Here is a 56,163-nt window from a genome sequence, read left to right on the forward strand (position 1 = left end):
TCTGGAGTACGGAAATTAGTTCCGACCCCCCTCCTCGCCCCGACTCCCGACCAGCTCCAGTGGGCCCGAGCCCGCGCCCAGGCCCTGCGTTACCGCCAGCACCTCCCTCTACCTCCTCCCCCACCCCGAGCTCCCTCGCCCCCTCGCCTACGTGCCCCCAGGGTACCGCTCTCCCTCCCTCCACCCCGAACTCCACTACCCCGATCGTCTCCCCTTCGCGTGACCAAGCTCACCGACCGTCGGATCGCCTACCTCGTCCAACAATCCCAGAACCACTGGGACGGCGATGCTCTGCCTCAGATGGCGGGGCGCTGGGGGGTCAGTCGTCGGTGGCTCCGTCAACTCCTTCTACGTTGGCGTCGAACGGGGATCGTGCCCCGCCTCAACCCCAACCGCCGACCCCCAGGCCCTCCACTCACCGAGGCCCAACAGCAGCTCATCGCGGCAGAATGGCACCGAGGCCCTCGCGGAGCCACCCAGATCTGGAAGGTCCTCGCCCGCCAGGGAGTCCGACTCCCCCACCAGAAGGTCTACCTCTACCTGCGTGCGCAGGGCTGGGCGGTCCCGAACCCACGGAAGCAGAAACCTCGACGGCGGTGCCGGTATGAGCGGGAACATTCCGGATCGCTCGTGCACGCCGACTACCATCGAACGAGCGAAACTCACCCGCACTGCATCCTGTGGCTGGACGACGCGAGTCGGATGATCCTGGCCGGGGGCGAGTTCTCGGCAGCGACCAGCGATCACGCGATCGAGACGTTGGGGGAGGCCCTCATGGTGGCGAAGCGGTGGAATCTGACGGTGCGGGAAGTGAACACCGATCGGGGCGCGCAGTTCTACGCGAACCCGAGACAGGGTTCGGACCCGGGGTTGGGACGGTTCCAGGAGTTCCTGGAACGTCAGGGGATCCGTCACGTGGTGAGCCGAGTGAACAACCCCCAGACCAATGGGAAGGCCGAACGCCTCTGGTTGGAATACGACAAGCTGAGGTGGCGGTTCGCCACCCTGGCGGAGTGGATCGAGTGGAAGAACGACGAGGTGCACGGAGCGCTGTGGGCGCTGGAGACGCCCCGGGAAGCCTTCCAGCGGAAGCTCCCCCCGGAGAGCCTCCTCGGCCTCCATATGCGGGCGATCGATCAAATTCCGGAGGCCGCATGATGCGACGCCGCCGATCGCGTAAGGGAACTAATTCCTGTACACTACAGCTGACGGGGGCGGGTACGCTGGCCGTGCTCGCTCTCCGCCGTCCGAGGAGGTCCCTGTCCCCTACACCCCGAACTCCATCTGTTATCGGTTAAGCTCGACCACCTTACAACGTAAAGGTCTGGCCGTTCCTGTCGGAGGGCGGGGCACTCCCCGTCAAGCGGGCACGGACCCCGGAGCCCCCACCGTCAGCGGCCCGTACCCCTCGGGGCAGGGGCCGGACCGTAGTCACGCTACAGTGCGTCATGGCCCCACCGAGCCGTAACCGATAACGCATGAAGGGACATCCGGTCTGTGGATTCCCGGGAGAAGGAATCGACCGGGAGGCGGAGAGTGGCCCACCTGGCTCAAGGCGGTGGGGCGCGTACTTCCCTCTCGACCGCAAGGAGATCGAGGTACATCGTCCTCAGCTTCCTTCCCCGCTCATGGCCGACGGGGCGAGTGAATCTGAATCCGCAGCCGAGGTAGAACCGTGTGGAGGCGAGCTTCGAGTTGACGATGAGGAGTCGGACGGCCGGCACCGAAGTCAGTCCAATGACCGAGATCCGCCGAATGAGGACCCGCCCTATCCCCCTTCCCTGCTAGTTCGACTGGACGGCGAGTCGCCCAATCTTGAGCGAGGGGATGGTCTCGACAAGCTCCTTGCCCTTTTTCACGTGGGATTTCGAGTATTTGCGGGATTGGATGTATTCGAGCCTCAGGCCGTCGGTGCTGATCGTGTAGTACCCTACCAGCTCGCCGTTGTAGTGCGCCAGTACCGTGCGCCCGAGGTTCTCCCGCTCATACTCCTCAACTTCCTCGGGACACAGGAATTCGTCTAGGTCAGGTTCCCCACAAGAGAACGTTCGGACCTGTCCCCGGTCCCTGAAAGGTTCGTATGAAAAGAGGTCGGGATCGACCTGAATAGGTTTGGAGAACGGGAGCCCTTCGGTCATTCCCTGGCCTAGTCGGAAGCTCTTCGCTTCGACTTGGCCCGCGCTTCTGCCCGGCGAAACTCTTCCTCCGCCCCGACGTAAAGGCGCTTGGCGACCGGGTCGACATGTGGCCGCTTGAGATTACCGGCCACGTCCTTAGCCTCGGGACCCGTTACGGCCGCGATCGGTTCAGGCTTCGCCATTTGAGTTGCTCGCCCTTGCCTATGCTGCGCGAGCTGCTAGACCGATTGGGAAGATAAAGCTCATCGTGTTCTCACATTCCGCATCGCGCAGCCCGCCGGCCCCGGACGGCTTACAGCGGTGCTCGGGGCGCGCAGAGCGGCGCGAGCGGTTCTCCGACGATCCCTGCGGGCCTGGCTCGGAACGCCGACGGCATCGCTAAGAACCGGACCGAACTCGCCCCGAACGAGGGAACCGATCGTGCCCGCTCGTTCGAAGTCCAGCAAGAAGATGCCGAGGGTCGCTCGCGCACCCGCACGCACGCGCGGCTCCTCCGCGCGTCGGGTGTACATGGTCACCGGAGGCGTAACGAAGTTCGCGAAGGCTCATCCGGCGATGGATTTCCGCCTCATGGTCCGTCGGGCGTACGACTACGCGCTGAAGGGCATCCCGAACCTAACGAGGGACCGGATCGACGGCTCGCGCATCTCCTACTTCTCCGACCATTTCACCCGCCAGCTCAAGGCGTCGAGCATGGTCCAGGATTATCTCGGCCTGAACCCCAAGGGCTCGGTCCGCATCGAGTGGGGAGGCGCCACGGGCGGCGAGTGCTTCCAGGCGGCGTACGAGGCGGTCGCGAGCGGACGGATGGACGTCTGCCTCGCGGCGGGGTTCGAGACGATGAGCCGCGTCGAGACGTGGAAGGGCAACGAGTTCATTGCACTCGCCTCCGACACGAACTTCGACTTCCCGCTCGGCGGGTTCTACACGGGCTACTACGCCCTCATGGTCCAGCGGCACATCTACGAGTACCTCCGACGGACGAAGTTCGCGCACATCACCGACGAGCGCGAGGCCCAGCGCTTGGCGACGGCCGAGGGCAGCCGGATCATGGCGCTCGTGTCCGTCAAGAACCACCAGAACGCGCTGTACAACCCGTACGCGCAGTACCCGAAGCAGCTCACGGTCGATCAGGTCCTCCAGAGCGAGATGATCAGCTACCCGCTCGTCCGCGAGCTGATCTGCACCATGAGCGATGGAGCGGCGGTCGCGATCCTGTGCGACGAGCGCCGGGCGCGCGAGTTCACCGACCGACCGGTCCGCATCACGGGGGTCGGCACCGGGACCGACACGATGCGTCTCGCCGACCGCCCGTTCGGGAAGGTGCCGCTCCTCCCCACGGAGAAGGCAAGCGACTACGCCAATCTCGACTACCCGGGAATCCACTCCTTCCGCGCGGGCCGAGCCGCCGGCATCGAGGCGTACCGGATGGCAGGGATCACCGATCCCCGCCGCGAGCTCGACTTCGTCGAGCTCCACGACGCCTACGCTTCGAGCGAGATCCAGACGTACGAGGACCTCGGGCTCTGTCGGTATGGCGAGGGGTACGCTTTCACCGAGCGCGGAGACCCGTTCTTGTCCAACATCCAGTACCCCTTCCCCACTCCGAACGCGGGCACACTCCCGGTCAACCCCTCCGGAGGCCTCATCGCCTGCGGCCACCCGGTCGGAGCGACCGGCCTGATGCAGGCCGTCTTCGCGTTCTGGCAGCTGCAGGGACGGATCGCGAAGCACTTCGGGAACAAGACGCTCCAGGTCCCCAACGCGCACCGAGGCGCGATCCACAGTCACGCAGGAACGGGGTCGGCCGTGACGGTCTCGATCCTCGAGCGGGGGTACCGCCCGTGACGACCCGTCCACCGGTCTTCTCGAAGTTCCGAGAGGTGCAGGAGGAGCTCGGCCGCAGCGGCCGCGCGATCTATCGGGACGCGAACGGCATCGACAGCCTGATCATCCGCTACCCGTACTCGATCAACTACATCCACAGCTATGCCGAGGATACCGAGTTCTTCCTCGCGCTCGCCGATGGGAAGCTCAAGGGTTCGAAGTGCACGCGCAAGTCCTGCCGGACGGTCTACGCGACCCCGCGCGGCCACTGCATGGCGTGCGGTGCGCCCACCGAGTGGATCGATCTTCCGCCGCGGGGCCGCCTCCACTCCTGGACCACATGCCACTACGGCAGCGAGGCGTTCCTGAAGGAGACGCCGTACAACCTCGCGATGGTCGAGTTCGAGGGCGCCGACAGCCTGCTGTTCGTCCGCCTGAAGGATTGCGTCGAGTCGGAGATCTACATCGGCATGCCGGTCGAGGCGCGCTTCGATCCCGAACCGAAGTACTCGATCACGGACGTGTGGTTCGTGCCGAAGCGCGGCTGAGCCGTTCGATCGCGCCGGACCGGAGGAGTGCCGCGGGCCGGGCTTGAACCGGCGGCTTCAAGATCTTCAGTCTTGCACTCTCCCAAACTGAGTTACCGCGGCACTGGGCGGGCCCACTCAATCGCCCGGTTATAATAGCGTGGTTCTAAGGGGTCCCGGGACCCGACGGGAAGAAGTGCGTTCCCCGGACGCGTGCGCACGCGTTCGAAAATGTTCTCCGTCAGGATTCCGCCCATCGCCTTATCTACCGGCGCTGAACTAGTTGCGCGGGTCGTCCCATGCAACGCTCGCTCGTCGTCGCGGAGAAGTTCAACACGGCGCTCCGCATCGCCGTCGTGCTCTCCGACGGCCACATGCAGCGGTCCCGGGTCGAGGGCACGAACGTGTTCCGATTCGAGCGGCCGGACGGAGCGTACGCGGTCGTGGGACTTCGCGGACACATCGTCGAGCTCGATTACCCGAAGGAGCTCGCGGAGTGGTCGCTCGAGTCGCTGCCAAAGCTCCTGGAGGCCGCGCCCCTCAAGCGCGTGACCGAAGGCTCGATCGTCGGCACGCTCCAATCGATCGTGCGGGAGTTCGACCGCGTGATCCTCGCGACCGATTTCGATCGCGAAGGGGAGCTCATCGGACTCGAGTGCCTCGAGCTCCTCCAGAAGGTCCACCCCGACATCGAGGTCAAGCGAGCCCGCTACAGCGCGCTCACCCGCGACGCCATCGAGCAGAGCTTCGAACATCTCGAACTGCTCGACCGGGCGCTCGCCGAGGCCGCCGAGGCCCGGCAGGAGATCGATCTCGTCTGGGGAGCGCTCCTCACGCGCTACATCTCGCTGACCGCGAACCAACGAGGGAAGGGCTTCCTCTCCGTCGGCCGGGTGCAGACGCCCACGCTCGCGCTGCTCGTCGAACGCGACCAGGCGATCAAGGAGTTCAAGCCGACCCCGTACTGGCAGCTCGTCGCGACCGCGCGCCAGGGAACGGAGACCTTCCGCATCACGCACGAGCACGGGACCTGGGATGTTCAGGCGGAGGCCGATCAGGTCTTCGCGAAGGTCGCGGGCGCCACGGAAGGCTCCGTCACAGAGTTCAAGGAGGAGGAGACGCGACGACGGCCTCCCATCCCCTTCTCCACCACGCTCTTCGTCGCCGAAGCGACGCGCATGGGGCTCGGCGCCTCGATGGTCATGCGGATCGCGGAGGATCTCTACACCCAGGGGATCATCAGCTACCCGCGTACGGACAACACCGTTTACCCGCGCGGGCTCGGTCTGCGCACGCTCGCCGAGAAGTTCCGCGAGACCCCGTTCAAGGAGGCCGCCGATTTCGTCCTCGCGCAACCGTCCTTCCGCGCCACCCGCGGACGGGTCGAAACGACCGATCATCCTCCGATCTATCCCACCGCTGCGATCGATCCCAAGAAGTTGAAACCGGACGCGGCCCGGATCTACGAGCTCGTGGTCCGCCGCTTCCTCGCGACCGTGGGCCCCGACGCCATCGGGCTGAAACGCACCGGGAAGATCGACGTCAAGGGCGAGAAGTTCGATGTCCATGGGCAGACGATCACCGATCCGGGGTGGTATCGGATCTATCCGTACTACCAGCCGGAGGAGACGGTCGTACCCGTACTCGTCGTGGGCGAGAAGGTCGGCCTCGATGAGATCAAGCTCCAGCAAGAGGAGACCAAACCGCCTCGCCGCTACACCCAGGGGACGCTCATTCAGGAGATGGAGCGCCTCGGGCTCGGCACGAAGAGCACGCGCCACGACGTGCTGCAGAAGCTGTTCGATCGGCACTACATCAACCAGCGTGGTCTCGAACCCACCACGACGGGGATCGCGGTCACGGAGGCGCTGAAGGCCTACGCGCCGCTCGTCACGCGGCCGGAGATGACCCACCAACTGGAGGAGGACATGCAGCTGGTGGCCGAGTCGAAGAAGCCGAAGGCGGAGGTCCTCTCCGAATCGCGCGAGATGCTGCGCGAGGCGTACATGCTGCTGGCCGCGAACACCGAAGGGGTTCGCGGAACGCTCACCGGGGCCCTCGACCGCCAGCATTTCGTCGGACCGTGCATCAAGTGCGGCGGTGCGCTGCGGATCCAGCGGAGCCCGCGCGGCACGCGCTGGGTCCAGTGCTCGAACAACCCGGGGAACTGCACCGCGAGCTACGCCCTCCCATCGGCCGGTTTCATCGAACCCGCCCCGGAGTTCCTGTGCGGCGTGTGCAAGGTGCCGCGGGTGAAGATCGTCTTCCGGGGACAACGGCCGGACCTATACTGTATCAATCCGGAGTGCACCGAGCACGACAAGGCGTTCCGAATCGGGGTCTGCCCCACATGCTCCAAGCCGCTCGAGATCCGCTACTCCTTCCTCGGGAAGCGGTTCGTCGGGTGCACGGGCTATCCGGAGTGCCGGACCACGTACCCGCTACCGCAGCGAGGCAAGCTCGAGAAGGACCAGCCTCCGTGCCCCGTCTGCCACGCTCCGGTCGTCACGGCCATCGAAGCCGGGCGCCCGCCGTGGACGCTGTGCATCAACCCGAACTGTCCCTCGCGCGCCGAGGCGGAGAAGGCGAAGAAGGAGAAGGCCGAGGCCCGCGCGGAGGCGAAGGCGGTCGCGGCCACGGTGAAGAAGAGCGCGGCCCGGGCGAAAGGGAAGGCCGCTGCGAAGAAAGGCTCGAAGCGCACGGCGAGCGTCCGCGCATCGAGAAGCGCGGCGGTCCCGCGCCGGCGCAAGGCCGCAGCCTCCACCGAGACCGCCGCGGCCCCCGTCGACACCGGTCCGGCTCCCCCGTAGGGATTGAGCCGCCGAGTGGGCCCCTGTTTCACCGGCTCTCGTCCCGACTTAAATAGCCATGACGGGTCGTTCACCCTATGGCTAGCCATCGGTTGGTCGAGATCGACTCCCGGACGTGGGAGGCGCGGATGAAGACGAACCCGCTGCTCATCCTGCCGGTGGGAGCGCTCGAGGCCCACGGACCGCACTTGCCTCTCGGCGCCGATCAGATCCAGGCCGAATCTACGGCCGCTTCCCTCGCCGATCGGGTGGAGGGCGTCATCGCTCCGACCCTCCCGTACGGCGCCTGTCCGGAAGCGCGACCGTTCCCGGGGACCGTCTCGATGTCGATCGTGGATCTCCAGCGATCGGCGCAAGGAGCGCTCCTCGAGTTCGCTCGGATGGGCGTGCGGCGGATCTTGGTCCTCTCCGGGCACGCGGAGCGCGGTCACATGGCGGCGCTGCGCGAGGCCGCAGGGGAAACGATGCGGGCGTATCCGAAGGTGCGGATCGTCGTCCTGTCGGACTATGACTTCGTCTACGAGCTCCGCGGAAAGGATTCTCCGGCGACGGACGGCCACGCCGGACTCATGGAGACCTCCCGCGTTCTCTTCCTCGCCCCCCAGACCGTGGGCCCGGCGCGACCGGTCGTCCCGCACCGCGGGAGCCCGTTCGTCCCCGGTACCCAATCGATGGAGGAATGGCCCGAGAGCGTCGTCGGCGACACCCGTCTCGCTTCGGCCGAGCTGGGGGGCCGGATCCAGAAGCACGTCCTCGAGCGACTGGAAGCGACCGTTCGTGAGCTCCTTCCCAGCTAGGTATTGCGCACACTATGCCCGAGCCCTCCGATGCGATCCGAATCCGCGGCGCGCGTCAGCACAACCTCAAGGACGTCTCGATCGATCTCCCGCGCAACCGGTTCATCGTGATCACGGGGGTCAGCGGTTCGGGCAAGTCCTCCCTCGCGTTCGATACCCTCTACGCCGAGGGCCAGCGACGTTACATCGAGAGCCTATCGGCGTACGCCCGCCAGTTCCTCGGCCAGATGGACAAACCAGACGTGGACTCGATCGAGGGCCTCTCGCCGGCGATCGCCATCGAGCAGCGGGCGGGCAGCCGCAACCCCCGCTCGACCGTCGGCACGGTGACCGAGATCTACGACTATCTCCGTCTATTGTTCGCGCGGATCGGGATCCCCCACTGTCCGAACGACGGGGAGGAGATCGCTCCGCAGTCGGTCGACAAGATCGTCGAATCGATCCAGTCCCAGGCGAAGGGAGAGAAGATCGACCTCGTCGCCCCGGTCGTCCGCTCGAAGAAGGGCGAGCACCGGGACGTCCTCGACTCGCTCCGCAGCCAGGGCTACCGGCGCTTCGCGATCGACGGGGTCGACGTCCGCCTGCCCGGTCCGGAGATCCGACTCGCCAAGAACAAGCAGCATACGATCGAGGTCGTCATCGACACCTTCGAGGTCGCCCCGGAGGAGGCCGCGCGGCTCGCCGAGGCGGTCGAGCTGGCTCGGAAGATGGCGGACGGGCTCGTGGTGGTCCGTCGACCGGGCGGCGTCCGGCAGATGTTCTCGAGCCGCCGCGCGTGCCCGAAGTGCGGTTTCTCGATCGAGGAATTGACGCCTCGGATGTTTTCGTTCAACAGCCCGTTCGGGGCGTGCACGGAGTGCTCCGGTATCGGGGCGACGCTGCATGCGGACCCCGACCTGATCGTCCCGGACAAGGACAAGCCGCTCTCGCGGGCGATCTCGGTCTGGGGCCTCACGCCGAGCTCGAGCGCGATCACGCGGTTCGGAGCGATGTTCGGCTACGAGCCGCGCCGACCGGTGCGGGAGCTCAACGAGAAAGGCTGGCAGGCCCTCATGTACGGGACCGAGCGAGGGCCCGATGTCGGTGCGGGCCGCGCCTCCCACTGGTGGCTCGGAGGCTGGTTGCGAGAGGGCCTCGCTCCGGCGGTCGAACGCCGGTGGAAGTCGACCAAGAGCGAGGGCGCGAAGGAGTACTATCTCGGCTTCATGACGTTCCACCCGTGCCGCAAGTGCGAGGGTCGGCGTCTCAAACCGGAGAGCCTCGCGGTCACGGTCCTCGGAAAATCGATCTCGGAGATCGTCGGAATGACCGTCGGGGAGCTCGTCCCCATGTTCCGGACCTTGACGTTGACGGATCACGACGAGCAGATCGTCGGCCAGGTCGTCAAGGAGGTCCGCGCGCGGCTCGGGTTCCTCCAGAACGTGGGCCTCGACTATCTCTCGCTCGACCGCGCGAGCGCTTCCCTCTCGGGCGGAGAGGCCGAGCGCATCGCCCTCGCCACTCAGATCGGCTCGGGGCTCGTCGGAGTGCTGTACATCCTGGACGAGCCGTCGATCGGCCTTCACCCGCGGGACCACGCCCGGCTCCTAGCGACCCTCAAGACGCTCCGTGATCTCGGCAATACCCTCCTCGTCGTCGAGCACGACGAGATGACGATGCGCGAGGCCGACTGGCTCGTCGACCTCGGACCCGGCGCCGGGGTACACGGCGGAGAGGTCCTCTACTCGGGCATCCCCTCGGGCATCGGCGACACCCCGCGGTCGGCCACGGCGGACTTCCTTGCCGGTCGTCGGAGCATCGCGGTCCCCGAGAAGCGCCCGGCCCCGACGGAGCGGTGGCTCACGATCCACGGCCCCCACGAGAACAATCTCAAGGGCGACCCTATCCGCATCCCGCTCGGTCTTCTCGTCGCCTTCTCCGGGGTCTCGGGCAGCGGGAAATCGACCGCGGTACAGGAGATACTGTACAAGGCCGTCCGTCGCCACCTCGGGCTCGGCCGGGAGTCGCCCGGCAAGCACGACTTCATCGAGGGGATCGATGCCATCGACCGGGTCCTTCTCATCGACCAGGCCCCGATCGGCCGCACCCCACGGAGCAACCCGGCCACGTACACGGGCGTCTGGACGCCGATCCGCGAATTGTTCGCGGGTCTGCCCGACGCGAAGGCGCGCGGCTTCGCGCCGGGACGTTTCAGCTTCAACGTCGCCGGCGGCCGTTGCGAGGCGTGCGAGGGCGATGGGGTCCTGCGCTACGAGATGCACTTCCTCCCCGCGGTCTACGTCGCATGCGAGGAATGCCACGGCCGACGGTTCAATTCGGAAACGCTCGAAGTGAAGTTCAAGGGAAAGTCGATCGCCGACATCCTCGAGATGACGGTCGATGAGGCGGCGGCGTTCTTCTCGACCCACCGCCGGATCGCCGGACGCCTCGCGCTCCTCTCCGACGTGGGCCTCGGCTACGTCTCGCTTGGCCAGAGCTCGACGACCCTCTCCGGAGGAGAGGCCCAGCGGATCAAGATCGCCTTCGAGCTCGCCAAGTCTCCCACGGGCCGGACCCTCTACCTTCTGGACGAACCCACGACGGGCCTGCATTTCGCGGACGTCGAGCGTCTGCTCGATGTGCTCTTCCGGTTGCGCGGAGGCGGGAACACCGTGGTCGTGATCGAGCACCACCTGGACGTCCTCAAGGCCGCCGACTGGATCATTGACCTCGGACCCGAGGGCGGCAACGCCGGAGGCCATGTCGTCGCTCAAGGGACCCCCGAGGCGATCGCCGCGGTCGCGGCGTCCCACACCGGACACTTTCTCAAGCCTCTCCTCGGCCGACAGGCCGCCCCGCGGCTCTCGGTCGCGCGGGCATGACCGTGAGCCCCGGCGACCCCCGCTCCTTCGTCCCCGCGAGCGAACTCGCGGTCGCGAGCGGAGATGGGTTCCGGCGGGGTCCGGACGCTCCGGGGGTCTACCTCTTCCGATCGGCGCGTGGAGCGGTGGTCTACGTCGGCAAGGCCCGCAGCCTGCGCCGTCGGGTGCTCGACCACCTCCGCGCCAAGATCGAGAAGGACGGCACGATCCTCGCCCAGAGCGCGAGCGTCGAGTTCGTTCCCACCTCGAGCGAGCGCGAGGCGCTCCTGCTCGAGGCGAACCTGGTCAAGCAGTACCAGCCTCCGATGAACACGCTGCTCAAGGACGACAAGAGCTTCCCGTACCTTTCGATCTCCACCCGCGAGGAGTTCCCTCGCCTATTGATCGTGCGTCGGCCGCGCCGGGACGGTCGGTCGATCCTGTTCGGACCGTACACAAGCGCCCGCGAAGCGCGCAGCGTGCAACACCTGCTTGCCGACACCTTCCGCCTCCGGCGCTGCGCCCGCCTCCCGAAGGAGGCCTGCCTGTACTACCACCTCAAGGTCTGCAGCGCCCCGTGCATCGGGGCGATCGGACCGGTCGAGTACCGGGCCACGCTCGACCGGGTCGGAGAGATCCTCCGGGGCCGGGGAGAGCCCGTGGGACCAACCATCGAAGCGGAGATGCGGACCGCCGCCGACCGCCAGGAGTTCGAGCGGGCGGCGCTCCTGCGGGACGCGCTCGCGGGCCTCGGCGCGCTCGGCGAGCGGCAGAGCGTGATCGGACCCGGGACGGGACGTGCGGATGTCCTCGCCCTCGCGTTCTCGCAAGACCCCGCCACGCTCCGCGTCGCCGTCGGCCTCTTGCACGTCGTGGACGGCGAGGTCCGCGGCACCGAGCCGCACCTCCTTGAGATCCCGGCGGACGATCTGCCCGATCCGGGCGAGACCCTGCGCCAGTTCCTGGGGCAGTACTACGGCGGCCGCCTCGAGCTCCCGCAGCGCATCTACGTCCACGGTCCGAGGCCGGCGGGCATCGACGCGACCGTGGACGAGTTGTTCGCGAGCCGGGGCATCGAGGTCCAGTTCCACCCCACGGGCCGGTATGCCTCCCTCGGGCGGCTCGCGGAGCGCCTCGCGCGGGCGAGCGTCGATCAGGTGGTGGCGCGCCCCGCACCGCGCGAGGTCCTCCTCGCGCTGCAGAGCCTGCTCGAACTGCCCACGATCCCGAACCGCATCGAGGGGATCGACATCTCGATCTTCCAGGGATCGAACGCGGTGGGATCGCTCGTCGTCTTCGAGCGGGGCGCGCCGAAGAAGTCGGAGTACCGGCGCTTCCGCATCCGGTCCGTGGAAGGGACGAACGACTTTGCGATGGTCGCCGAGGTCGTGCGCCGGCGCTTCCTCCGACGCGTGGCCGAGCAGGAGATCCTGCCGGACCTCCTCCTCATCGATGGCGGGCGCGGGCAGCTCGGGAGCGCGCTCAGCTCGCTCGCCGCGCTCGGTCTCGCGGAGCAGATCCCGACGATCGGCCTCGCCAAGCGGGAGGAGGAGGTCTACGAGCCGGACCGGGCGGAGCCGCGGCGTCCCAACCCGAACTCCCCGCCGATGCTCCTATTGCGGGCGGTCCGCGATGAGGCCCACCGGTTCGCCGTGACGTACCACCGGACCCGGCGGCGGATCCGCATGCGCGAAGAGTTCGATCGCGCCGATCGGTGAGCCGGGCGCCTACGTGCGGGGACGCTTCGGGTTCCGGGAACCGGGCCGCAGCTCGATCCACGTCATCGTGGGCGGTTCGATGTTCCGTCGCCACATCGCCCCGATGAGCTCGCCGATGTGGTGGGCCTCTTCGAAGGAGATTTGGAGGACCGCATCGCGCACGGTGTAGCGGCCCGGCATCCAGAACGCCTTCACCCTGCGGTTGAGCTCCTGGTCCGTGAGCGTCGGCAGGCGCGCCTCGATCCCGTCCCAAACGCGCGCGGCGTAGGCGTCGAACTCCTTCCAGTCCTTCGGCTTGCGCGTGGGATCCTGCCACAGGGCGTCGATCTCTCGCTGGCGGCGGGGAACGATGTACAGGAGCCAGGACTCCTGGACGTTCAGGATGTGGGTGAGGGTCGCGATCATCGAGCCGTGACCGATCCCGAGATCCCGGTGCGTGACCTTCTTTGGAAGGCGACGGATCCGGCGGACGAATGCGTCGAACAGCGTGCGGTCGTAGTCGAGGAGGGCGCGCACTTCGAGCACCGAAGCCGATGCGCGAGAAGCCATGGGCTCCGAGCTAGCCGGTGCCGGGCTTTAAAGATGCGAGCCGCGCCCGGGGATCTCGTTCAGCGCCCGTTCGCCTTGCGCTCCGGCGTGCCGATGAACGGCATGCCCTGGACGCGCTTTGCGATCTCGGCCGGCGTCATCCGGCGCAGCTCCGATTCGGGCTCGAGGATCGCGACATCGAGCGCCTCGGGAGGGAACGGCGACGGCGAACCTTCAGCCACCGCCTTCACCGCGAGTTCGAACGCCCCGGCTTCGTCCCGGTGCTCCCCGATCTTCTCCTCGAGGTAGTCGGCGACCGCGCGGCGGTTGCGGCCGATCGCATAGGCCTTCCATCCGATCGTGGCGCCGCTCGGATCGAGCTCGACCAGTCCGGCCTGGCCGTTCGTGAAGCCGCCGAGCAAGAGGGAGACCGCGAACGGCCGGGTCCCGCCGAACTGCGTGAACTGCTGGAGGAGCGTGCCGAGGGAATGACCGAGCATCGCGAAGGGTGCGGACTCGGAGTAGGCGATGCGGTGGCGCTGGGCTTCGACCCGCAGGAACTCGACGAGGACGCGAGAGTCGGCGATGAGTCCGGCCGTGACACAGCCGAGCCCGGCGTCGATGGCGAAGCTCTTCTCGACCGAGCTCGCCTCGGCGAGGCTGCTGACGGGCAGGTTGCGGTACGCCACGAACACGATGCCCGTGTCGTACGTGACCGCGACGGCGGTCCCGCCCATCTGAATCGCCTGCAGGGCGTACTCGACTTGGAACAGTCGGCCATCCGGCGAGAAGACGGTGCTCGCGCGGTCGTACGCCATCTGGCCTGGTTGCATCTCCATCGATCGTGCCTCTGGAATCGGGCCGCCCAGTCGAGCGGGGGATTTGAACCTGCCCCTCGGTGGGGAGGTTGGTCCATCAAGTAACCTCGCCGCCCGTAACTCGGGCGCGCCGAAGCGGTCGGAGACCCTCCGGCCCCTCGGGAAATGGTAATAATCTCGGCCCGCGCCTTCTTCCGAGACGATGGCGACCGACGAGCTGCAGCTGCTTCCGATGGCCTCGAGCTATCGAGGAGCCCTCAGCCCCGCCTGCGTGCAGTGCGCCGAAGGGCGCAAGATGGTGCTCTTCGTCACCGGGGTCTGCCGGTTCCACTGCTTCTACTGCCCGGTCTCCCCGAATCGCAATCAGATCGATGTCGCGTATGCGAACGAGCGCCGCATCACGTGCGACGCGGACGTCCTCGCGGAGGCCCGCGCGATCGGCGCCGCGGGAACCGGGATCACGGGAGGCGATCCGCTCGGAGTCGTGGATCGCGTCGAGCACTACGTCCGTCTCCTCAAATCCGAGTTCGGGAGCGGGCACAACATCCACCTGTACACGCACGAACCGAATGCGGCGAAGCTCCAGCAGCTCGCCCGCGCGGGCCTCGACGAGTTCCGCCTCCACATCCCTCACTACCTGTGGGGCCCGCTCACCGCGTCGGGAGGGGCGTACCGCTCCGTGCTGGAGGAGGCGCCCTCCTGGGGGATCCGTCGAGGCGTGGAGATCCCCGTTCTGCCCGAGAAAGAGGCCGAGCTCAAGCGACTGCTCGAGACCCTAGAGGAGATCGGGGTCGACTTCGTCAACCTCAACGAGCTCGAGTTCTCGGAGACGAACGAACGCATCCTGCGCGATCGGGGATACCGAACCGACGAGCGCAACGGCTACGGCGTCCACGGCAGCCGAACCATCGCGGAGCGGATCGTCCGGGAGAGCCGCCTATCGATACCCGTCCACTATTGTTCGTCCCGGTTCAAGGACGCGGTCCAGTTGCGCCACCGGCTCCAGCGCCGCGCCGAGATCACGGCACCGCCGTTCGCCCGACCGACCGGGGAGGGCACGATCGTCTACGGCATCGTGGAGGCGCCGGGGACCATCCATCTCGAACGCATCGGCGCTCGTTTGGAGACCGTCGCGCGCATCCGCCCCAAGGACTACCGGCTGGACTTCGGTCGCCGCCGGGTGGAGCTCAATGCGCGGGCGTTGCGCGGAGTCGCGGCCCGCTTGCCCTGGCCGGCGTTCGAGGTCGAGGAGCATCCGACCTCCGAGCGCTTGGAGGTCGAGCGGGAGCCGCTCAACCGCGCCGCGTTCCCCGGAACTCCCCTCGGCGGCACGTAGTGCTCGTCGCAGGCGTGCCCGCCCCACGTGAGGTAGCGGGTGTCCCCGCGGCGATGCTTGATCGAGCAGGGCCCCCAGCCCTCGTTTTCGGCCCCGTACCACATGGGGCAATCCTTGCAGTGGAGCACGGGCTCGGCCACCGTGAGACGCGGGGGGGTCACCCTCGTACCTCCCCCAGCTCCGCCAGTTGCCACGCCCGAACGGTGTTGCCCATGAGCTCCGCCACCGTCACCGGACCGACTCCCCCCGGTACCGGGGTGAGCGCTCCCGCCCAGCCTTCGAGGTCCGCGGCATCGGCGTCCCCGACCGCCCGCCCGCCGCCCGGCGCGGAAGGGTCCTCGACGCGAGAGAGGCCCACGTCGATGATGGCGGCACCCTGCGGAACGTTCGCCCGGGTCAACAACCCCGGTCGACCGGCACAACTGAAGATCACGCTCGCTCCCTTCAGGGCTTCCGCGAGCACGTCCGTCTTGGAGTGCGCGATCGTGACGGTCGCGTCGACCCCGCGCGCCAAGAGGAGCATCGAGAGCGGGACCCCCACGGTCTCGCTGCGTCCGACCACCGCGACTCGGTGTCGGGCCATCGGAAGCCCGTAGTGTCGCGCGATGGCGATGGCCGCGCGCGCTACTGCCGGAGCGTGCAGAGGGCGCTGGGCGGCGAGGAGCCCGAGACTCAACGGGCTGACCCCGTCCACATCCTTGACCGGAGATAGGCCGCTGACCGCGCGGATGAAATCGAACGGCGGTGGGAGAGGATGCTCGAGCAGGACGGCGTCGATCGCGCGATCGTTGGAGAGCGTTCGAACGTGATCCACGAGCTCCTCGGGGCCCTCCCCGGGCGCGAGGGCCTCCTCGCGGAAGCGGATCCCGAGAGATTCGGCCGCCTGGCGCTGCCGTTTGAGGTAGAATCGGAACGGGCTGTCCACCCCCCGGTGGACGCTCGCGAGCGTGGGGGGGCGCGTGGAGGCAGGCACGCTGCGGAGCGCTGCCCGGACCTCGGCGTCAACGGCCTCCGCGACGGGCTTTCCCTCGAGGCGCTGGGTCTGCACAGAAGCTCTCGGCGGACCAAGTTCCGTGCGGTAAATAAGGGGCGGTGAGAGGTGGGCGTGCCTCGACGCCCTCCTACCGCCGAGGAGTCCACCAAGTCAACCCTGCGTGCGGGGCTTTGGAACCGGATCGGTCACGGCCCCGCCGGACCGATCGAGTTCCTCCCGGACCGTCCGCTCATCTCGTGCGACCCGGCGTTACCCGGGCGGTAGAGGAGAATCATCGCATCATGGGCCAGGGCGTCGGGGTCAAGCGCGAGACCCCCTAGCGATGAGTTCAACGTAGGGGTTACCCACTCCCTCAACGCGGTTCGACAGATGTTCAGCCCGGCGTTCAATTGTCGATCGCACCGCCAGCGGCATCGTCCGCAGACGAACACCCGGCCCACCCTGCTTCGGCGTTCTTTGACTTCGCCACATCTCGGGCAGGTCTTCGACGTATAGCGTGGGTTCACTTTGATGATGGGGACCCCGTGCTCCTCGGCTTTGTACTCGATCTGGCGGTGGAGTTCCCGCTGGGGCCACGACGAGAGTCGGCGGCGCATTCTTCGACCTCGCCCGCCTCCCCTCGGTAGATGGAGGTCCTCCAAGACGATCGCCGCCCGTCGTTTCCGAGCTTCTCCCACGAGGCCCTTACTGATCAGGTGAATGCGCTGCGAGACCCGGGCGTGTTCCCTCCGTCCCTCTCGTCCGCCGAGTCGGCGGCCGACCCTTCGGTCGTGAGCCTTCTTCCTCCCGAGCCTTCTGCGGCGAACGAAGTGTCGGTGTTGTACAAGGGAGACCTCGGGGTAGGGAACGGTAACGGGGGTGGCCTTGTCCCGAGAGAGCGCTACCCCATCGAGGGACCGTTCGTTGGTGTCGAGGGCGAGAACCGTCTTTGGCGCGTAAGCCTCGGGCACGGAGGGCTCTAGGATCAGGATGGCCCGGTTCGGGGTGAGTCTCAGTTGCTTGACCTTACCGGATGCGAGGATCCTACGGTGATAGTCCGACATTCGGGCGTCAAACCCCGCCCACTCCCCGTTCCGGAGGGACAGGCGCACGTGACCCGTAGTGGCGTTGAGATGGAACGTAGCGCCGTCGGCATGCAAGAACGAGCGGAGGCAATAGGGTACTTTCCCCGTTACGCCCTTGCGAAGCCTACGTCGGTGACCTTTGTTCAAGGAGAGGGCCAAGTCCATGGCGGTCCGCGCATGAGCCCCGTGGATACGATATTCCCGAGCGACTCCTTCGCTGAACTTGCTGAGAGAGCCCTTCGCGGTGAGATCCTTCTCCAAGGCCTCGCGAATACCACGGTTCACCATCAGGCGAAAGTCCCCCATGAGGGATAGGATGGGGGCCGGAAGTGGGGCTGCGAGATGGCAGACGAGCGCACGACGGGTCGAGGACATAGGGAGTCGATGCGCGAGCGCGGCAGTTAAGGCCACCCAAAATCGCGAGCACATTTCACATCCGATTTCAAAGCATGCGTGCGGAAAGGCGTTAATACACCTCCCCGCTTTGTTTTTACTGACGGAGCCCGTGGGGTCCACGGCAGCACCCGTCCGAGGGAACGTACGTCCACACCAGCCGAAGGCGCCATCCAGCCCGCGGCAACGCCCCCTCCGTCGGAACCACCCACACCTCCCCCACCGACGGCCCCCCCATCGGCTCCGCTGCCGACCCCTCTCGATGACTGGGGTAAGTCCTTGCCCTTCACGACCACCGCCCAGGTCGAGGTGCCGGCTCGACTCCTCGATCAGGTCATCGGCCAGGACGATGCGGTGGAGATCGCCAAGAAGGCCGCGAACCAGAAGCGGCACATGATGCTCATCGGCGACCCCGGGACGGGCAAGAGCATGCTCGCCCGCGCCATGGTCGATTTCCTGCCGAAGGAGCAGCTGCAGGACATTCTCGCGTACCCGAACGTGGACGATCCCAACGAGCCGAAGATCCGCGTCGTGCCCGCGGGGAAGGGCAAGGAGATCGTCGCCGCTCAGAAGCTCGAGGCCGCCCAGCGGCGCGGTCAGCGCATGAACCTGATGGTGATCATCGCGCTCCTCATCGTCGGATTCACCGTTTACATCGCGCTCACGACGGGGAACCTGACGGCGATCCTGATCGGCCTGCTTCTGATCTTCATCCTCTACGCGATCTTCCGCTTCTCCGCGGGACGGTCGGAAGGCGGTGGCTCGGTCGCGAAGCTGCTCGTCTCCCACACGCCGGACGACAAGCCCCCGTTCATCGACGCGACGGGCGCCCACGCCGGCGCGCTTCTCGGGGACGTCAAGCACGACCCGTTCCAGTCCGGCGGTCTCGAGACCCCGCCCCATGAGCGGGTGGAGGTCGGCGCGATCCACCGTGCGAACGGCGGCGTGCTGTTCCTGGACGAGATCAACCTGCTCAAGATCGAGAGCCAGCACTCGCTGTTGACCGCGCTCCAGGAGCGCCGCTTCTCGATCGTGGGCCAGTCCGAGCGCTCGGCGGGAGCGATGGTGAAGACCGAGCCGGTGCCGGCCGACTTCATCCTGGTCGCCGCGGGGAACGTCGACAGCGTCCAGACGATGCACCCGGCGCTGCGCTCGAGGATCCGCGGCTACGGGTACGAACTCTACGTCAAGACCACGATGGCCGATATCCCCGAGAACCGCATGAAGCTCGTGCGGTTCGTGGCCCAGGAAGTGGTCAAGGACAAGAAGATCCCCCACTTCGACATGGCCGCCGTCGTCGAGGTGGTCCGGGAGGCCCAACGCCGCTCGGGACGCTCGGGCCAATTGACGCTGCGCCTGCGTGAGCTCGGGGGCCTCGTGCGCGTGGCGGGCGATGTGGCGAACGCGGAGAGCGCACCGATCGTACGGGCCGATCACGTCGTACGGGCCAAGCGCTCCAGCCGCTCGCTCGAACAGCAGATCGCCGACCGATACATCGAGCGGCGCAAGGAGTACCGCATGTTCTCCGTAGACGGCGCTGCCGTCGGTGTGGTCAACGGTCTGGCCGCGATCAGTGCCCAGACGGGGATGTCCGAGTTCTCCGGTATCGTGCTCCCGATCGTTGCGGAGGTGACGCCGGCCCAGACCCGCGATGGAGGCGTCGTCGTGGCGACGGGCAAGCTCGGCGACATCGCGAAGGAAGCCGTCCAGAACGTCAGCGCCCTCATCAAGAAGTACACGGGCGCCGACATCTCGCGCTACGATATCCACATCCAGTTCGTCGGAACCTCCGACGGCGTGGAGGGCGACTCCGCCTCGGTGTCGATCGCGACGGCCGTGATCAGTGCTCTCGAAGGAGTTCCTGTGGACCAAGCCCTCGCCATGACCGGCTCGCTGAGCGTCCGTGGAACGGTGCTGCCCGTGGGCGGAGTGACCGCCAAGGTCGAGGCCGCCGCCGACTCCGGCATCAAGCGGGTCCTCGTGCCCGAGGACAACATCGACGACCTCGTTCTCGAGGCACGCTACCGCGGCATGATCGAGGTCATCCCGGTCCGGACCCTGCGCGACGTGCTGAAGTATGCCCTCGTGGGACAGACCGCTCAGAAGGAGTCGCTCTTGGAACGCCTCACCGCGATGGTCCATGCGACGAGCCGCACCCCCTCGGATGGCCCGCCCCGGCCGACGGTAAACTCGTGAGAGCGCAAACCCATCCGGTCCCGCGGCACCCCGTGCCGCTCGCGCGCACGCCGGCGAGCCTATCGGACACGGACGAAGAGGATGTGGCGCCGTTCATCGACCGGCCCTGCTACGTGTTCAACCCGCGCCTCCGGCTCACCATGAACGATCGTCGGTGCGAACACTGCGCTCACTACCTTACCCCGCGCTGTCCATCCATCGAGGAGTTCCTCGACAACGTGGAAGAGCTCAGCCCGGAGTGAGGGTCCATGGCGCGTGGACTCTACATGGGGCGCTTCCAACCGTTCCACCGGGGCCACCTCGAGACGATCCGCGCCATCCGCGCCGACGAGGCTCGGGAGGACCTGATCGTGGGAGTGGGCAGTGCGCAAGACTCCTACCAGTGGAACAATCCGTTCACCGCGGGCGAGCGGGTCGAGATGATCGGCCGCGCGCTCGACGAGGCGCGCATCGGCGGCTGCATGCTCGTCCCGATCATCGACATCCACCGCCATGCCGAGTGGGTGGCGTATCTCGAGGGGCTGTTGCCCGTCTTCGACCGGATCTACACGAACAATCCTCTGACACGGCTGTTGTTTGAGCAGTCCGGCTACACCGTGACCGACACCCCGCTCATCGAACGCGATCAACTCGAGGGCACGCGCATCCGCGCCCGGATCGCCGAAGGCCAGGACGTCAGCGGAGAGCTCCCTCCGGCGGTGGTACGGTACCTCGACCAGCTGAACGCACGGGCCCGGCTCGCGCTCTTGCGAGCGGACCGAAACGCGCCGCCCCAGAGCGGTCGCCCATGAGCCAGGAGCCCTCGCGTCCTCCCCCTCGTCGGGGGTTCGAGCCCCTCCCGGAATGGGTCGGCCCCACCACCCGCCTCATCCACGGCGCCCGTCGACCGGAGCTGAACGCGGGTGCCGTGGTACCTCCGATCTACCAGACGAGCACCTTCCACTACCCCGCGTCCCACTCCGAGGCGGCCGAGCATGGATCGGTCTACATGTACACTCGGAACCTGAACCCAAGCCACGAGGGACCGGCGGAGATCATCCGCCAGCTGGAGGGCGCAGAGACCGCGCGGCTCTTTGGTTCCGGCATGGGAGCGATCACCACCACGCTCCTCTCGCTGCTCCAGCCGGGTGACGAGGTCGTGGCGCTCGAGGGCCTCTACGGCGGTTCGCTCGGGATCCTCCGGACCTTGCTACCGAAGTTCGGAGTGCGCGTCCGTTGGGTCTCGGAAGAGGCGGCTCACGAGCCCGAGGCGGCGATCGGACCCGCGGCCCGTCTGGTCTTCATTGAGTCCCCCACCAATCCACTGCTCCGGGTCCATGATATCGCACGCTGGGCGGAGGTCGCGCATCGCGCGGGAGCTCTCCTGCTCGTCGACAATACCTTCGCGACTCCCATCAACCAGCGGCCGATTCCCCTGGGCGCCGATCTCGTGGTGCACTCCGTCACGAAGTATCTGGGCGGGCATTCGGACCTCATCGGGGGTGTGCTGGTGGGCTCGAAGGAACTCGTGGACCCGATCGACCCGAGCGCCAACGTCGGGTCCACTCTGGACCCGTTCGCGGCCTTTCTCCTGGATCGGAGCCTCAAGACCCTCTCCCTGCGCATGGCCCGCCACAACGAGAACGGCCGGCGGGTCGCGGAGGCACTGGCAACTCATCCCGAGCTCGCCCGGGTCCACTACCCGGGCCGCGCGAGCCCGGAGGAGGAAGCGATCGCACGGCGACAGATGCAGGGACGCTCGGGCGTCGTCTCGCTTTCCCTCGCCCGGGGCGCCTCGGCGATCCCGAAGTTCCTCGGTCGGCTCCGATTCGTACATGTGGCCGCGAGCCTCGGCGGCGTCGAGAGCCTCGCGAGCGTCCCGGGCGAGACATCGCACCGGCACCTCTCCGCCGCCGAGCGACGGGCGCGAGGGATCGATGACGGACTCATCCGGGTCAGCCTCGGGATCGAGGACGCGGAGGACCTGATTCGCGACCTGACCGAGGCGCTCGATACACTCCGCTGAGCGAACAATCCCGACAGAGCTTGGACTGGCCCCACGCGACCGAGCGGCCGCTCCGACCTTGTCCCGCGACCGTTCAGTCAGGGGCCCGACCAGTAAGATTATAGTCCGAGCCCTTTCGTCGCACAGACGGTGCCACCGTAGCTCAGTTTGGCAGAGCGGCTGATTCGTAATCAGCAGGTCGAGGGTTCAAGTCCCTCCGGTGGCTGAAGGCTTACGCTCGGCTCCGTCATCTTTACCTATCTGTGGAATTGCACATCGCGGGAACCCTCCCATGGACATCGACCAAGTTCTGAGATTGATCGCGATCTCGGCGGGGATCGTCGTCGTTATCGTCATCGTTTTCGAGCTGTTCCTCCGGCTCATCTGCAGGGTAGTCCGCCGGAGCGGGGGCACCGAGTCCAGCATTCGGACGATCACGGAAGTGATCCGGATCGTCTACGTACTCATCGCGGCCATCGCGGTGGCCTCGTACACTGGGATCGCCAACAGCCTGACCGTCCTGACCCTGAGCGGAGTCGCCGGTCTGCTCGTCTCTCTGGCCCTCCAGCCGACGCTATCGAACATGATCTCGGGTTACTACCTCATGCGAGAAGGGCTGATTCGCGTGGGCGATGTCGTCGTCTACAGCCCGGTGAAGGGCCGGGTGATCCGCGTCGCGCTGCGGAACACCTGGATCCTCACGGAGACGGGGGACGTCGTCGTCGTGGGGAACACGAGCCTGTTCAACGGCCCGCTGATCAACGTCACTCGATCCCCCGGCTTCATCCAGCAGTACCAGCGCTAGGACCGCCTGCACCTCCGAGATCGGAGGGTCTGGTATTACTATTTTGCAATACGTCCTAAGGCTTATCTGGCCCCTCCTTTAGGAGAGGTCGTGGGAGCAGTTCCCGCGAGTGCATCTGGCGTCCCGCGCCCCTCCCCGCCTCCGACCCGGGGGGTGCTCGCGCCTCCCCCGCTCAATGGGGAGGAGAAGATCTTCCTCCTAATCCTGTTCACCGTCATCGCCGTCGTGACGGGGGTCGCGTTCATCCTCCTCGGGGTCGTTGCCAACACCTACTACAGCACCCCGGTGACCTCGAACCTCGCCACGGGAAGTGTGACGTTCTTCGGGGCGGGGATCCTCGCCTACACCTTCGGGCTGCGCCACGGAGTGGATGCGGACCACATTGCCGCCATCGACAACACCACACGCAAGCTGATGGCGGACGGGAAGCGCCCGCTCACGGTCGGAACCTGGTTCTCCCTCGGCCACTCGACCATCGTCTTCGTGCTGTCGATCGGGATCGTCCTCGCGGCCAACTACGTCAACAGCCACATCGGCGCGATCCAGAGCATCGGCCAGATCCTCGGGACGGCGATCTCCGGCGGATTCCTCTACCTCATCGGGATCATCAACCTGATCATCGTGGTCGAGGTCTATCGGATCTTCAAGAAGCTTAGAACCGGTCGGATGAACGATGCCGAGCTGGAGGACCACCTCCGGAACCGCGGCTTCATGAACCGCTACTTCGGAAAGATGTTCAACATCGTCCAGACCCCCCGCCAGGTCTACCCCGTCGGTGTGCTCTTCGGGCTCGGGTTCGACACGGCGAGCGAGATCTTCCTGCTCGGGACGGTGGCGGTCCTGGGGCTCGCCGGGGCCCCGGTCTACGTCGTCCTCGTGCTGCCGCTGCTGTTCACGTGCGGGATGGTCCTGGTGGACACCGCGGACGGAGCCACGATGCGCTACGCCTACGGCTGGGCGTTCCATCGGCCCGTACGGAAGATCTTCTACAACCTCACGGTCACGATCATCTCCGTCCTCGTCGCGTTCGTCATCGGGACGGTCGAGCTCCTGCAGGTCTTGGCGATCGAGTTCGGCTGGTCGGGACCGTTCTGGTCCGCGCTGGTGAATCTCGAGTTCGAGACGCTGGGCTACTTCGTGATCGGCACCTTCGTGGTCACCTGGGCGATCGCCACGGCGATCTATCGGATCAATCGGTACGATTCGATCGAGGTCGCGACGCCTCCCGAGCCAACCTAAAGGTCGATGCCGCGTTCCGCCCCTTCGTTGACGAAGCGCCGCCGGGCCCCGGTCGTTCGCCTGAGCGCCTCGCTCGAGCCGGAGCTATTGGGCCTATTGGACCGCTGGGTCCAAGAGCGCAATTCGCCCAGCCGTTCGGACGCGATCCGCGCCCTGATCCGAAAGGAACTGACCGAGGAGAAGCTCGGGGATCCCGAGGCGGACGCCGTCGCCTGCGTCACCCTCCTGTACCGGCACGATGCGCCCAACGTTCTGCGTCGGCTCACCGCCGAGGAACATCGCTGGGGGGACCACATCCGATTCTCCGGACACGTCCACCTCCAGGGAGGATCGTGCATGGAGATCCTCGCGTTGCTCGGGAAACGTCGCGAGGTCATCCAGGCGGCCGAGGACCTTCGGGGGATCAAGGGCGTGGCGTTCGGTGACTACTCCATCACCAGCCCGAGCATCATCGGTGGCCGAACGGGGCATCGGCACCCCCACGCGGGACCCGGTCCTCGACGCACCCACGCTCCACGGCGGTGACGAGACCACCCGGGGGCTCCTCGCGATGATCCACTCGGCGGAGCCCAGGGCGACCCGGGCCCGCCGAGCGGGGAGGAGCCACCCCCGCAGGATGCGAGGGACGCGTGATGCGCGGGCGCGTCAGCCGCTGACCGTCGCCTGAACGATGCGGACCGGCGCCTTCGGCCGGTCGTTCGAGTCTCGAGGGACCGCAGCGATCTTTTCTACGACCTGCTGGCCGGAGCGAACGCGGCCGAAGATCGCATGGCGGTTGTCCAGCCACGCCGCCGGTCCGAGCGTAATGAAGAACTGACTCCCGCCGGTGTTCGGTCCGGCATTCGCCATGGAGAGGACGCCGGGCCCGTCGTGACGCAGTTCGCGGTGGAACTCGTCGGGGATGGAGTACCCCGGCCCGCCCGTACCATCTCCCTTCGGGTCCCCTCCCTGGATCATGAACCCCGGGATCACCCGGTGGAAGGACAGTCCGTCATAGAATCCCTTCTTGACCAGACCGATGAAATTCTCGGCGGTCTTCGGCGCCTTGTCGCGGAACACTTCGATGCGGATGTCGCCCATCGTCGTCTGAAACTGTACGGTCGGATTCGCCATGGTTCTTCCCTCCCCCGTGGGGGCAGAACGCGAGAGCGCGGAGCCGTACTTGAGGGGCGCGGGAGCGACCGCTAGTAGAAGTGCTCGTGGACGAGCAGGAGATAGACCAGGATCACGATCGTCACGATCACCGGGACCGTGAAGAAGGCGGAGGCGAGCACGCTCCCCGTGATGTTCGCCCGGCTGTTGTAGATCGGGCGGCCCACGTCGAACAGGAAGGAGACGATCAGCACCAAGACCGCGAGCGCGTAGGCCCACAGTGCCTGGTCCCACAGGCCGAAGGCGACCGCGAGGAGTATCAGTCCGAAGACGAGGGTCACGATCCCCGCGAGGAGGGTCTGACCGAACCACGTGGCGAACTGGCCGGAGGAGATCGCATGGACGAGGTTCGCCAGGACCACGATGATCCCGCCGACGAACAGGAAGGCTCCGACGATGCCAACCAGGATCGCGATGACCGCTACGCCGAGGGGCAATCCGGGAGTGCCATATCGGTCGGTCATCGAAGGCGGATGCATGCCTGCGAGTCGTACTTAACCTCTCGTTTTTCGCGCCAGCAAGCCCGTCCTTATCTGGCTGTTCTGCCGTCGCCGGACGCCCCCAGCACCTCACTCGGAGCGCGGAAGGAGTCGATGGAGGATCTCGGTGTGCCTCGCGGCGTCGCTATCCCCGAAACCCAGGAGGTTCAGGTCCACTTTGACGGCGCCTGCCAGCCTCCTCGAGGAGGGGGCGTCTCCACGTACGGGTTCGTGGTCGAAGGAGCGGGGCTCTTCTACGAGGAGTGCGGGCTCGCGGTCCCTCCATTCTCCGAGCATGCCACGAACAACGTGGGGGAGTACGTGGGCGCGATCCGGGCTCTGGAGTGGCTGAGCTCCCGTCGCTTCCGCGGCCGGGTCCTCCTCTTCGGAGACAGTCAGCTCGTGATCCGCCAGATCTCGGGCGAGTACGCCGTTCGCAAGGAGCACCTCAAGGAGTACCACCGCTGGCTCACGACACTCTCGAAGGGCTTCTCGGAGGTGCGCTTCGAATGGATCCCGAGAACCCAGAACTCGCGGGCCGATGAACTCTCCAAGCAAGCGCTGGCAGAGCACGCCGCTCAGGCGAGCAAGTCTCGAGCGGGGCGCGGGCTTAGGGAAACGGGGGTCTACGTCAATCCGGTCCCGGACGACCTCTGATCAGACGTAGCGTACGGTGTAGACGAGGGTTCGCCCCTCGGCCGCGGCCTGAGCGCGGGCCGCGTCGAGCGACGTGGCAACGGTCGCAGCGGCCTCCAGGCTGAGGCGGTGGTGCCCCCGGATCGGGGGCCATGATCGAAGAGGCCCGGAGCGATCGTCCTCGCGCGCCGGTGCGGCGGTCGGTCGGGAACCCACCCTCGAGCCCATCGAGGTCGCCATAGTTCGTTGAGCGTCGACCCCATTCTGCTTGATAAAGACGAAGTTCGACCCGCACCTCTCGCGCCGGGAGGGGCGCGGCCGGCGACGCCTGATAAGAGCCGGCGGGCCTAGCCGCCGCGATGCCCGCGGCAGGGAACGAGAGCGAGGCGCGCGCGTTCTTCGATCGAGCGGAGTCCGAACTCCTCGGCCTAGCGATCGAATCGTCGCGCGCCGACTGGGTCTTCAACACATTCATCACCCCCGACACCGAGGAACTCGCCTCGAGAGCGAGCACGAGGCTCATCGCGGCGACCGTCCAGAGGGCCAAGGAGGCGAATCGGTTCCGAACCGTGTCGCTACCCGGAGATCTCGCCCGGAAGGCCCAGCTCCTGCGTCTTTCCCTCCCGCTGGTCGCTCCCCCCAACCCGGCGGAGGCGGACGAACTGGTCCGCACCGTAGCCGGGATGCAGACCACGTACGCCACGGGACGCCACGCCCCTCCCGGGCGGACGGAAGCGGTGGACCTCCAGGAGCTCTCCCGCATCTTGGGGGAGAGCCGGAACCCGGTCGAGCTCGAGAACGTCTGGATCGGCTGGCACGACATCGCTCGGCCGATGCGTCCTCAGTTCACGCGCTACGTCGAGCTGGCCAACCGAGGGGCGCGGGAACTTGATTTCGCCGACACGGGCGCGATGTGGCGATCGAAGTACGACATGGACCCGGATTCCTTCGCCCGCGAAGCCGACCGGCTCTGGGCTCAGGTGCGGCCGCTGTACCTGTCCTTGCACGCCTACGTGCGTCGCCGCCTCGTCGAGCGGTACGGTCCCGAGCTCGTCCCGGAGCGCGGCCCGATCCCGGGCCACCTGCTCGGTAACATGTGGGCCCAGTCCTGGGAGAACCTCTACCCGGATCTCGCTCCCCCGGGCGGCGGAGCGACGTACGACCTGACGAAGATCCTCGAGGGGCGGCACACGAGCCCGACCGACATGGTCCGCTTCGCGGAGCGGTTCTTCGTCTCCCTGGGCTTCGATCCCCTTCCGAGCACGTTCTGGGAACGGTCGATGTTCGTCCGACCGCGGGACCGCGAGGTCGTCTGTCACGCGAGCGCCTGGGACGTGGACGCGGTCGATGACCTCCGGATCAAGATGTGCATCGAGATCACGGCGGAGGACTTCCACACGATCCACCACGAGCTCGGGCACAACTACTACCAGCGGGCCTACGCCCGGCAGCCGTTCCTGTTCCGGGAGAGCGCGCACGACGGGTTCCACGAGGCCGTCGGCGACACGATCGGGCTGTCGGTGACCCCCGAGTACCTGGTGCAGGTCGGGCTGTTGGACCGCGCCCCGTCCCCCGAGGGCGACATCGGCCTCCTGCTCTACACCGCGCTGCAGAAGATCGCGTTCCTCCCGTTCGGGCTCCTGATCGATCGGTGGCGGTGGTGCGTGTTCTCCGGAGAGTACGGCCCGGATTCCTACAACCGGACGTGGTGGGAGCTGCGCGAGCGATACCAGGGGATCCGCCCGCCCGTCGTACGCGGCGAGGATGCTTTCGATCCCGGAGCGAAGTTCCACGTTCCGGCGAACGTGCCGTACATGCGCTACTTCCTCGCCCACATCCTCCAGTTCCAGCTCCATCGGGCGCTCGCCCGGGAGATCGACTGGGCCGGGCCGTTGCACCGGTGCTCGATCTACGGACAGCGCAAGGCGGGCAAGCGCCTCCGGGCGATGCTCGAGATGGGCTCGAGCCGAGAGTGGCCGGACGCCCTCGAGGCGATCGGCGGCGACCGTCGCATGGAGGCCGCCGGACTCCTCGAGTACTTCGCGCCCCTCCAGCGCTGGCTGGACGAGCAGAACCGGGGCCAGCCGGTCGGCTGGTAACGGGTCGGTACGCACGCAGGATAAACCCGGCACCCCGTCCTCTTCCGTGGTGCGTCTACGGGCTCGGCGGCTCGCTCGCCGGCCGCCGCGGGGACCATGGTCGCCGGCCTGAGCGATCTCACCTTAGCGACCCTGCCGGTCGGCCTGATCGCGATCGCGATGATCGGGCTCAACCTGTACGTCCTGCATCGACTTCTCCTCGACCGGCCTCGCCATGCGGTCTCGGCCTTCGTACTGGGCGCGGGAGTCCTGCTCGCCCAGCTCGTCCTTTGGGCCGGGGTGGCCTACTACCTCTTCGTCCCGACCGTGGGAGGGTTCGTTCTATTCGCCATCGCCGCGCAGTTCATGATGGTCCCGATCGGGATCTGGTTCGTCGCACTGATCCTGAAGCAGTCGCGGAAAGCGATCGCGCCCGGGAGCGTGCCGATCGCGGTCGGCATCGGGCTGCTCTTGTTCGCGAACGAGTATCTCATGAGCATCGCCTTCCTTCCGCTCGCGCCGCCGGCGTTCGCGGGGACGATCTGGTTCACGGGGAATCCCGTGGAGTTCCTCGCCGTCCCTCTGGTCACGCTCTGGTATTGCTGGCCGATGGGTGTGACCATGGCCGCGCTCCTGTGGTGGACCCGCCTGCCCATGGCCGATGCCCGGGCCGTCGGCGCCCTGACCGCGACCGCATTCGTGGCGCCGTGGATCCCCGAATCCCCCCTCGCCGGAGCGCTCGCAACGGCCATCGTGATGGGGATAGGAATGGGACTGCTCCTGCGAGCATCGATCGCCGACCGGCGTCCGAGCGTCTATTCCGCGCATCTGCGGCTCGGGGCCGCCGCGGCTTTCGTCCTGATGTCCGCCGGCGCGTTCTCTTCGATGCTGGTGGCCTCCGGGCCCTGGCACATCCTCCCGTTCGCGTGCATTACCTCCGTGGTCATGGTCGGCGAGACCGTCTACCTCGTCCGCAGTCTCCTCGCGCCGATGGGAGAGATTCCTCGGCCGGGCTCGGTGCTGAGCCCCCGCCCAACGGCCGTCGCGGAACCGCGAGAGCGCCCGGACCTCGGCCTATAGACCGGGAACCGACTCGCTGCCGGGGCTCGCCCGCACGGAGGGTGCCGGGGTCGGGGTCATTGCCGCCCGCGTCGCGGTCGCCGCCGACGGGGGAGGGGACGCGCCGACCATGGGAAGCTTCGTGCCCCGGGGAGTCGGGATCGGGAGGCCGAGCTTCCCGCGGACCCAGTGGCGAACGTCGTAGATGTACATGTTCCCGTAGGGACACGCGCTGACGCAATCGCCGACGCCGCAGCACTTGGTGCTCCGGAACTCGCCCTTGGTGCGGAAGGAGCCGGGCATGTTGACGAGCCCGATGGGGCAGGCCTTTGCGCAGTCGAGCGTCGTGCACGCCTTGCAGACGTCCTTGCTCCGGACCCTGAGCTTGAACAATCCGATCTTGTGGAACGCCTGGGAGATCGCCCCCGTGTAGCACCAGCCCATCGTGACGCAGTTGTAGGTCCCGACGTAGGGGACGGTGACGAACATCACGTACCAGAGGATCCCGAAGGAGATCGAGAACAGGAAGATGGTCGGGTCCGCACCGAGGACCGTCACGTTCCAGATCCCGGTCGAATCGAGATACGACGCGACCGATGCGAAGAGCAGCGAGCCCAGGATGACGCCGGTGGAGATCGAGTAGGCGGACGAGAATCGACTGCCGAGGTACTTGCGCCCCACCGGCCCGGAACGATTGAACGATTTCATCGAGTCGAGTGTCGTCCCCTGGTACATCAGCGCGGCCGTGCAGAACGTGGAGCAGACCACCCGTCGGCCGAAGAGCGCCGCCAGCGTTCCCATGATCGCGTAGGTGAGGATCACGACCGTGAGCACGCTCGCGGCGAGCACGGCCGATCCGATCCCCATCGACCATCCGAGGACGGGGACGGTCGCCTGGGCCGGCGCGTTCGGAAACGCGGAGTGGTAGTAGATGCTCGGGAAGAACACCGCGAAGACCGCGTAGCAGAACATCATGAGGACCATCCGGATCCGGTTCTCCAGGTTCGGCGTCTCTCGGATCTTGAAATACACGAGAGCTCCCATCTCGATCCCCATCATCGTGAGGAACCAGGTCGACGCCGTCACTCCCGCGAGGAACCAGAATCCGTTGTAGATCGCGTTGTACGCGATCGTGCCGGCACTCCCGCTCAACGGGAGCGTGAAGAACGCCCCCGCGTAGTGCGCGGGGTCGATCTGGACCGCGAGGAGGGCCCCCATGAAGATTTCGGCGACGAAGATGGACGCGAGCACTCCGAACGTCCAGTTCGCATCGAGCTGCCAGGGCGTGCCCATCTCCTTGCCGAATCGCTCGGTGCCGACGATCGCAGCGAAGAACAGGACCATCTCGGCGACGATGCCGAGCGCGAAGACGTCCGCCCAGCCGCCGTAGTACAGCCAGATGAACTGGCCCGCCATCATGAGCCCGTAGATCCCCAGCAGAGCGCCCACGTAGTGGGAGAACGCAGCATCGAGCTGGCGGTGCCGGTAGATGTACTCCATGAGATAGATGAACAGCACGATCATCGTCGCGCTCGAGAGATAGACGCTGAACGCGACCCACCCTCCGAGGGCGAGCGCCGTAGGGGAGAGGAACATGATGAGGGACTGGAGGAGCAGCACGCGGTACAACCCCGCGGAGATCCGATCCCGCAGGAAGTACGTCGTCAGGGCCATCTCGGCCGACATCGTGAACAGGAACCAAGGGGAAGTCGCGACGCCCGTCAGCACGTCGAGGATCCCGCCGCTCAGCGCGGGCCCCGCCGCCAGTTGGAACGTGGCTCCCATCACGAGCTCGTTGCCTAGAACGAGGGCCACGACGGCGGCGATGAATCGGTAGGGATGGACGATCGGCCGGGCCACGAACCGGTCGCCCTCCTCGACGCGTTGCTTGACCTCTTTGAGGTAGGTGAGGAAGAACGGGATGACGCTGATCGACATCAACGCGCTCCCGAGCCAGAGACCTTCGATGATCGACGAGGGGCCCGGGGCGACGAAGTAGAGCAGCGCTCCGGCGAACATCGCGACCATCATCGCGAGGAGGAACGTCACGACCGACGCGTTGACGGGGGTCTTTGCCTCCGAGGCCCACTTGATGAGGACCGCCGTCACGTAGGCCATCAACGCGCCGATCCCTGCGAGGATCGCATACGCGGCGATCATCGGGATCCGCTCCGGGCGCCGTTCCTTCGGGCCACTCCGTTCATCCTCGTCGCGCTACGGGCTCCGCATCCCACCCGCCGAGGCGGCGGGGGGCGGGCTCGCCGGGGAGTCGATGACGACGAGGCGAGCGGAGGGCCCGGGCGAGGAGGGCGGCCCGAGGGGTGCGGCGGTGGAAATCGGGGCGGGCGATCCTGCACCCACCCAGCCTGCGGACCACTCGAGGGGTTGGAAGGCGCGAGTGGGGAGGAGGGCGAACGCGATTGCGAAGCCGCCCACGAGGAGGTACTGGAATCCCCAGCGCAGTGCGACGGTGAGGCCGTCGGTCGTCAGGGGAACGACCGCACCCCAGCCGGCCGGGAGCCCGAGCATCCCGAGGATCTCGTTGCCGAGACCGTAGATCCCCCAGCTCGAGATGGGCGGCGGAACCCACGTGACCAGACTGAGCCCGGCGACGAGCAGGGTCGCTCGCAGTACGAGCGACCAGGAGCGAGCGATCGTCTGGAGACCGCGGTGGATCGCCGAGGGGAACAGCGCGACCAAGATCGCGAGGAGGGCGGGGAGCTGGTACTGGATCCCCCAGGAGAACCAGATCGCCGCGGAGGCGCTCTGCGGTGGGATGGTGATCCAATCCGCGACCATCGCGAGCGACCAGGTAATGCCGCCTACGAGCAACGCGACCCGCAGGATCGCCCCAACGACGAACCTACGGTCGAGCGGCGCGGCCGCGGCGAGCGCGGGGGTGTCCCTGCCGACCCCGGCGCGCGAGAATATCCCCCGCGTCACGAATAGGAGCTGCTCTTGGGCGATCAGCGCGATCCCCATGACCACGACCTGGAACAGGCTCAGGTACCAGCTGTTCGCGACCAGGGTGTAAGTGGTGCTGCCGGTCGTCTGGGCCACGGCACCGATCCCCGCGGCGGCCGCCGCACCGGTGGAGCAACAGGCTCCCAAGGTCACCAGCGCGATCATGGCGGGAGTGAGCCCCACTCCCGAGCCGATGGCCGTGGAACGCGCCGCCCCGCTTCGGCGCATTCGAACGAGTTCGACCGCCAAGAGGACCGCGGCCGAGATGCCGATCCCCACTCCGATCGAGACGAAGATCATCGTCCATGTCGGCAGGAACGGGAGGTCGAGCACCCCCCAGCCTCCCACGACCAGGATCCCGGGGTAGTTCCACCACTGCGGGTTCGTACCGGGGCTCCACAAGATCTCCGCGTACGGCGCCACGTGGAGCGGGGTAAGGATCAACATCTCCCCGACCCACATGGAGACCAGCGCGAACACGACCGCGAAGAACGCTGCCATCATTCGACCATGGCGTTCGCGCACGAATCGACGGGTTTCGCGCAGGGTCAGGATGGCAAGCAGGCCATGGGATGGAGCCTCGTCTACCATTCTCTTATCGGACTGAGGAATCGCTTAAGAGACCCCGGTCCGGACTCTGCCCAGCATCCCCTCCGGCGGCCGGCCGTCTTCTCCCGGGGAGAGGAAGATGGCGAGTCAGCGGCCCCGCCGTAGGCTCGCCGGGGCCGAGAGCATTGGGAGCTCCAGCTCGGCGGCCGGGATCCCCGCCAGTCCTGCCGGCCGGTAGGCGCCGTAGTACGGGATCCGGTGCGTGATGACCCGGCGAAGCGCGTCCCGGACCGCGTCATCCCCAAGACCGCGGGTCGGGATCAGGTCATCGTTGCGGTTGAGGCAACCCTTCAGCTCCCCGCGGTGGGTCACGCGGATCCGGTGGCAGTTCGCGCAGAACTCGGCGTTGCCCACCGGATCGACGAGCTCGACCTCGGCGCCTTGGAACAAGTACACGCGTCGGTGGTGCATCTCCCGGACGAGCACTCGGCTCGCGTGGGTCTCGAGCCAGCTCTTCACCGCCGCGATATCGACCATCCACTCGCGGTGGGCGACCAGTTCCGGCATGAACTCTATCAACTGGAGTCGGAGCCCGTCCTCGGACCCGACGTAGTCGATCATCGCCGGAATGTTCTCCAGGGTCGACCGGAAGACTACCATGTTGAGCTTCACCGGCTTGAGCCCCACGCGCAGGGCCTCGCGGACGCCCCGAAGCACCGGGGCGAGAGCTCCCCCTCGGATCGACCGGAACTGATCCGGATCAAGTGAATCGACGGAGACGTTCACCCGCTTGAGCCCCGCGTCCCGCAGGGACTCCGCGCGGCGCTCGAGCATCGCGCCATTCGTCGTCAAGGAGACGTCGGGGATGTGCCGGACCGTCCGATCGACGATGGCCTCCATGTCCGGCCGGACCAACGGCTCTCCTCCAGTGAACTTGACGGCCCGGATCCCGAGCTCCCGGGAGAGGCGCACCAGTCGCGCGATCTCCTCCAGGGTCATCTCCCCCGGATCCCGATGCCCGGCGCGGGTGGTCGGGCCCTGGCCCTCGTCGTGACAGTACACGCAGGAGAAGTTGCACCGCTTCGTGACGCTGATCCGGATATCCGTGACCTCGCGTCCGAAGGCGTCGCTCAGCATGCGATCGGGAGTAGGGTGGGCGGTCATATAGCCCACGGAAACCCGGCGCGACACCCGCCCATCGCCCGAGCCGCATCGTGGCGGGCCGATCTCAGAGCCGGCCGGCCCGACGGAGGATGGCGGAGGATCGTGAGCGGCCGGCGGACGCTAAGTGCGGCAGGCCCCTTGGTTCCCGCGCCGAGGCCAAGGCTCACCGGGTCGCGGGGCCGAGCGCAGAGGAGGATCGATGCCGACGGACGAGCACTCCCGCTACGAGCGAACGCCCATTCCCGAGGAACCCGCGCGCGACCGCGCCGCGAGCTTCATCGAGATCCGGCACCCGTACCTCCCGGACGATGCGGTCCTCGAGGCCCAGCGTTGCCTACAATGCGCGATGCCGTACTGTGTGCAAGCTTGCCCCATCGACCAGGATGCGCGCGGGTACATCCTGCGGATCGCCGAACGCAAGTTCGACGAGGCCGCCCTCGTGGTCCTGCGGGAGAACCCTCTCGGAACGACCCTGTGCAAGGTCTGCTACCACTTCTGCGAGGATGCCTGCATCATGCACGAGCGGGGCGTCCCGATCGCGATCCGTCAGCTCAAGCGGGCGGCGATGGAGCTGGGAAAGTCGGACCTGTACTACGTTCCCAGCGCCCTGCGCGAGGAGCGTGTGGCGATCATCGGCGCGGGACCGGCGGGATTGATGGCCGCGTGGGAGCTCGGGCTGCGCGGATACCGCGTCACCGTGTTCGAACAGCAGCCGTACATCGGCGGGCAGGTCGGCGAGATCCCGAAGTACCACATGGACGGCTACGAAATCGAGGTGGACGCGGGGCGGTTCCGGGACCTTCCTGTGACCTTCGTCATGGGGAAGAGGATCGGAACGGATGTGACGATCGAGAGCCTGCACGCCGAAGGGTACTCGGCGATCTATCTCGCGGTCGGCACCTCCGACCACAAGGCGCTCGGCATTCCCGGTGAATCCCTGCCGGAGGTGTACGGGGCCATCGATCTTCTCAAGGATGTGAACAAAGGCCCACCGGTCTCGGTCGGTGCGCACGTCGTCGTGATCGGAGGCGGGGATGTCGCGATGGACGCCGTGCGCTCCGCCTTGAGGCTCCAGCCGCAGAAGGACGTGACCGTCGTGTACCGGCGGACCCGGGACAAGATGCCGGCGGGGCACGAGGAGTCCGACGAGGCGGAGGAAGAGGGGGTCCGCTTCCTCTACGAACTCAGCCCCGTGGAGATCCTGGGGACCGATCACGTGGAGGGGATCGTCGTCCGTAAGACGAAGCTCAGTGCGCCCGGCCCATCGGGTCGGCCCTCGGTCGTCCCGGTTCCAGGTTCGGAGAAGACCATCCCGTGCGACATGGTCATCGTCGCGGTCGGTGAAGCTCCCGTCCTCGCGGGGTTCCCCGACGCTCTTGATCTCCGATTCGGCGCGCAGGGCTGGCCCGAGGGCAAGAACCCGGACTCGATGACGGGGATCGAAGGGATCTTCGCCTCGGGAGGGAAATCGGTCGTGCACGCCATGGCGGCCGGGACGCGCTCCGCGAAGGGCATCGATGCCTATCTGAGCCGCAAGGCCGGACGGCCCCCGATCCCGCGCCCGGATCCTTTCGGGAAGGAAGACCCTCCCGCCCTGCCGAGGGGCTACGGGGCTCCGACCTGGACCCCGTAGCCGCTCCACCCATTCCCACCGGGATCGGCATATCGGCCGGGGCTCCTGCCTCGGTTCGTGGATCCCCGGTGCGGCTCATCTGCTCCGGCATTCGGGTGCGGGACGTCACCCGGTCGATGCGATTCTACGAATCGATCGGGTTCCGGGTCGTCAAGCGAGGATGATTCGCGCACGGCGGCAAGTACGTCCACCTCGTCGTTCCGGGCTCTACCCACCGCATCGAGCTCAACTACAACCCCCGAGGCTCAAGATTCGCCGATCTCCATGGGAGCTGGGGTTCGGTTTCGCGCCCTTATCCGCCCGTTCGCTATCCGTTTCGTCGAGGACGTTCATGAAGTGGGTGACCCGAGAGAAGGCCCGAGTCGATCGAATCGCATGCCCGTGGCTGATCCGAAAGTTCATCGATCCTCGAGCGGAGTTCCTCTACGTTCCGAAGGAGAAGGTCGCGGAAGTGGCCGCGAGGGAAGGCGCCACCCCGTTCGACGTGCCGGGGGTGGAACTTCACCACTACGAGGAGGGCGGAAAGGAGTACGTGAGCTTCGATGCGATCATCCGGAAGTACAAGCTGACGGACCCGGCACTGCTCGAGCTCGCCAAGATCGTTCGGGTGGCCGATGGGGGATTCGGGCAGGAACCCGAGGCGGCCGGGCTCGAAGCCGCTGCCACGGGGTTCCGTATGCTCGCGCACGACGACCTGGAGAACCAACGGCTCCAGTTCCCACTGTACGACGCTCTCTACACCTACTGTCAGTGGAAGGTCGACCACGGCGGGACGCTCGAGCATACGGGTGCCCCCTCGACCCCGTGATGCGGGCGGGGACCTCCCTCGCGCCGTTCCCGGGGGACCTATTGTGAGCCGTCGGGAGTAAGTCGATGCCGTCAGAAGCACCCGAGGAACTGGACTCGCCCGCTTCCCGGCGGGACCAGCTCCTTCTGATGGGAGCCCGGACCGCGCGGGGGTTTGGTGCGGGAGCCCTTTCGATCGTCATCGCCCTCGACCTCGCCGGCGCGGGGTACTCCTCCTTTGCGATCGGGCTCCTGCTCGGTCTCGCCTTAGGCGGCGCGGCCGGCTGGGCTCTCCTGGTTCCGCGCCTCGAGCTGCGTTGGCCGCGTCGTCGGGTGTTCGCGCTGTCGGCCGCCGCCCTCGCCGCCGGCGGAGTGCTCCTGTGGATCGACATCGGAAACCCCGTCATCGTGCTCGCGGCCTTCCTGCTCGGCGGGATCGTCGCCGGCGGGGCCGACGTGAGCCCGCTCGGAGCGCTGGAGCAAGCCTCCCTCGCGGGTACCACCGGACATCGGCAGAGGACGCAGACCTTCGCCACGTACAATCTCCTGGGCTACGTCGGGGTCGCCTTGGGCGCGCTCGCCGCGGGCCCGCTCTACGGCGTGAACACCTCGGTGTTCCCAGGACTTCCTTCGGGCCCTCACGACGCGACGTTCCTGTTCTATGGTCTGCTCGGGCTCATCCTCGTGCCCGCCTACCAGGCCCTCTCGAGCGATGTCGATCGCGAGGCGGCGGCCGGTCGACCCTCCCCGCTTTCCCCGTCCAGTCGCTCGACCGTCTACTCGCTCTCGGCGCTGTTCGCAGTCGATGCGTTCGGTGGGGGGCTCATCGTGAACAGCCTCGTCGTCTTCTACTTCTCGACCCGGTTCCACCCGTCGGTCGACGCTCTCGGGTTCGTCTTCTTCGCGAGCAGCCTGGCCGCCGGGGCGTCGCTGATCCTCGCGGTCCCCCTCGCCCGACGCATCGGGCTCGTCAACACGATCGTGTTCAGCCACATTCCTTCGAACATCTTCCTGATCGCGGTCGTCTTCGCTCCGACGTTCCTCGTCGCATCGATCCTCTGGATCGCTCGAGCCACCCTCTCCCAGATGGATGTCCCCACGCGCCAGTCCTACGTCCAGGCCGTGGTGCCGAGGGAGGACCGCGCCGCCGCGGCGGGCTACACGACCGCGGCCCGCGGCTGTCAAGCGCTCGGTGCTCCGGTCACCGGAGCGTTTCTCGCGGCCGGTGGGCCATGGCTCAGCGCTCCCTTCGCACTCGCGGGATCTGTGAAGATCGGGTACGACCTCGCGTTCTACTCTCGATTTCGGCATCATCGGCCCCCCGAGGAGGGCTCCCCTCCGCCGGGGGACCGATCGCGAGCGCCCACCGGGAACCCACCGGCGGAGGAGCCGGGAATGCCACGCCGCCCGCAGCGGGCGTCGGGCGCGGGGAATGCGAACCCGAGCGGGACCGGAACCTAGGGGCATCGCTGGGCCTGCGCGGAGATCGCGATTCCGCGGAGGGTTCGACGAGCTATTCCCCCCATCGGTCCGGCCCGCGCTGGGGTGCCCGGTTTCGAGCCTTGCCCGGCGGACCCAGAGAGGCGCTACCCGACGGCGGTGCGCGAGGCGCCGTTCGAACGGGGCAGGGCATCCTCGGGAACGGAAGGCTCGGTCTCGAGTTCGAACACGGAGTGGACGATTCCGAACGCACGCTCCATTCGCTCCCGGAGCTCGGCCGTGACCTCAGAAGCTTCGTGCATGGGCATGTTCTCGACCCGGACGTGCGCGGTCATGCACACGAGGGTCGGACAGACCGCCCAGATGTGAACGTCATGCACTCCGCGAACGCGAGGCGTGGCGAGGATCGATTCGGTAACGACCGGGAGGGAGACCCCCCGCGGCACGCGCTCGGTGAGGACCGCCCAACCTCCCTGGAAGATCGGGATCGACTCGTAGATCAGGATCGCCGCAACGACAAGCGTGACCGCACCGTCGATCCATACGGTCCCCGGGGAGAGCACGAGGATCGCCGCGTCCGCGATCAGGGCCGCGGTGATCGCGATATCGGTGCCGAGGTGGACGAGCACGCTGCGGACGTTGAGGTCCCGGGCCGCGCGGGGGATCCGCCCGAGGTAGACCGCGGAGGCCGAACGCAGTGCGAGGGTGGGCACGGCCGCGAAGAGGATCCAGACCGGGTCGATCGGGCCGAGCAGGGACGTCCGATTGACGAGTTCCAGGATCGCAGGGTACGCGAAGAGGACCCCCGCCGCCAGGATGATGAACGCGTTCAAAATCGCAGCGAAGACTTCGAGGCGGTGCGATCCGAACGTATGGGCGTCCGTCCGCCCCCGAGCGGTCCCGGCAAGGGCGAGATACGAGATCGTGAACGCGAAGATGTCCGGGAGGTCGTGCACCGCATCGACGGTCACCGCGAGGCTCCGGCTCAACACGGCGCCGATCGCTTCGAACCCTAGGACGACGATCGCGAGGACGAGCGCGACCAAGAGGCCCCGCAGGATCCGCTGCGAGGCTTCCGACTCCCCGTGGGCGTGCTCGGTCACGGCCCGACAACGTTCGGCAGGACGCTTAAGCGAATCGTCTACGCGGAATCGCGGCGGGTCAAATCGAGGTTAGGGATCGACATAGGGGTGGCCGGTGACGAGTCTAGGACCGACGCGGTCGACTTGGACCGGTAGCGCCCGGTTCGAGTCGGGTACTCGGGAAGGAGAGACTACATCCACGGGTCCGTGAGGGTACCTTGGGGTGCCACTCTTGCGGCCACACCGATAGGGGGAACCGGAACGGGGAGGTGTTCTGTTGCCGAGGATGTGGCTTCACCGGCAACGCGGACGTCAACGCCGCGAAGAACCTCCTGATACGGTTTAGGGGCCGAGAGCCCACCCCCGCCCGAGCCTACGGTCCGGGCTTCCAACCGGGAGGTGGGGCCTAAATGTCTACGCCGAAAGGAACGGTCACTCAGACCCTGGGAGCAACTCGAATCCGGCCTGCCGGAAGTCGGAGTCGAATCCAAACGCGAGCCGGATCCCGAGCGCCTGCATGGTCACAAAGCTCAGACAGTCGGTCAGACTCCAGCGCTTATCGGGGCGACTGAGAAGAGTGTCCCAGGCGGTCCAGAATCGATCGGGAGTCGTCCAGACGACTTGGACGCTCTCGCTCGCGGTCAGGATTCCGCGGAACTCTCGGACGAGGTGGCCCGGACCGCGTTGCCGCAGGTAGGTCACGGCCTCGTCCAGCACATAGTCGGTAGTTACGAGGCGGCCGTGGACGCCACGGGCAAGCTCCCCCTGGAACGCACGTGCCCGCCGATGGAATCCGTCCCGTTGGTCCAGCAACGCGATCCACGCGCCGGAATCGATGAATATCATCGCTTCCGGTGGTAGAGCAGCTTGTCGTGGTCGCGGGACCCCCAGGTTGTCTTTCCACTCACCCGAATCAGCGGGAAGGAGTGGAACACCGGATCCTGAGGGTTCACCCGGTCGGGCAGAAGGTGGGCACGGAGTGCTTCGCGCGCGACCTCCTTCATGGTCTTTCCCTCGGCTGCGGCCCGATGTCGCAGGAGCTGGTACTCCTCCTCACCCACCGCGGTCTGCACGAGTTTCATGGTTCATGTTACATGTAACATGGTCTATATGACCTGGAGGACCCGTCATTCGATGCGGGTACACGGCGCAGATTCACCCCGCTCTCGCGGTGGGTCGTCGAACCTGCGCCGACCTCCTCCGGCTCACGGCGACATCAGCGCGAAGGGGTAATGCGATCCCAAGCAGGCTCGCCTCGGAACACAGTGTCCCGACGACCGTACGAATGGACACGGGGGGATTTGAACCCCCGACCTCTGCTTTGCGAAAGCAGCGATCTTCCGCTGATCTACGTGCCCGCAGTCGCGGAGGAGGACGTGGGCCCCTTAAGAATTGCCCGTGCGCGTGGACCTTCCTACAATCCCGCGCTACTTCGGCGCCGACGGCTCGCCCCGGAGGAGGCGCGTCCATGCGACGAAGGCGACCAAGAGCGCCCGCACGTGCTCCCGCGCATCCGAGTCCGTCAGATTCCCCTGCGCATCGAACTTCTTGGAGTTGAACGTCACCTGCACCTCGGGCTGGGAGAGCGGATGCATGTTCAGCGTGACGAACGACTGGCGCAAGTGCAGCTGGGCCCGGCCCGTGCCCATCATGCCCACCGAGGCCCCGATCATCGCCACGGGTTTGTCCGGCCAAACGTTGTCGGTCGGGGGCCGCGATGCCCAATCGATCGCGTTCTTGAGGACGCCGGCAACACTGTAATTGTACTCGGGCACCGCGAAGAGGATGGCGTCCGCCGCGCGGACTTTCGACTTGAACGATCGCACCGCATCGACCGGGGCAAGCTCCTCGTCCTGGTTGTACGGTGGGATCCCATGCAAGGTGACGATCTCGAGCTCGGTGTCCGGCGGCAGGACTCCGGCTGCCGCTCGCAATAGCCCGGTGTTCGTGGAATGCGTACGCAGGCTACCGGAGATCCCTAGGATGTGCACGGTGCTCGGCATCGCGTCGTCCTCGGGAGCAGGAGAGACCCGCGGGTTTTAACCCCGGCCCCTGCCACGAGATCCGGCGCAGAGACGGGCGCTGTCGATTCAACATACCGCGAGCGCGGCGGACGTGGCTCGCGGCGGCGACCGGTCGGTCCCGTCGCTCGCCGTGGACGGGCCCGACCCGGGACCCGCCGGGCGGCTCGACGAGGTAGGGGGAGCGCGGGGGGGAGCCGTGCGGCGGATCGCGACCACCAGATGATCGTCGGCATCGTACCGGAAGAGTTCCGCGTACCGTCCCCAATTGACGATGTTCTGGACGACCTCATCGGACGGGGCCGTCGTGAACTCGACGAGGCGCAGGAGCTCGGAATCGGTGAGCCGGTGCCCCGGTGCGCTCTCAAGGGCGCGCATGAGCGTTCGGAACAGAGTGGTGCGGCGCAACTGGTCCCGCACGACGGCCTTGCGTTCCCGGATCGTCCCGGCGAGGAAGCGGCGTCCGGTATCCGTCAGCGTCGAGCGGCCGTCGTTCACCTGGACGAAGTCGAGCGCCTCGGCGAAGTCGAGCGACGGAAGGATCTCGTCGATCTCCAGGTCGAGGTCGTCGGCGAGGCGAGCGACGTCCTCGTCCCCCTTGTGGGAATCCAGCAGTACCAACAGGCCCGTCATTTCGCTCGGGGAACATTTGGGATAGGTTGTCGGCACGGTCGCTCTCTACAGACTGGTGTGTCTACGGAAAATTGGTCTATAAGGATTCGTGCTCGGGCGCTCCGGTACTCGGTGCGCTCGGCAGGGCTGTCCCCTTCGCCGCAGGTCCGTTCGGGGCGCTGGGTCCTTCCGTGATGAGGGAGTAGACCCGGTCCGTCAGCTCGTAGAACGCCTCCGACTTGCGGTCCCGGGGCCGCGGCAACTCGACCCGGACGTCCGCGAGAACGTGCGCCGGTCGGTGCGACAGGACGAGGACCCGATCGGCGAGGAGGATCGCCTCCTCGATGTTATGGGTGACCAGCAGCACGGCGTCCGGGGGCAGCTGCGGGTCCCTCCACAGCTGCAGAACCTCCTCTCGGAGCCCCTCGGCGGTGAGCGGGTCGAGGGCGCTGAACGGTTCATCCATCAACAGGACGGCCGGCTCGACCGCGAGCGCCCGCGCGAGCCCGACCCGCTGGCGCATGCCGCCGGAGAGCTCGCGCGGGTAGGCCTCCTCGAACCCCACGAGCCCGGTCACGGAGATGTACCGCTCGACCGACGCGGCCGTGCGGGCGCGATCCCAGCCGAGCGCCTCCAGCCCGAAGGCCACGTTCTGCTGGACGGTGAGCCACGGATAGAGCGCGAAGTTCTGGAAGACCATCGCCATGCCCGGGATGACGCCCTGGACGGGGCGATCCCGAAAGCGGATCTCCCCGGCGGTCGTGCGATCCAGCCCCTGGACCAGGCGCAGGAGCGTCGACTTTCCGCACCCGGACGGCCCGACGATCGCCAGGAAGTCCGAATCCGCGACGTCGAAGGAGATGTCCTGCATGATCATCATGGTCCCGTGGCGGCCGGGATAGCTCTTGTCCACGTGCTGGACCTGGATCAGCACCATCGGTCCGCTCCCTTCCCTTGCGCGCGTCCTCAGTCGTACCGGTACCGGTCGATCGACTTTCGGTACAGCGGTTTCCATATGAGTTCGTTGATGGCGATCACGGTCGCGACCAGGACGAGCAGGGCCGCGGTCATGAGCGGCAGCCCGAGCCCGTTCGGCTCGGCATAGCCTAGATCGATCTGCTGACCGATCCCGAAGACCTGGAACAAGTGGCCCGGTCCGCCCTGCAGGTACTCCGCGACGATGAGCGTGTTCCAACCGCCTCCGAATGCGGTGATCGAGCCGGTCACGAGGGCGGTGAGCGTTCCGGGCAGGACGACGCGTCGGAACATCTTGCGTCGATCGAGACCGAAGGAGCGCGCCGCTTCCTCCAGGTCCGGTGGGACCGAGCGGATCCCCGCGAGCAGATTGAAGAACAGATACCAGATCATCCCGGTCATCAGCATCAGGAGCGCCGCTCCCTCCGGAGTGATGTACGGGACGAGCTGGAAGATGATCACCGGAAAGAGCGCGGTGGCGGGGAAGGAGGCGATGATCTCGACCATCGGCAACCCTCCCCGTGCCGCGCGGGGACTCCGCGCGAGATACGCGGCCAGCGGGAGCGCGATCGCCAGGCACAGGAGGTAGGCCGTCACCACCCGAAGGGTGGAGGCGCCCATCGCCAGCGGAAGGAGCACGATCTGGCCGCGGACGCTCGGCGCGATCGTGCCGGAGAAGACGTCATACACCGCGACCCCGAGCGCGATCAGCATGAGCCATACGATCACGAGGAGCGTTCCGAGCGCCACATAGTGTACGGCGGTCCGGACGAACGGCTTGCGCGCCCGTTCCCGCGTCGCGCGAGAGGTGAACGCCGCCAGCTGGACGAACGGGGAGCTCATCCGTGTAACCCCCGAGCGGACCCCCCGGGTGACGTAGGCCGCGGCCCGCCGGAACCGTCGCGGTCCCTCCGTCGTGCGCTCGGCGATCGATTGGCCCGCCGATGTTTGGTCGTATCGGAACCGTTCGGCCCATCGTCCGAGCGGGCGCCAGACCCCAATGTCCAGGAGCACGATGAGGACGATCAGCGGGAGGAGGCCGGCGAGGAACGCGCCCGCTCCCCCACCCGAAGCGGCGATCGACAGATAGCTGCCGATCCCCGGAAGCGGGCTCGTGCCGCTCGTCGTAAAGATCTCGGCCTCCACGAGGAAGAACCAGCCGGCCGTCCAGGACAGGACGGAGTTGTACACGAGACGGTTCACGGTCGCGGGCAGGACGACCCGGCGCAGGCGTTGGAAGCCTCGGGCGCCGAAGGAATCGGCGGCCTCTCGGAGCTCGTTCGGCAGGGTCTTCAACGATTCGTACACGCCGAAGACCATGTTCCAGGCCATGGAGGTGAAGATCAGGAAGATCGACGCGAGGTTCTCGCCGACCGGGCTACCGGGGGTGAGCGCGACGAAGAAGACGATCGCCACGGGAAAGAACCCGAGGATCGGCACGGACTGCAGGATGTCGAGGACCGGGATCATCACGCGTTCCCCGGTCCGATGGGTCGAGGCGTAGTAGCCGTAGGCGAGCGCGAAGCCCAGCGACAGGCAGTAGGCGATGAGCATCCTCGTGAACGAGAAGCTCAGATCGGCCGTCGCGGTCGGGAGGTTCGATAGGAAGCCCGAACCGTTCAACCCGAAGGAATAGACCGCGAGCGGGATCGAGATGACCGCGATCGCCCCATAGACGACCGCGGCCCGGCGCACGGTGGGATCGTTACGCGTCGATGTGCCGAGGGGCGGGAGGCCGCCCGGCCCGGAAGTCTCGGGTTGCTGCATGAGGTCTCCCGGGCATGGCCCGAAGTCGGAGGCTCCTCGGCGTATTTGTGCGGTTTGGTCGAACCGGGGTCCGAGGCCCGAGCCGCCGCGCGCCCGCGAACTCCGCGAACGGCAATCTTATCAACGCGGCCCCACTCGCATATCCGTAGCCCCGTAGTGTAGTGGCCAATCATGCGGGACTCTGGATCCTGCGACGCAGGTTCGAACGCCGAGTGGGTCCGCGAATCCACGCGCCGGAAATCCTGCCGGGGCTACTCCGAATCCTCACGATATCCATGGTTGCGGGGGTGCTCCAGTTCGGCCAATCCGTTCGGGACCATCTCGAACGGGGCTCGCGAGGCAGGGCTTAGGACCCTGTTGCCTAGGGCATTCGCCGGTTCAAAGGGAGGCCCGACGCACGGCGCCGGTCTCCGGAACTTCCGGCCCCCCGCATCCGACCCCACGCGGCCACCGTCTCGGTGAGCCCGATGGAGAGGATCGTCGGCCCCGCCGAGATCCTTTGCCTCTCCGCCGAACACGCGGACCGTCTGTTCGATCACCTGGAGGACGCCGTGCCCACCCGGCCGACGCTGTTCGATCTGTCGTCCCTCCGAGGGGACGAAGCGATCGTCTTCGGGGACTCCCATGGGGATTGGCGCACGGTCGAACGGGTCGTCGACCGGTACGAGGACCCGGCACGGCGACGGCTCCTGATTGGGCTCGGTGATTACCTCGATCGCACGATGGAGGATTGCGGAGCGGGCTCCGTCGCGAGCGCGCTCTACCTGCTCCAGCTCGCGGCGCGGGACCCGGATCGGGTCGTGCTCATCCAGGGAAACCACGAGACCGTACGAACGATCCCATTTAGCCCGGAATCCGTCCGGGGGGAGATCCGCGGACTCTGGGGAGACGATCCCCGACGCTACGAACGGCTGATCGACCTCATGGGACGCGGTCCCCTCGCGGCGTTCCATCCGGCGGGACCGTACCTGGCTCACGCCGGCATTCCCACGGTGGTCGCCGGGAACGACTGGAAGGCCGACTTCGATCGGGTGGACGAGCGATTCGTCGCCGAGATCACGTGGACCGATTGCGCGGCCTCCCGCAATCGACGAGGAGGCGTGGACCCGCTCGACGAAGCGCGTCTGACCGCGTTCCTCGCGCGCGCGGGTCTGACCTTCATGTTGCGCGGCCACGACCCGGATCTCACCGGTCGCCCCGTGTTCCACGAGCGTTGCCTCACCCTCCACACGACCCGCGTGTACGAACGCTTCGGCGGCGTGATCTACGCGCGGATGCCCCTCGATCGACCCCGGATCACGCTCGCGGACGTCCGCGTGGAGCACGTCGAGACCGAGGGAAGGCGCTACCCGGCGCCGGGGCTCGCTCCCGAACGCGGGCCGGCCCGCTAGGGAGCTCCCCGGCTATCGCTGCCGACACTCGGCGGCGCGCGCTTGGGCAGGTACTCTCCCCGACGCTGGCCCGTGACCGCGTAGATCGTCTTCTCTGCGATCTTGCACGCGTGGTCCGCGATCCGCTCGAAGTGTCTCGCTACGAGGAGCTCGTTCGCGATGCGCTGCGTGACGGACGGGTCCGTACGCAGTTCCTGGATGACGATGCGATAGACCGAACGGTTCATCTCGTCGACCTGATCGTCCAGATCGAAGATCGAGCGGGCGAGGTCCCCACGGTCGTTGGCCAGGGCGTCGAGCGCCTTCGCGACCATGCCCTCCGCCAGCCCATCCATCGATCGAAGCAGCTCTCGCAGCTCGTCCTTGTCGTAGGCGCCCTCCGGCGAGGTGAGCCACGCGATGTCGAAGCCGTACCTACCGATCCGGTCGAGGTACGTGATCACCTTGAGGACCGCGGTGGCCTCCCGGAGATCCGGCCCCATCGGCTGGGTCTTCACGATGAAGGCGACCGCCTCCCGCTCGACGTCCTGGTCGAACCGGTCGAGGCGGGCATCGCGGTCGATGACCGATTGCGCGAGGGGCAGGTCGCCGCGCTCGAACGCGAGCCACCCATCGTGGACCATCCCGAGCGCCCACTGCCCCATCTCGATGGCGTGTCCTTTCATCTGCTTCACTTCCACGTCGTGGCCGCGGGGCTCCGCCGCCGGACGGCTTCCGTTCTCGTTCATCCGAACCTTCCTGTGATGTACTCTTCCGTGAGCTTCTCTTTGGGTCGCTCGAACAGTTCCTCCGTGGGTCCGACCTCGATCAGCCGTCCTTGGTAGAAGTACGCCGTTCGATCGGACGCCCGCGCGGCCTGGGCGACGTTGTGCGTCACCAGGATGATCGTGATCTCGTGGCTCAGTTCCTCGAGGGTCGCCTCGACCCGCTGGGTGGAGGCTGGGTCCAGGCTCGACGTCGCCTCGTCCAGGAGCAGCACGCGCGGCCGCACCGCGAGCGCGCGCGCGATGCACAGGCGCTGCTGTTGGCCTCCCGAGAGGGAGAGCGCCGGCTTGTCGAGGCGGTTCTTGACCTCCTCCCACAGGCCGCTGCGTTCGAGCGAGCGTTGGACCTCTTCCTCCACGACGTCCGCCGGCTCGTGCTCGAGCCGCAGGCCGAAGGCGACGTTCTCGAAGACGCTCATCGGGAAGACGGTCGGTCGCTGGAACACCATCCCGATCCGGCGGCGCACCAGGACGGGGTTGATACCCCTCGCGTAGATGTTCTGCCCGAGGTAGAACACCTCCCCACTGACGCTGAGCCCGGGCGACGTTTCGGTCATCCGGTTGAGGGTGCGCACGAAGGTCGTCTTCCCGCAGCCGGACGGTCCGATGATCGCGGTCAGGGACCGGGGCGGGAAGTCGATGGTGATGTCGGTGAGGATGGCGTGCTGCCGCGCCCGCACTCCAAGCCCCCGAGTGGCGAGGACGGTCCCATCGTTGGAAATGGGAGGTGGAGCGCTCATACGAACAGCCCCGCGAGTCTCGTCTGGTAGCGCCATGCGACGATCCGGACGATGATGTTGATGACGATCACGATCATCAGGAGGAGGAACGCGGCCTGGAAGGCGAGGGTGACATCGGCCGGGAGCGGGCTCGTGTACTCCGCGTAGATGACGTAGGTGAGGTAGGACGCGTAGGAGAACGGTCCTGTCGGCGCGAGGGCGCTCGGCTGGACGGTGACGATCACGGTCGCGGTCTCCCCGATGCCGAGCCCGAGGGCGAGGAAGATGCCGTTGAGGATCTGGGGCGTGACGATGGGCCGGGCCACGCGCAGGATGTAGTCGATCGGGCGTGCCCCCGCGCCGAGCGCGGCCTCTCGGATGGTGCGCGGCACGGAGGAAAAGGCAAGGTCCGCCGCGCGGAAGACGTAGGGCGTCATGAAGAACGCCGTCGTGACCGCACCGGCGATGAGGACGAGGCCCCAGCCGAAGTAGAGCACGAACACGACGAACCCCATCATCCCGATGATGATCGCCGGCATCCCGGCGAGCGTGTTGGCGGTCATGCGGACCCACGCGGCCGAGCGCTCGGAGAGGAATTCGGCGGTCGCGATGCCCCCGAAGAGGCCCAGCGTCACCGCCAGCGCGAGCGCGATGACCATGATCCACACGGTGCCCGCGATGGCCGGGAAGAGGCCGAGCGGCTGGGTCGGACCCCCCGTCGTCAAGGTCGCCCAGGTCATCGTCGGAAGGGCCTCTGCGCCGAGCCAGTAAACCATGTCGAGGATCGGGACGATGGCCACGATGAACAGGAGCGGCAACAGGTAGCCGATGTACCGGTCGAAGCCCAGGTTCCATCGGGCGAAACGGCGGCGGGCCTGGGCGAGGTCGGCGAGGCCGACGGGCGCCATCTTCGTCTCCATGCTCGTGGCTACGGCCATCTAGACCACCGTCTCGTGCACGCCCAGCTGCATGACGAACCGCCGAGCGATGATGTTCACCGTGAGCGTGATGGCGGTCAGCAGGATCCCGACCTCGGCGAGCGCGGCGAACTCCTGGGGATTGACGAAGCTCGAGTCCAGGTTCTCGATGATCAGGGCGGAGAGCGTGTTCGTGGTGGAGTAGACGTTCGTCGGGAAGTTCGTGGCCCCTCCGATCAGGAAGGAGACCGCGACCGCCTCCCCGATGGCGCGAGAGAATCCGAGGAGGGCGGCACTCGATATCCCACGGGAACCGTAGCGCAGCGAGACCCGTCGGGTGACCTCCCAGCGGGTCGCCCCGAGGGCGAGCCCGCTCTCCCAGAGCTCTCGCGGCACCGCCCGAAGGGTGTCCCGGATCAGGAGCGTGGAGATGGGGAGGATCATGAGCGTCAGGATGAACACCGTAATGGGGATCCCGAGCCCCGTCGGACTCACCGGTCCCGCGAACCCGGGGAGGAACCCGAGGTTCGCCGCCATCCAGGGCGTCAGGCTCTGCTGGAAGTACGGTCGCAAGATGATGAACGCCCAGAGACCGAACACGATGCTCGGGATGCCCGCGAGGAGATCGACGAACGGGTCGAGGAACCGGGTGGCGATGCGGGGAAGGTAGACCACGGAGGCGATGGCCACGCCGAGGGCGATGAGCATGGCCAACAGGAGGGCCGGGAGCGAGGTGACGAGGGAGCCCACGATGAACGTGGAGACTCCGTAGCTCGATCCCGCGACCCCGGGCGGTTGAACGAGCCAGCTCGAACCGAGGAAATCGAGGACGCTGAAGGGAACCCCGCGGGTCGTCCCGACCATCGCGACCAGGACGATCACGATGATCGCGAGCGGGACGAGCGCCGGGAGCAACTCGAGAATGTGGAGAAGGGCGGAGCCCCCTCCCCCGCCTCCCGACCAACGGCCGGCTGGGGGGCTGGGGGAGGGAGAGGAAGGGGTTTCCGCGTCCGTAGCCGGACGCGGGTCGATCGGTTCGCTCACTCCGGTCTACGCCTCAGCTGCTCACCTGGACCGTTTGCAGCGTCTGGTAGGTCAACGCCACCACGTTGGAGGTCAGTGGTAGGAACCCGAGCGGCGACAGATACACCGGCTGGTTTCCTACCCCGAGCGCCCAGTACAGGAACTGGACCACGTAGTACTGGTGGGACGGGCCCTGCGCGGAACCGGTCGCTTTGATCAGCGTGTACTCCAGGTTCACATCCGGGTAGGGGCTCGGATAGGCCGCCGTCGGCGCCGTTCCGCCTCCGCCTGCGTGCAGGGTGGTCGGACCGTACGGGCTGCCACCCATGATCAGGCTCAGCGCAAGACCGTAGCTCGCGTAGTTCAGCCGGGTCAGGGCGAGGTTCGCGTCCTGGCTGACATTGGCCGAGCTCCAGAGGAGGTAGTTGTTCGGGTTGACTCCGCCAGCCGCCGTGTTGGCGTTGGAGTTGCCGAGCGCCGCGGCGACGAGTCCCTTCGCGATCGAAGCGGCCCGGTAGCTGTTCCCGATGTACGTGATCGAGTTCGGGGTACCGGCGGCCAGCGTGACCAGACCGGCGTTCCCGTTCGCGTACTGGATCTTCGAGTTCAGCGTCCCGCTGAGCTTGGCCGTGCTGTAACCGTGCGTTGCCCAGCCCGCCCACGCCATGTACATGTACGACGTGATCAGGAAGGTATCGCCGCTACCGTCCGACCGGGCGAGCGGCACGATCGCCGCATTCGGCAGTGCGACGCCGGGGTTCGCCGCCTGGATCATCGGGTCGTTCCAGTTGGTGATGTTCCCGTTGTAGATCATCCCGAGCACCGTCCCGTTGATGTTCAGGTGCGCGGTGACTCCGGGCAGATTGTAGAAGACCAGCTGCGAGGAGATCGCCACGGGGATGTTCACGAGGTTCGTCGCGCTCGCATTGGACAGGTACGCATCGGATGCTCCGATGTCGACCAGGCCCGCTTCCGCGTACGACTGCCCGGTGCCGCTCCCCGTACTCGCCGTGCTCAACGCGATCGGTGTGCCGGCGAGCTTCGTGTAGTTGGGGGCCCAGTAGCTGGCCATCAGCGGATAGAGCAGGCTCGACCCCGTCTCCGTGATCGTGACCGCGTTCTTGTTGTTCGACGAGCTGGGAGCGGTGTAGTACCCTACCGCCCAACCCGCGACCACCGCGATGATCGCCACGACGATCACCACGCCGACTCCCGCCGCGGTCATCATCGGACCGCGCCGTCCACCGCCGCTTCGGCGGCTGAGATTCTCCGAGGGGCCGATCCCCCCACTGTTCGTTCCGCTTGGGCTGCTCATCGCCGTTCGTGGCCTCCTACGCTCATCATGGCTCGTGAGGTGAGACGAGCGCCCGAGGGGCTCGCCGAGGTGGGAGAGACCTGCGCGTGATCGAGGGCGACCTCCGCGAGGTCCTGGCCGTAGGCGACGGTCCGCTCCAGGGAGTGGAGCATCCAGCTGAGCGGGACGATCGCCGCGGGGGAGTGAGCCTCTACCGGGTCACGGACCGGGATCAGACGGTCGACCAGGGTCCGAGCCGTCTCTCGAAGCGCGCCGCCGAAGTCGATCTGGACGTTCGCCTGGTCCGCTCGCTGGGTGGAGAGGATCCCGAGCACCGATCGAACGTAGTCGACGGCGCGGCCCTGGAAGTCGGAGAGGAGCGCGAGCTGGGTCTCGGACGGACGGGTCGCTCGCCAGCGTGCGCCGTTGACCCCGATCAGGACGGCGTGGTCGGCGATCCGTTCGAGGGCGCGCGCGGCCTCGAGCCAACCGAGCACGTCCAGCCCGGGGTCGTCTCCAAGAGCGCCGACCCGGCACGACCGCTCTACCGCTCGGTGGACCTCCCAGGCCGCCCGATCGATCGGGTCGTCGAGCGATTCCCAGTCGGCCTCCGAGAGGCTCGAGGGACGGGCGTCCCCGGAGCGCTCGAGCAGCGCGAGCGCACGCTCGCCGAGCCGCTCGGTGAGGGCGGGAAGATCGGCCGGGGAGGGGTCCCCGAGGTTCCACAGGACGAGCCGGCCCCTCCGCTCCTCGCAGGCAGGGTATCCCCCCACGCGGGCGACGAAGGCCGCAACGACGGCCCGCGCCGAGCCGCGGATCCCCCCGCGTTGGAGGACCACGATCTCGTCGACCCCTGAGAGATACGCTCCGACGAGCTCTCGGAAGAAGTGTTCGGGAAGGACGTCCTCATCGAGCTCGATCGACCTCGATGTGAACACGACCGGAGCCATCGAGACGGGCTCCTCCTCTATCGGCGAATCTGGCGGCATGGCGGGGCCCTTCGGTGCCGTACTCCGTCGCACACCGCCCCCCGTCTTCGACTCCTGTGTCATCGGATGGACGACTCCACCGGGTGGTATATAGTAATTCGACTTACTCTACACTTTACTCCATATAACTATATTCCTTAGTGAGCCGACCATAGAGACGCGCACCAAGCTTTTGAACCTGTTTTCCCGCAGGCCGATGACCCCGGAACCCAGGCCTCTACGTCGAGAAGACCGCCCGCTCGGCGGCCCGCATCTCGGCGGGGTCCGGACGGCCCCGGTAGGCGTCCAGGCGAGCCCGATTCACCTCGAAGAAGCTCCGACCGCCCGCGAACCCGTCCAGCAGCTGGCGGGCGGCGGCCTCGTACCCCAGGACGAACAGCGCGGCGGCGAGCGCCTCCGCCGTGTTCAGCTCTCCGATCCGGCCGAAGTGCTGGGGATTGGTGGCCATGAGGAATGGGAGCCGTCGGTGGCCCGAGCGCTTGGAGCCCAGAGCCGGGGCCGCCAGATAGGCACCGCGCTCCCCGAGGACGTTCCAGGAACAGTCGACTCCTAGGACGCCCCCTCGGAGGGCCGTCGCTCGGTCGCGAAGGCTCAACGGGTCGGGGGCGAAGGGATCGAGGATGATCGGATGGGGTCGGAGGGCCCGTTGGGCCGGCGCCGGGAGGGCCAGGGCGTGCTGGAGGAGGCGACGCCCGGTGCAGGCGCGCGGGTGATCGTCCCCGACCACGAGCAGCCAGAGCGTGGGGATCCCGTTAGCGGACGGGTTGGGCGTACTCTCGGAAGATCGCATGCAACTCGCGGGTCATCGATAGCGCGTCCGCCTTCGGGCGCTGCCAGAGGTTCCGGCCGAAGATGATCCCCGTCGCCCCGGCGTCCATGGAATCGCGGACCTTGTGGAGGAGCTCGGCGTCCGAAACCTTCTCCCCACCCGAGACGAGGACCAACGCCCGTCCGGCGCTGTGGACGACCTTGCGGAAGGCGTCCTCGGCCGAGACGTTCAGCGTGTTGTACGGCGGGGGACTCGCCTTGTCCTTCTCGGATCGGACCGGGAAGTTCACCTTGACGATGTCCGCCCCGAGCTCGAGGGCCGTCCGAGCGGCGTAGTCGATCGCGTAGAGACTCTCCTTTCCACCCTTCTGGGCGACCGCGTCGCCCCGAGGGTAGGCCCAGACGATGATCGGCATGCCGAACCGGTCGGCGTCGGCCCGGACCTGGTGGAACTGAAGGAAGTCCCGGTCCTGGGCCGACGAGCCGACATAGACGGTGTAGCCCACCGCGTCCGCTCCGAGCCGAACAGCGTCCTCGACCGTCCCCGTCAGCGGGCTGAACGGCTCGGAATCGGGAGGAATGTTGGTCTTCCCGTTGAGCTTGAGGATCAGCGGGATGTCGCCGGCGTACTCGGCGAAGTGGCGCTGCGCGAGGCCGATATGCAGCGCGATGGCGCTGAACTTCCCCTCGGTCGCGAGCTGGAACTGGTACTCCGGGTCCTCGGCGGCCGGGTTCGAGAAGAAGTCGGCGGGACCGTGCTCGAGCCCTTGGTCGATGGGGAGGACCAGCATCGTCCCTCCGCCGGGGCCGTAGGTGTAGAGCATACGCTTGAGCCGGGCCCGCTTCCCCGGGGAGAGGCTCAGCCGAGAGAACGGGAACCGCGGGGTGCGCTCTCGTGTTCCCGATCCCGTCACCAGGCGCGCTCCGTCGGAGGCACGGCCCTGCGAACTCGACATGCAAACCCCCTCGGTACCGAGCACGGGACACCGCGATTTAACGGTTGGTCTCCCGCCGTCCGCGCATCCCGGACCTCTCGGGAGGACGCGGGCGCACCCTCATAATCGGCCGCGCTGTACGTCGGTCACCGGTCCGTCGGAGAACCCACCGGCCCAGGATGCGACCGCAGGTCATCATCGTCGGAACGATCGTGCTGAACGCGATCCTGTTCGGGGCGAACCTGTACGTAGCGGTCCCCAGTGGGAGCAAAGCCGTCCTTTCCCAGGCGATTTACTCGGTCACGGACCTGGTCGGAGCGCTGCTCCTGTTGTGGGGAACCTACGCATCCCATCGGCGGCCCACGCACGAACACCCGTTCGGGTTCGGCAAGGAGCGATTCTTCTGGGCGTTCGTCGCCTCCCTCGTGACCTTCAGCGTCGCGGGGCTGCTCGTGCTGCTCACGGGCATCCAACAGATCGCCTCCCCCGGCCCGATCACCGAACTCAACTCGGCCCTGGTGGTCGTGGGGCTATCGATCATCGGCAGCTTGGGTGGGATCTACATCACGCTCCGGGAGCTCCGCGTGTCCCGGGAGACCGTCGCGACGCTGATGGAATCCTCCCATCTCGGGCTGAAGGCGATCTTCTACCAGGACCTCGTCAGCATCGGAGGCAGCATCGTCGCGTTCAGCGGGATCCTCGTGGTCGCCTGGTTCCACACGAACGTCGCGGACGGCATCGCCGCGGCGATCGTCGGCGGGATGCTCATCGCGACCGGATTCATCCTCACCGCGGAGAGCCGAGAGCTCCTCATCGGAAAGTCGATCCCGCCCCGGGTCGCGCGCGAGATCCTCGCCTTCATCGAGCGAGACGCTTCCGTGCAGAAGGTCCGCGGCCTCCAATCGATGATGCTGGGCCCGGACGACGTCCTGATCGCGCTCAGGATCAACTTCCCGGACGGCATGACCACCGACCAGATCGAGGCGGCGATCGACCGCGTTTCCCTCGGCCTGCGGCAGGCCTATCCTCAGCTCCGGCACATTGTCATCGAGCCGGAGTCGTGATCGGGAGCTCGCCCGATCGTACCCGCCGCCACTGAAGTACGGTCAACGCGACGAGCGTGGCCGAGATCCCGCCGAAGAACAGATCGAGACCCGGAGTGCCGAGCGCGTCGTACAGTGTGGTGGAGACGGCCAGGCCGAGCACCATCCCGAGGGAGATCGTCAGCGAATAGATCGCCATCGTCGTAGCCCGGGTAAGCGACGCGCTCAGATCGGTCAGCGCCGCCAGGGCCGCCGGACCGTAGGCCAAAGCCGCGATCACCCCGATCCCGGCCGCGGCGAGCAGGACCGGGAGCGGCCCGTACGCGGCGATCAGCCCGGCCGCGAACAGGACGACCACGAAACCCGTGGTTCCAATCCCGAGCAGTCGGATCCGGCCGAAACGGTCGGACCATCTCCCGTAGACCGGTTGGGTGAACACGAGCAGGATGCCCCCGACGCCGATCAACATGGCAAGATAGATCGGCGGGAACCCCTTCGCCTCCGAGCTCGACCCGAGGAACGCGAGGGCCGTTCCGATCAGCATGTAGATCGTGAGCCAAGGCGCGGTCACCCACCAGACCTCCGGCCGTCGGAGGGCCTGCGCAAGGAGGCGGGGGACCCTCGGCCGGCCGCCGACCCACCTCGCTCGACCGCGAGCGGCGAGGAGGAGGAACAACACCCCCGCCGTTAGCACCGCAGCGCTGAGGAGGAACGTCGTCCCGAGCGCGGAGTTCGGGAGGACGGTGAGGGCCACCAACCCGACCGCAAACCCGAGCACCCAGCCGGACAGGTTCATCGCATCGAAGCGGCCCATCTCGAAACCCCGCTCCTCCGGGCCGGAGGCGTCGGCGACGAGCGCGAGGCTGGAAGCGAGGATCGCCCCGCTCGCCACCCCGAAGGATAGGTTGATCGCTCCGAGCGCGATCGCGGAGCGGGTCGTCGAGACGAGGGCAGTGAGGACCGCCGCGATCACCATCCCGGCGAGAAGCACCGGCCACCGTCCCCAGCGGTCGGCGGCCGCGCCGGAGAGGAGCACGGTCGAGAACTCTCCGATCGGGCTCATCGCGATGACGAGGCCCACCGTGCCCAGCGAGGCGCCACCGAGCCCCTGCGACTGGCCGAGGAGGTAGCTCGCGAAGATCGCGGTGGTGATGCCGAAGGCGAACCGGATGAAGAACGTGGCTCCGAAGACGGCGAACAGCGGGCGTGCTTCGGGCCGACCGAGGGCGGAGGGAGCCGCGTCGATCACGAGCTTACGACGGCGCTGCGGGGCGCTCGATCAGCTCGATCCACACATCGTTCGGATCGAGGATGAACGCGATCCGGCCGGATCCGCCTTGAAGGCGATACGGTTCCTTCGCGACCCGCACGCCCGCGGTACGGACCCGGGCGAGAAAGGTGTCGAGATCGGGGACCTGGAAGGCGAGGTGGTCGAGCTGCTCGCCGGGTTCGACCGTGTTCTTCCCTTCCCAGTACGTGAGCTCGACCCGCGCATCGGACAGCGGATCCCGGACGAAGGCGATCTCGGCGTGGTTCTCCGGGATCGGCCGTCGTCGCTCGAACTCGAGACCGAGGATCCCGGTGTAGAAGGCGAGGCTTTCGTCCATGTCACGCACGGTGATCGAGGTGTGGAGGAAGCGCATGGGTTCAGGACTCCGGAGACCGCGCGTTGCCTATCAAAGGTTCGCGAACTACCCGTGGGCGAAGACGACACGGACCGGGCGCGAGCCCGTGGACCAGTCGGCCTCGAACCGGACGAATCCGACCCGTTCGAACTGCACGATATCCCTCGGAGCTGCGTCCAGGAGCGCTCGCTCGCCCGTGCCAGTTCGGTGGGTCCCATCGATCTCGAGGATATCGACCGGGATCGCTCCCTCGGCACCGATCCATTGGAGCCGCGGGATCCGCT

55 protein-coding genes and 5 tRNA genes (1 of these 60 only partly in view) are annotated in these 56,163 nt (G+C 67.1%); 28 read left to right on the forward strand and 32 right to left on the reverse strand.

Going from position 1 to position 56,163, the window contains the following annotated elements:
* The first annotated feature begins 219 nt into the window (after positions 1–219).
* Positions 220–1,158 (forward strand): DDE-type integrase/transposase/recombinase, encoded by a 939-nt coding sequence (locus tag VMV28_01060; protein ID HUZ79203.1) that lies wholly within the window; start codon positions 220–222, stop codon positions 1,156–1,158.
* 392 nt (positions 1,159–1,550) lie between these two features.
* Here the strand turns inward: VMV28_01060 and VMV28_01065 are convergent, their stop codons facing one another.
* Together VMV28_01065 and VMV28_01070 are read right to left on the reverse strand one after the other, a co-directional pair.
* Positions 1,551–1,772, reverse strand: a complete 222-nt coding sequence (locus tag VMV28_01065; protein ID HUZ79204.1) for a hypothetical protein — start codon at positions 1,770–1,772, stop codon at positions 1,551–1,553.
* 12 nt (positions 1,773–1,784) lie between these two features.
* Positions 1,785–2,138, reverse strand: coding sequence for a hypothetical protein (locus VMV28_01070; protein HUZ79205.1), 354 nt, complete (start codon positions 2,136–2,138; stop codon positions 1,785–1,787).
* A gap of 420 nt (positions 2,139–2,558) precedes the next feature.
* On the opposite strand from VMV28_01070, the gene VMV28_01075 reads away from it, so the two are divergent.
* Positions 2,559–3,986: a thiolase domain-containing protein gene (locus VMV28_01075; GenBank protein ID HUZ79206.1), complete on the forward strand. Its 1,428-nt coding sequence runs from the start codon at positions 2,559–2,561 to the stop codon at positions 3,984–3,986.
* Positions 3,983–4,513, forward strand: coding sequence for a Zn-ribbon domain-containing OB-fold protein (locus VMV28_01080; protein HUZ79207.1), 531 nt, complete (start codon positions 3,983–3,985; stop codon positions 4,511–4,513). Before VMV28_01075 ends, VMV28_01080 begins: the two co-directional genes overlap by 4 nt.
* Positions 4,514–4,541: 28 nt before the next feature.
* On the opposite strand, the gene VMV28_01085 is transcribed toward VMV28_01080, so the two are convergent.
* Positions 4,542–4,615, reverse strand: a tRNA-Phe gene (locus VMV28_01085).
* Positions 4,616–4,791: 176 nt separating this feature from the next.
* On the opposite strand from VMV28_01085, the gene VMV28_01090 reads away from it, so the two are divergent.
* The 4 genes from VMV28_01090 (at position 4,792) to uvrC (ending at position 12,657) form a co-directional block, all read left to right on the forward strand.
* Positions 4,792–7,302: a DNA topoisomerase I gene (locus VMV28_01090; protein ID HUZ79208.1), complete on the forward strand. Its 2,511-nt coding sequence runs from the start codon at positions 4,792–4,794 to the stop codon at positions 7,300–7,302.
* A gap of 77 nt (positions 7,303–7,379) precedes the next feature.
* Entirely contained in the window at positions 7,380–8,099 is a 720-nt protein-coding gene (locus VMV28_01095; GenBank protein HUZ79209.1) for a creatininase family protein, read from the forward strand.
* A 14-nt stretch (positions 8,100–8,113) separates the two neighbouring features.
* A complete protein-coding gene (uvrA, locus tag VMV28_01100) occupies positions 8,114–10,960 on the forward strand; it encodes an excinuclease ABC subunit UvrA (GenBank protein ID HUZ79210.1) in 2,847 nt (948 codons plus the stop codon).
* Positions 10,957–12,657, forward strand: coding sequence for an excinuclease ABC subunit UvrC (gene uvrC / locus VMV28_01105; protein HUZ79211.1), 1,701 nt, complete (start codon positions 10,957–10,959; stop codon positions 12,655–12,657). The genes uvrA and uvrC overlap by 4 nt, the downstream gene beginning before the upstream one ends.
* 9 nt (positions 12,658–12,666) lie before the next feature.
* Here the strand turns inward: uvrC and VMV28_01110 are convergent, their stop codons facing one another.
* Both VMV28_01110 and VMV28_01115 read right to left on the reverse strand, forming a co-directional pair.
* Positions 12,667–13,206 (reverse strand): DinB family protein, encoded by a 540-nt coding sequence (locus VMV28_01110; protein HUZ79212.1) that lies wholly within the window; start codon positions 13,204–13,206, stop codon positions 12,667–12,669.
* Positions 13,207–13,265: 59 nt separating this feature from the next.
* Entirely contained in the window at positions 13,266–14,024 is a 759-nt protein-coding gene (locus tag VMV28_01115; GenBank protein HUZ79213.1) for an archaeal proteasome endopeptidase complex subunit alpha, read from the reverse strand.
* A 181-nt stretch (positions 14,025–14,205) separates the two neighbouring features.
* Here VMV28_01115 and VMV28_01120 point away from each other — a divergent pair, with 181 nt between their 5' ends.
* Positions 14,206–15,339, forward strand: coding sequence for a radical SAM protein (locus tag VMV28_01120; GenBank protein HUZ79214.1), 1,134 nt, complete (start codon positions 14,206–14,208; stop codon positions 15,337–15,339).
* Between the two features lie 157 nt (positions 15,340–15,496).
* Here the strand turns inward: VMV28_01120 and VMV28_01125 are convergent, their stop codons facing one another.
* Positions 15,497–16,387 (reverse strand): bifunctional 5,10-methylenetetrahydrofolate dehydrogenase/5,10-methenyltetrahydrofolate cyclohydrolase, encoded by an 891-nt coding sequence (locus tag VMV28_01125; GenBank protein HUZ79215.1) that lies wholly within the window; start codon positions 16,385–16,387, stop codon positions 15,497–15,499.
* A gap of 131 nt (positions 16,388–16,518) precedes the next feature.
* On the reverse strand, positions 16,519–17,772 hold the full coding sequence (locus VMV28_01130) for an RNA-guided endonuclease TnpB family protein (protein HUZ79216.1): 1,254 nt from the start codon (positions 17,770–17,772) through the stop codon (positions 16,519–16,521).
* 297 nt (positions 17,773–18,069) lie between these two features.
* Here VMV28_01130 and lonB point away from each other — a divergent pair, with 297 nt between their 5' ends.
* The 8 genes from lonB to VMV28_01170 all read left to right on the forward strand — a co-directional run bounded on the left by lonB (position 18,070) and on the right by VMV28_01170 (position 24,539).
* On the forward strand, positions 18,070–19,986 hold the full coding sequence (gene lonB, locus VMV28_01135; GenBank protein HUZ79217.1) for an ATP-dependent protease LonB: 1,917 nt from the start codon (positions 18,070–18,072) through the stop codon (positions 19,984–19,986).
* Entirely contained in the window at positions 19,983–20,228 is a 246-nt protein-coding gene (locus VMV28_01140) for a hypothetical protein (GenBank protein ID HUZ79218.1), read from the forward strand. The genes lonB and VMV28_01140 overlap by 4 nt, the downstream gene beginning before the upstream one ends.
* A gap of 6 nt (positions 20,229–20,234) precedes the next feature.
* Positions 20,235–20,777 (forward strand): nicotinamide-nucleotide adenylyltransferase, encoded by a 543-nt coding sequence (locus tag VMV28_01145; protein HUZ79219.1) that lies wholly within the window; start codon positions 20,235–20,237, stop codon positions 20,775–20,777.
* A complete protein-coding gene (locus VMV28_01150; protein HUZ79220.1) occupies positions 20,774–21,991 on the forward strand; it encodes a PLP-dependent aspartate aminotransferase family protein in 1,218 nt (405 codons plus the stop codon). The genes VMV28_01145 and VMV28_01150 overlap by 4 nt, the downstream gene beginning before the upstream one ends.
* A 131-nt stretch (positions 21,992–22,122) precedes the next feature.
* Positions 22,123–22,196, forward strand: a tRNA-Thr gene (locus VMV28_01155).
* 66 nt (positions 22,197–22,262) lie between these two features.
* The gene (locus VMV28_01160) at positions 22,263–22,775 is read left to right on the forward strand and encodes a mechanosensitive ion channel domain-containing protein (protein HUZ79221.1); all 513 of its coding nucleotides are present in this window, start codon (positions 22,263–22,265) and stop codon (positions 22,773–22,775) included.
* A 90-nt stretch (positions 22,776–22,865) separates the two neighbouring features.
* Positions 22,866–24,014 carry a HoxN/HupN/NixA family nickel/cobalt transporter gene (locus VMV28_01165; GenBank protein ID HUZ79222.1) on the forward strand — a complete coding sequence of 383 codons (1,149 nt, stop codon included), beginning with the start codon at positions 22,866–22,868 and terminating at the stop codon, positions 24,012–24,014.
* A 6-nt stretch (positions 24,015–24,020) separates the two neighbouring features.
* The gene (locus tag VMV28_01170; protein ID HUZ79223.1) at positions 24,021–24,539 is read left to right on the forward strand and encodes a CopG family ribbon-helix-helix protein; all 519 of its coding nucleotides are present in this window, start codon (positions 24,021–24,023) and stop codon (positions 24,537–24,539) included.
* A 120-nt stretch (positions 24,540–24,659) separates the two neighbouring features.
* On the opposite strand, the gene VMV28_01175 is transcribed toward VMV28_01170, so the two are convergent.
* Together VMV28_01175 and VMV28_01180 are read right to left on the reverse strand one after the other, a co-directional pair.
* Entirely contained in the window at positions 24,660–25,127 is a 468-nt protein-coding gene (locus tag VMV28_01175; protein HUZ79224.1) for a peptidylprolyl isomerase, read from the reverse strand.
* A 71-nt stretch (positions 25,128–25,198) separates the two neighbouring features.
* Positions 25,199–25,630: a hypothetical protein gene (locus VMV28_01180; protein HUZ79225.1), complete on the reverse strand. Its 432-nt coding sequence runs from the start codon at positions 25,628–25,630 to the stop codon at positions 25,199–25,201.
* Between the two features lie 129 nt (positions 25,631–25,759).
* Between VMV28_01180 and rnhA the strand changes: the two genes are divergently transcribed.
* Entirely contained in the window at positions 25,760–26,302 is a 543-nt protein-coding gene (gene rnhA, locus VMV28_01185; protein ID HUZ79226.1) for a ribonuclease HI, read from the forward strand.
* Here rnhA and VMV28_01190 read toward each other — a convergent pair whose 3' ends face one another.
* Positions 26,303–26,521, reverse strand: coding sequence for a hypothetical protein (locus tag VMV28_01190; protein HUZ79227.1), 219 nt, complete (start codon positions 26,519–26,521; stop codon positions 26,303–26,305). It abuts the gene before it with no gap.
* Positions 26,522–26,640: 119 nt separating this feature from the next.
* Between VMV28_01190 and VMV28_01195 the strand changes: the two genes are divergently transcribed.
* Both VMV28_01195 and VMV28_01200 read left to right on the forward strand, forming a co-directional pair.
* Complete coding sequence (locus tag VMV28_01195; GenBank protein ID HUZ79228.1) at positions 26,641–28,380, forward strand: M2 family metallopeptidase; 1,740 nt, start codon at positions 26,641–26,643, stop codon at positions 28,378–28,380.
* A gap of 96 nt (positions 28,381–28,476) precedes the next feature.
* The gene (locus VMV28_01200; GenBank protein ID HUZ79229.1) at positions 28,477–29,439 is read left to right on the forward strand and encodes a hypothetical protein; all 963 of its coding nucleotides are present in this window, start codon (positions 28,477–28,479) and stop codon (positions 29,437–29,439) included.
* Here VMV28_01200 and VMV28_01205 read toward each other — a convergent pair.
* The 3 genes from VMV28_01205 to moaA all read right to left on the reverse strand — a co-directional run bounded on the left by VMV28_01205 (position 29,434) and on the right by moaA (position 34,095).
* The gene (locus tag VMV28_01205) at positions 29,434–31,578 is read right to left on the reverse strand and encodes a hypothetical protein (GenBank protein HUZ79230.1); all 2,145 of its coding nucleotides are present in this window, start codon (positions 31,576–31,578) and stop codon (positions 29,434–29,436) included. The genes VMV28_01200 and VMV28_01205 overlap by 6 nt on opposite strands.
* Before the next feature lie 54 nt (positions 31,579–31,632).
* Positions 31,633–32,973 (reverse strand): hypothetical protein, encoded by a 1,341-nt coding sequence (locus VMV28_01210; GenBank protein HUZ79231.1) that lies wholly within the window; start codon positions 32,971–32,973, stop codon positions 31,633–31,635.
* Positions 32,974–33,078: 105 nt separating this feature from the next.
* Positions 33,079–34,095 (reverse strand): GTP 3',8-cyclase MoaA, encoded by a 1,017-nt coding sequence (gene moaA, locus VMV28_01215; GenBank protein HUZ79232.1) that lies wholly within the window; start codon positions 34,093–34,095, stop codon positions 33,079–33,081.
* Between the two features lie 199 nt (positions 34,096–34,294).
* Between moaA and VMV28_01220 the strand changes: the two genes are divergently transcribed.
* From VMV28_01220 to VMV28_01235, 4 genes are all read left to right on the forward strand, one after another.
* Entirely contained in the window at positions 34,295–35,728 is a 1,434-nt protein-coding gene (locus VMV28_01220; GenBank protein HUZ79233.1) for an FAD-dependent oxidoreductase, read from the forward strand.
* Positions 35,729–35,796: 68 nt separating this feature from the next.
* Complete coding sequence (locus VMV28_01225; GenBank protein HUZ79234.1) at positions 35,797–35,892, forward strand: VOC family protein; 96 nt, start codon at positions 35,797–35,799, stop codon at positions 35,890–35,892.
* A gap of 167 nt (positions 35,893–36,059) precedes the next feature.
* Positions 36,060–36,536 carry a chromate resistance protein ChrB domain-containing protein gene (locus tag VMV28_01230; GenBank protein HUZ79235.1) on the forward strand — a complete coding sequence of 159 codons (477 nt, stop codon included), beginning with the start codon at positions 36,060–36,062 and terminating at the stop codon, positions 36,534–36,536.
* A 65-nt stretch (positions 36,537–36,601) separates the two neighbouring features.
* Complete coding sequence (locus VMV28_01235) at positions 36,602–37,975, forward strand: MFS transporter (GenBank protein ID HUZ79236.1); 1,374 nt, start codon at positions 36,602–36,604, stop codon at positions 37,973–37,975.
* 125 nt (positions 37,976–38,100) lie between these two features.
* On the opposite strand, the gene VMV28_01240 is transcribed toward VMV28_01235, so the two are convergent.
* The gene (locus VMV28_01240; GenBank protein ID HUZ79237.1) at positions 38,101–39,057 is read right to left on the reverse strand and encodes a cation diffusion facilitator family transporter; all 957 of its coding nucleotides are present in this window, start codon (positions 39,055–39,057) and stop codon (positions 38,101–38,103) included.
* A 197-nt stretch (positions 39,058–39,254) separates the two neighbouring features.
* On the opposite strand from VMV28_01240, the gene VMV28_01245 reads away from it, so the two are divergent.
* Positions 39,255–39,446, forward strand: coding sequence for a zinc ribbon domain-containing protein (locus VMV28_01245; GenBank protein ID HUZ79238.1), 192 nt, complete (start codon positions 39,255–39,257; stop codon positions 39,444–39,446).
* A gap of 22 nt (positions 39,447–39,468) precedes the next feature.
* Here the strand turns inward: VMV28_01245 and VMV28_01250 are convergent, their stop codons facing one another.
* From VMV28_01250 to VMV28_01280, 7 genes are all read right to left on the reverse strand, one after another.
* The gene (locus VMV28_01250; GenBank protein ID HUZ79239.1) at positions 39,469–39,882 is read right to left on the reverse strand and encodes a type II toxin-antitoxin system VapC family toxin; all 414 of its coding nucleotides are present in this window, start codon (positions 39,880–39,882) and stop codon (positions 39,469–39,471) included.
* Positions 39,879–40,118, reverse strand: coding sequence for a hypothetical protein (locus tag VMV28_01255; protein HUZ79240.1), 240 nt, complete (start codon positions 40,116–40,118; stop codon positions 39,879–39,881). The genes VMV28_01250 and VMV28_01255 overlap by 4 nt, the downstream gene beginning before the upstream one ends.
* 204 nt (positions 40,119–40,322) lie before the next feature.
* A tRNA-Ala gene (locus tag VMV28_01260) sits at positions 40,323–40,394 on the reverse strand.
* A gap of 69 nt (positions 40,395–40,463) precedes the next feature.
* A complete protein-coding gene (locus VMV28_01265; GenBank protein ID HUZ79241.1) occupies positions 40,464–41,039 on the reverse strand; it encodes an NADPH-dependent FMN reductase in 576 nt (191 codons plus the stop codon).
* Positions 41,040–41,126: 87 nt separating this feature from the next.
* Positions 41,127–41,690, reverse strand: a complete 564-nt coding sequence (locus VMV28_01270) for an AAA-associated domain-containing protein (GenBank protein HUZ79242.1) — start codon at positions 41,688–41,690, stop codon at positions 41,127–41,129.
* A gap of 76 nt (positions 41,691–41,766) precedes the next feature.
* Positions 41,767–42,606 (reverse strand): ABC transporter ATP-binding protein, encoded by an 840-nt coding sequence (locus VMV28_01275; GenBank protein ID HUZ79243.1) that lies wholly within the window; start codon positions 42,604–42,606, stop codon positions 41,767–41,769.
* 29 nt (positions 42,607–42,635) lie between these two features.
* On the reverse strand, positions 42,636–44,411 hold the full coding sequence (locus VMV28_01280; GenBank protein ID HUZ79244.1) for an ABC transporter permease subunit: 1,776 nt from the start codon (positions 44,409–44,411) through the stop codon (positions 42,636–42,638).
* 147 nt (positions 44,412–44,558) lie between these two features.
* Here VMV28_01280 and VMV28_01285 point away from each other — a divergent pair.
* The 3 genes from VMV28_01285 (at position 44,559) to VMV28_01295 (ending at position 45,802) form a co-directional block, all read left to right on the forward strand.
* Positions 44,559–44,665, forward strand: a tRNA-Gln gene (locus VMV28_01285).
* Between the two features lie 27 nt (positions 44,666–44,692).
* Positions 44,693–44,843 (forward strand) — tRNA-Leu (locus VMV28_01290).
* A gap of 35 nt (positions 44,844–44,878) precedes the next feature.
* The gene (locus VMV28_01295) at positions 44,879–45,802 is read left to right on the forward strand and encodes a metallophosphoesterase (GenBank protein HUZ79245.1); all 924 of its coding nucleotides are present in this window, start codon (positions 44,879–44,881) and stop codon (positions 45,800–45,802) included.
* Here the strand turns inward: VMV28_01295 and phoU are convergent.
* From phoU to VMV28_01335, 8 genes are all read right to left on the reverse strand, one after another.
* Positions 45,799–46,530 (reverse strand): phosphate signaling complex protein PhoU, encoded by a 732-nt coding sequence (gene phoU / locus VMV28_01300; protein ID HUZ79246.1) that lies wholly within the window; start codon positions 46,528–46,530, stop codon positions 45,799–45,801. The genes VMV28_01295 and phoU overlap by 4 nt on opposite strands.
* Complete coding sequence (locus tag VMV28_01305) at positions 46,527–47,306, reverse strand: phosphate ABC transporter ATP-binding protein (GenBank protein ID HUZ79247.1); 780 nt, start codon at positions 47,304–47,306, stop codon at positions 46,527–46,529. The genes phoU and VMV28_01305 overlap by 4 nt, the downstream gene beginning before the upstream one ends.
* Positions 47,303–48,223 carry an ABC transporter permease subunit gene (locus tag VMV28_01310; GenBank protein ID HUZ79248.1) on the reverse strand — a complete coding sequence of 307 codons (921 nt, stop codon included), beginning with the start codon at positions 48,221–48,223 and terminating at the stop codon, positions 47,303–47,305. Before VMV28_01310 ends, VMV28_01305 begins: the two co-directional genes overlap by 4 nt.
* Positions 48,224–49,246: a phosphate ABC transporter permease subunit PstC gene (gene pstC, locus VMV28_01315; GenBank protein HUZ79249.1), complete on the reverse strand. Its 1,023-nt coding sequence runs from the start codon at positions 49,244–49,246 to the stop codon at positions 48,224–48,226. It lies immediately after the preceding gene.
* A 13-nt stretch (positions 49,247–49,259) separates the two neighbouring features.
* Positions 49,260–50,540 (reverse strand): phosphate ABC transporter substrate-binding protein PstS, encoded by a 1,281-nt coding sequence (locus VMV28_01320; protein ID HUZ79250.1) that lies wholly within the window; start codon positions 50,538–50,540, stop codon positions 49,260–49,262.
* Complete coding sequence (locus tag VMV28_01325) at positions 50,537–51,508, reverse strand: hypothetical protein (GenBank protein HUZ79251.1); 972 nt, start codon at positions 51,506–51,508, stop codon at positions 50,537–50,539. The genes VMV28_01320 and VMV28_01325 overlap by 4 nt, the downstream gene beginning before the upstream one ends.
* 217 nt (positions 51,509–51,725) lie before the next feature.
* On the reverse strand, positions 51,726–52,298 hold the full coding sequence (locus VMV28_01330) for a DUF367 domain-containing protein (GenBank protein ID HUZ79252.1): 573 nt from the start codon (positions 52,296–52,298) through the stop codon (positions 51,726–51,728).
* Positions 52,261–53,232, reverse strand: coding sequence for a fructose-bisphosphate aldolase (locus VMV28_01335; GenBank protein ID HUZ79253.1), 972 nt, complete (start codon positions 53,230–53,232; stop codon positions 52,261–52,263). Before VMV28_01335 ends, VMV28_01330 begins: the two co-directional genes overlap by 38 nt.
* Positions 53,233–53,390: 158 nt before the next feature.
* On the opposite strand from VMV28_01335, the gene VMV28_01340 reads away from it, so the two are divergent.
* Positions 53,391–54,275, forward strand: coding sequence for a cation diffusion facilitator family transporter (locus VMV28_01340; GenBank protein ID HUZ79254.1), 885 nt, complete (start codon positions 53,391–53,393; stop codon positions 54,273–54,275).
* On the opposite strand, the gene VMV28_01345 is transcribed toward VMV28_01340, so the two are convergent.
* The 3 genes in view from VMV28_01345 to VMV28_01355 are tightly spaced (at most 48 nt apart) and all read right to left on the reverse strand, a layout consistent with a single transcriptional unit that may run on beyond the window.
* The gene (locus VMV28_01345) at positions 54,256–55,503 is read right to left on the reverse strand and encodes an MFS transporter (protein HUZ79255.1); all 1,248 of its coding nucleotides are present in this window, start codon (positions 55,501–55,503) and stop codon (positions 54,256–54,258) included. The genes VMV28_01340 and VMV28_01345 overlap by 20 nt on opposite strands.
* 4 nt (positions 55,504–55,507) lie before the next feature.
* Positions 55,508–55,897: a VOC family protein gene (locus VMV28_01350; GenBank protein ID HUZ79256.1), complete on the reverse strand. Its 390-nt coding sequence runs from the start codon at positions 55,895–55,897 to the stop codon at positions 55,508–55,510.
* Positions 55,898–55,945: 48 nt separating this feature from the next.
* A protein-coding gene (locus VMV28_01355; protein HUZ79257.1) for a glutamate--tRNA ligase crosses the window boundary here: on the reverse strand, positions 55,946–56,163 show its end. The gene runs 1,522 nt beyond the window's last position; 218 of the gene's 1,740 nt are visible here — the last part of the coding sequence; the start codon falls outside the window, past its right edge; its stop codon occupies positions 55,946–55,948.

The organism is Thermoplasmata archaeon (genome assembly GCA_035532555.1).
GTDB lineage: Archaea > Thermoplasmatota > Thermoplasmata > Lutacidiplasmatales > UBA184 > Lutacidiplasma.

Excerpts from the sequence above, each read along its gene's own strand:
- VMV28_01090 (HUZ79208.1), top strand. The coding sequence starts at position 4,792 with ATGCAACGCTCGCTCGTCGTCGCGGAGAAGTTCAACACGGCGCTCCGC.
- VMV28_01340 (HUZ79254.1), top strand. The coding sequence starts at position 53,391 with ATGCGACCGCAGGTCATCATCGTCGGAACGATCGTGCTGAACGCGATC.
- VMV28_01220 (HUZ79233.1), top strand. The coding sequence starts at position 34,295 with ATGCCGACGGACGAGCACTCCCGCTACGAGCGAACGCCCATTCCCGAG.
- VMV28_01120 (HUZ79214.1), top strand. The coding sequence starts at position 14,206 with ATGGCGACCGACGAGCTGCAGCTGCTTCCGATGGCCTCGAGCTATCGA.
- VMV28_01145 (HUZ79219.1), top strand. The coding sequence starts at position 20,235 with ATGGCGCGTGGACTCTACATGGGGCGCTTCCAACCGTTCCACCGGGGC.
- VMV28_01175 (HUZ79224.1), bottom strand. The coding sequence starts at position 25,127 with ATGGCGAATCCGACCGTACAGTTTCAGACGACGATGGGCGACATCCGC.
- VMV28_01230 (HUZ79235.1), top strand. The coding sequence starts at position 36,060 with ATGAAGTGGGTGACCCGAGAGAAGGCCCGAGTCGATCGAATCGCATGC.
- VMV28_01310 (HUZ79248.1), bottom strand. The coding sequence starts at position 48,223 with ATGGCCGTAGCCACGAGCATGGAGACGAAGATGGCGCCCGTCGGCCTC.
- phoU (HUZ79246.1), bottom strand. The coding sequence starts at position 46,530 with ATGAACGAGAACGGAAGCCGTCCGGCGGCGGAGCCCCGCGGCCACGAC.
- VMV28_01205 (HUZ79230.1), bottom strand. The coding sequence starts at position 31,578 with ATGATCGCCGCGTATGCGATCCTCGCAGGGATCGGCGCGTTGATGGCC.
- VMV28_01255 (HUZ79240.1), bottom strand. The coding sequence starts at position 40,118 with ATGAAACTCGTGCAGACCGCGGTGGGTGAGGAGGAGTACCAGCTCCTG.
- VMV28_01110 (HUZ79212.1), bottom strand. The coding sequence starts at position 13,206 with ATGGCTTCTCGCGCATCGGCTTCGGTGCTCGAAGTGCGCGCCCTCCTC.
- VMV28_01160 (HUZ79221.1), top strand. The coding sequence starts at position 22,263 with ATGGACATCGACCAAGTTCTGAGATTGATCGCGATCTCGGCGGGGATC.
- VMV28_01095 (HUZ79209.1), top strand. The coding sequence starts at position 7,380 with ATGGCTAGCCATCGGTTGGTCGAGATCGACTCCCGGACGTGGGAGGCG.
- rnhA (HUZ79226.1), top strand. The coding sequence starts at position 25,760 with ATGGAGGATCTCGGTGTGCCTCGCGGCGTCGCTATCCCCGAAACCCAG.
- VMV28_01200 (HUZ79229.1), top strand. The coding sequence starts at position 28,477 with ATGGTCGCCGGCCTGAGCGATCTCACCTTAGCGACCCTGCCGGTCGGC.
- VMV28_01350 (HUZ79256.1), bottom strand. The coding sequence starts at position 55,897 with ATGCGCTTCCTCCACACCTCGATCACCGTGCGTGACATGGACGAAAGC.
- VMV28_01235 (HUZ79236.1), top strand. The coding sequence starts at position 36,602 with ATGCCGTCAGAAGCACCCGAGGAACTGGACTCGCCCGCTTCCCGGCGG.
- VMV28_01150 (HUZ79220.1), top strand. The coding sequence starts at position 20,774 with ATGAGCCAGGAGCCCTCGCGTCCTCCCCCTCGTCGGGGGTTCGAGCCC.
- VMV28_01190 (HUZ79227.1), bottom strand. The coding sequence starts at position 26,521 with ATGGCGACCTCGATGGGCTCGAGGGTGGGTTCCCGACCGACCGCCGCA.
- VMV28_01130 (HUZ79216.1), bottom strand. The coding sequence starts at position 17,772 with ATGTCCTCGACCCGTCGTGCGCTCGTCTGCCATCTCGCAGCCCCACTT.
- VMV28_01070 (HUZ79205.1), bottom strand. The coding sequence starts at position 2,138 with ATGACCGAAGGGCTCCCGTTCTCCAAACCTATTCAGGTCGATCCCGAC.
- VMV28_01210 (HUZ79231.1), bottom strand. The coding sequence starts at position 32,973 with ATGGTAGACGAGGCTCCATCCCATGGCCTGCTTGCCATCCTGACCCTG.
- VMV28_01250 (HUZ79239.1), bottom strand. The coding sequence starts at position 39,882 with ATGATATTCATCGATTCCGGCGCGTGGATCGCGTTGCTGGACCAACGG.
- VMV28_01265 (HUZ79241.1), bottom strand. The coding sequence starts at position 41,039 with ATGCCGAGCACCGTGCACATCCTAGGGATCTCCGGTAGCCTGCGTACG.
- VMV28_01335 (HUZ79253.1), bottom strand. The coding sequence starts at position 53,232 with ATGTCGAGTTCGCAGGGCCGTGCCTCCGACGGAGCGCGCCTGGTGACG.
- VMV28_01180 (HUZ79225.1), bottom strand. The coding sequence starts at position 25,630 with ATGACCGACCGATATGGCACTCCCGGATTGCCCCTCGGCGTAGCGGTC.
- VMV28_01270 (HUZ79242.1), bottom strand. The coding sequence starts at position 41,690 with ATGACGGGCCTGTTGGTACTGCTGGATTCCCACAAGGGGGACGAGGAC.
- VMV28_01330 (HUZ79252.1), bottom strand. The coding sequence starts at position 52,298 with ATGCGATCTTCCGAGAGTACGCCCAACCCGTCCGCTAACGGGATCCCC.
- VMV28_01275 (HUZ79243.1), bottom strand. The coding sequence starts at position 42,606 with ATGGTGCTGATCCAGGTCCAGCACGTGGACAAGAGCTATCCCGGCCGC.
- VMV28_01305 (HUZ79247.1), bottom strand. The coding sequence starts at position 47,306 with ATGAGCGCTCCACCTCCCATTTCCAACGATGGGACCGTCCTCGCCACT.
- VMV28_01295 (HUZ79245.1), top strand. The coding sequence starts at position 44,879 with ATGGAGAGGATCGTCGGCCCCGCCGAGATCCTTTGCCTCTCCGCCGAA.
- VMV28_01170 (HUZ79223.1), top strand. The coding sequence starts at position 24,021 with ATGCCGCGTTCCGCCCCTTCGTTGACGAAGCGCCGCCGGGCCCCGGTC.
- VMV28_01115 (HUZ79213.1), bottom strand. The coding sequence starts at position 14,024 with ATGGAGATGCAACCAGGCCAGATGGCGTACGACCGCGCGAGCACCGTC.
- VMV28_01280 (HUZ79244.1), bottom strand. The coding sequence starts at position 44,411 with ATGCAGCAACCCGAGACTTCCGGGCCGGGCGGCCTCCCGCCCCTCGGC.
- VMV28_01325 (HUZ79251.1), bottom strand. The coding sequence starts at position 51,508 with ATGCCGCCAGATTCGCCGATAGAGGAGGAGCCCGTCTCGATGGCTCCG.
- moaA (HUZ79232.1), bottom strand. The coding sequence starts at position 34,095 with ATGACCGCCCACCCTACTCCCGATCGCATGCTGAGCGACGCCTTCGGA.
- VMV28_01195 (HUZ79228.1), top strand. The coding sequence starts at position 26,641 with ATGCCCGCGGCAGGGAACGAGAGCGAGGCGCGCGCGTTCTTCGATCGA.
- VMV28_01320 (HUZ79250.1), bottom strand. The coding sequence starts at position 50,540 with ATGAGCAGCCCAAGCGGAACGAACAGTGGGGGGATCGGCCCCTCGGAG.
- uvrA (HUZ79210.1), top strand. The coding sequence starts at position 8,114 with ATGCCCGAGCCCTCCGATGCGATCCGAATCCGCGGCGCGCGTCAGCAC.
- uvrC (HUZ79211.1), top strand. The coding sequence starts at position 10,957 with ATGACCGTGAGCCCCGGCGACCCCCGCTCCTTCGTCCCCGCGAGCGAA.